The following is a 57,671-nucleotide window of genomic DNA, read 5'->3' as shown; positions in this document are numbered from 1 at the left end:
TGATCAATCTGATAGCAGAAGGGGCTAGTCCTGTAACAGCAATGCTCTTAGCTGGACATGATAGTGTCACAACATCCTCACATTATTTTTCAAATCTGAGCCAGTTTATTGAATGTAGGAGCTATCAGCTTTATCGTAAATTAACAAACTCTCAAACGTCTTACGCTATAAGTAAGACTCAACATAAATACACCGTTAATAAAAACTATGTTTCTCTTGATAATAAGGGCAGATGTTATTCACCTCGATTTGCAGAAGGTGATTATTCAGACTGCCTTAAAGTCATTAGCTCACATGCAGAGCTTGGTGCTTGCACTAGTTGTCCATTTTACAGAAAAGCTGGAAAAGATTATTTTTCTATGGATAAATCCTTTAAGAAATCAATTGATGAGGAGGCTTTAATTGTAGATGAGGCTATAAAAAGAGTTCGACGAGGAAAGGGAAATATAGAAGATATTGGTGAGGCGTTATTAAAACTTAAAACCGTTAGTCATTCTTATCAAGAATATCTAACTGAAAAACAATTATCTTTGCAGGAGTTCTCAAATGGCGAGAAAGAAGTATATTGATAATCAAGAATTGCTATCGTTATTTGAACATTATTTACTGGAACATTGTTCGAATAATCCTAGACTATTCAAAATTCCACAGTTTGGAAATTACCTCAGAAGCAACGGATTTCCTCAAGTTGCAGACACAACGATTAGAAGAAACAAAGAATTTAGACAAGCCCTTAATGATAAATTGGAACTATTTGAGGACGACACCTATCAAACAGTTATAACGTATAAAACTCTAGATGTAGAACGTTTCTTAATGACCAATAGAACCCCTAAAGCAATCAAATCAGCATTGATGGAACTTAACAATTATTATAAAAGAGTTGTTGATGCAGCAATAGAATATAAGGAAGAAGCCAGTAAGCTCAAAACAAGAGTTTCAGAGTTGAAAAATGAGGTAGCACAACTTAATGAAAAGAATGCTGAAATAAAGGAGCAGACAGCGTTAAACAAAGAATTATTAGAGGAAAACAAAAAGTTAAGGAATCTTCTTAAAACTAGTTTGTATCCTGATATTGCGAATGAATTGTTAAAAGAAGAGGGCTTGTTAAAATCTGATCAGCAACTAGTAACTAAGAAGTATCTTAGTGAGAATGTTATTACTTCAGACACAAAAATATCTTTTGAAAAACATACTCATACTGAAAAGCAAACAAGCAAAAGTAAGATTTTGGAAATAAAAGACTTACTGGATAACAAGACTAAGTATTAGGAGGAGAAAATGTCAGACTTAATCACTGATTTTCCAGCCTTATTGAACTATTGGGACTTTGACAAGAATATCAAAATAGATGTAGAAAAAATAACAATTACCAGTAAAAAACACATTAACTGGAAATGTCCTACCTGTTCTTATGAATGGAAAGCAAGTACATCAAAATCTTATAAGAATATTCAAAATCATTCAAAAATCTGTCCTGTATGTGAGCTTGGAAAAGTGTTCATAAAAGGGGAAAACTCTATATCTGCAAGGATTCCTAACTTTCTAAGGTACATAAACTTTCATTATGAAAATATAGAAACCATTCAGGAAGAGATTGATAATTTATCTTTTTCTTCAAAGAGGTTATTTCACTTCAAATGTCCTACCTGTCATGTTGGTTGGAAAGATGTAGCAAACACTTCTAAATTAATCAATAAACATAATCAAGAGCTTGTTCATGTCGGATGTAATGAAAGTACACATTTTGTACCTTACACTAAAGCATACCCTAATCTTCGGAAAATTTATCTTCCAGGGGAGCAAAACGATGTAGAGTTTAATGATCTGAAGTTAAGTGACAATGTTACAATCCCTAGAAATTGGAAATGCGACAAATGTGACCATATCTTTAAGTTGTCTATTGATCAGCTAATTTCAAGAATCAAAAGATATAGTTTCTATTGTACTAACTGTAAAGCTACATTCGATACCCCAATTAAAGTGAAAGCGAACCCCCTATTACATACAGATAGAAATCTTTTTAAGCAATTTATTCCAACTCATGTAAAAAGTAATATGATTGATAGTTTATCCAACATCTTAGTAAGATGGCAGTGTTTTAAATGTCATGGTCAATATGAATGTAGTGTTGTCAAAAGGCATCTTGAAGGCTGCCCTTATTGTGATAATAAATTGATGTTAAAAGGATATAATACTTTACAAGAAACTCATCCTTATTTAGAGAAATTTTGGGATAAAAGTAATGATAAACCTATTTCTGAATACTGGTATAAGTCTTCTAAATGCATAAATTGGAAATGCCCTTGCTGCAAAGTCAGTTTTTATTGTAGTCCAATTGAAATGATTTTAAGAACCGACTTAGAGAATAGTAATTTTCAAACTTGTCCTAATCGTTGTGATTGGGATACACTTGTTTTTAACAATGATATACTCTATAATTTCCCAAAATTACAGGAAGAATGGAGCGATAAAAATGGATTGCCTGTTCATTTAGCATTGAGCCACATTGAAACAAAAAAATATTGGTGGAAGTGTTCTGTTTGTCAAGGTGAATACCTTTGTTCAATTCCAATAAGAAAAGAAGTAATAGATAGCTGTCCATATTGTAATGATGAACAAGCATTAAAAGGTTATAATACAATTGCAGATACTTATCCTGAGTTGTGTGACCTTTGGAGTAGCAAGAATGTAGAAAAACCTGATGAGGTGACGAAATCGTCAGAAACCGAGAATAAAATATTTAATTGGATTTGTGATTGTTGTGATTTAGAATTTCAGGAGAGATTAGGGATTGTTCTAGGTGTGTTTACAAACAATAATTCTAATAGTCTCAATTCTATATGTCCTTACTGTAATAAAAAAATTCCTAAACCAAATGAAACACTAAGCTATGTTAAACCGTACTTAAACAATGAATGGGTAAAAGAACTGAATGGTGATATTGATACCTTCTTTTATGATTCAAATGCTTTAACCAATTGGATTTGTCGAAAATGTCACAGAAGTTTTAAAGCAAAAATTTCTGATCGCCACAAAAACGACCAATGTTGTCCATATTGTTCTTTTAAGAAGACTGCAAAAGGTTATAATGATCTTGAAACAACACATCCTTGGTTAATTAAAGAATGGTCATCATTAAATAAACAAGAAATGTCTTCAGTAAGGGCAAATTCAACATATAATGCATGGTGGAAATGCCCTGTATGTACTGGAGAATATCAGAAAGTTATTAAAGAAAAATTTTACAGAGAAAATTCTTGTCCATACTGTAGAAATCAAAAAGTATTAAAAGGATTTAACGATTTAGCAACAACGCAACAAAGTCTAATGAATGAGTGGGATTATCTAAATAACTCCTTGATAGTAAGTCCAACTGAAATTACAGAGTTGAGTATTCTGCCTGTATGGTGGATATGTCAAGAAAATCTTAATCACCGTTACAAAATTCAAGTAAAAGAAAGAATGGCATACAAAAAACGCAATAAAAGGTCGTGTTCCATTTGCAAAGGCCACAGAAGAAAGCAAGAACACTTTGTACAGTTTGAAAAAATATAGATAAATAAAAACACTCTAAATTTCATTAAATTGATATTAGAGTGTTTTTTTATTGTCAAAATGTACATTTGAAAATTTTTTAGTTTTCACTTAAATAAAGTACATTTTCAACTGAATTGAGAGTAGTAAAAAATTTCCAGTGTTCACTTAAATAAAGTACATAATTGAGTATAATTGGCTTAAAAAATTTTTTTGGTTATCCTTTTGTTTGGTTCTAAAAACAGTAAACACTTATGACATCTTTCCGAAAAACTATAATTTTCTTGAAAAATATATTAGTCTATGCTATACTACTAGTAGACTTAATTATGGAGAAAATACATGAAACGTGAGATTCTACTGGAACGAATCGACAAACTAAAACAAATCATGCCCTGGTATGTTCTGGAATACTACCAATCTAAGCTTGCTGTCCCCTATAGTTTTACAACCTTGTACGAATACCTCAAGGAATATGATCGATTTTTCAGCTGGGTTTTGGAGTCTGGGATTTCAAACGCTGATAAAATGGCTGATATTCCTTTATCGGTCTTGGAAAACATGTCAAAGAAAGATATGGAATCCTTTATCCTCTATCTACGAGAACGTCCTTTGCTGAACGCCAATACAACCAAACAAGGTGTCTCTCAGACGACCATCAATCGGACCTTGTCAGCACTTTCTAGTCTTTACAAGTATCTAACTGAGGAAGTTGAAAATGACCAAGGAGAGCCCTATTTCTATCGTAATGTAATGAAGAAAGTTTCAACCAAGAAAAAGAAAGAAACCCTTGCTGCCAGAGCTGAAAACATCAAGCAAAAACTCTTTTTAGGTGATGAAACAGAAGGTTTTCTGTACTATATCGACCAGGAATACCCTAAAACACTCTCAAATCGTGCCTTATCTTCCTTTAATAAGAACAAAGAGCGAGATTTAGCCATTATAGCACTTCTTCTTGCCTCTGGTGTTCGTCTTTCTGAAGCAGTTAACCTGGATCTTCGAGATCTCAATCTTAAGATGATGGTGATTGATGTCACTCGAAAAGGGGGCAAACGTGATTCTGTCAATGTCGCGGCCTTTGCTAAGCCTTATCTTGAAAATTATCTAGCCATTCGAAATCAACGCTATAAGACGGAAAAGACAGATACAGCATTATTTCTGACCTTATATCGTGGTGCTCCCAATCGTATCGATGCTTCTAGTGTTGAGAAAATGGTTGCTAAGTATTCAGAAGACTTCAAAGTCCGTGTAACTCCCCACAAACTACGCCATACCCTGGCGACTAGGCTCTATGATGCTACTAAATCGCAAGTTTTGGTCAGCCATCAGTTAGGTCATGCTAGCACACAAGTCACTGACCTCTATACCCATATCGTCAATGATGAACAAAAGAATGCTTTGGATAGTTTATAAGTGTTACATATTATAAATTATGTAAATCAACTATCGCTAAAAAACGAAAGATCAATTCCTTTTATCTTTCGTTTTTTAGTTATTTAAACTCAATCCAGTAGTTACGGTGTGGCTCTATAATTACTGGTTTACCCCAAAAGGCTTGCAGATAGGCTAGATTTGCTGGGCTCACAGGTTTTTTTGAATCATTGTATTGCTCAGCACTCTCTTTAGTTAGAAAACATTTTACTGCTTCATAAGAAGTTCCATCAGCTGATTCTCTTCCGATTCCCATATACGAAATTTCGTCACCATTTTTAAGATCGTCAGTTAACAGTTTACCAATAAAGAATACTGTCTTATCTTTCATAAATTCATAAGCTTTACTATTTTCTAGTCGGTTATTCGCTGCAGCGTACATAATACAAAAACTATCTACAATATCTTTCAAAGGTATTAATTCTTCTTTACTAACCATAATTTCGTCGGGAGCAAGTCCACCAATGATTAAGTTTTTATAATAAGGTTGTTGAATGATATTATCTAAAGCCATTCCTAATGGTAGTTGGACAGCTTGATAGCCTAATGGTTCTAGCTCTTGCTTTTTCTGGTCAAGATGTTCTTGTGTAATACTGACATTCAAATCATATGGACTGGAAGATTGTTGCTTCCTAAAAAAAGCCACTACGATACGATCTAACTGTTCAAATAGACCAAGATTTGCCACTGGAACTTTAATCATTGAATTTGATCCCCTTTTTGTTTCAGACTTCCTCTATATTATACTCTCATTTTTTTGAATATCAAGTTTAAGATAAAAGATATCCATGTTGAATGGATATCTTTGACTTTATTCAACAACTGCCTCAGCAATTTCTTCACGGCTAATTCCAGCAAAGTAGCGTGTGATATCAATAGTTTCTAGTGCCTTGAGGACATCTTCGCGTTCGTATTTCACGCCGCGAAGGACATCTTCTACAGCTGCAACGTCCTCGATACCAAAGAAGTCACCATAGATCTTGATATCTTGAATTTTTGATTCAATGACGTTGGCAAAAACTTCAACCTTACCACTAGTGAATTTTGTTCCACGACGGACGTTAAATTCAGGTGATTTACCGTAGTTCCAGTCCCAAGTACCAAACTTGGTATCCTTGATACGATTGATTTCCGCCAATTCTTCTTCTGAAAAGACGTATTCAGTCATTTCTGGGTACTCTTTTTTCATGTATTCCAATAGCAAATCACGGAATTCTTCAACTGTGATTTTTTCTGGTAATTCATTGACAATATTGGTAACACGAGCACGGACAGATTTCACACCTTTTGATTCAAATTTATCTTTTGAAACCTTGAGGGCGTTAGCAAGGACTGACAAATCAACGTCAAAGAGCAAGCAACCGTGGTGCATGATACGCCCATTGATATAGGCCTGGGCATTGCCACAGAATTTTTTGCCATCAATCTCAAGGTCATTACGGCCTGTGAACTCAGCTTTAACGCCTAGTTGATCCAAGGTATTGATAACTGGAGTTGAGAAGCTCTTGAAGTCAAAGGCCTTGTTTTCATCTTCTTTTGAAATGATGGTGTAGTTGAGGTTGTTTAAATCGTGATAAACAGCTCCACCACCACTGATACGGCGGACTACCTCAATACCATTTTCTCGAACATAATCACGGTTGATTTCTTCGATAGTATTCTGGTGACGCCCAACAATGATAGATGGCTTGTTAATCCAAAGAAGGAAGATTTGATCCTCATCTAGTAAGTATTTAAAGGCATATTCTTCCAAGGCGATATTAAATGCAGTGTCGTTTGAATGATTGATAATGTATTTCATGATATCCCTTTATACGATAGAGACTGGAAAATATCTTCCAGTCTAATCTATCTTCGTTTTATTTTTTCTTAGGTGAATGGATAGCCATTCCTAAAACATCCGCAAATGCTTCGTACATCACTTCAGAGTATGTTGGATGTCCGTGGATAGTCTTCAGCATTTCTTCAACAGTGATTTCCATTTCAATAATGCTTGACGCTTCGTTGATCAATTCTGCAGCTGCAGGACCGATGATATGAACACCAAGGATTTCTCCGTATTTTTTATCTGCAATGACTTTTACGAAACCTTGAGCTGCATCAGAAGCAATAGCACGTCCATTAGCCGCAAAGTTGAATTTACCGATGGCTACATCGTATTTCTCACGAGCTTGTTCTTCTGTTAGACCTACTGCTGCTACTTCAGGAAGAGTGTAAATGGCTGCAGGAGTCAAGTTCAGTTTGGCAACAGCATGGTTTCCTTTAAGCGCATTTTCAGCGGCAACTTCGCCCATACGGAAGGCTGCGTGAGCCAACATCTTGGTACCATTGATATCACCTGGTGCGTAGATACCTGGAACAGAAGTTTCCATGTATTCGTTTACCTTGATACGTCCACGATCCAATTCAAACTCAACATCACCAATACCTTCAAGGTCTGGAACACGACCGATTGAAAGAAGAGCTTTGCTCGCGATGATATCGTCTTTTCCTTCAGCTTTGATACGAAGTTGACCATTTTCCTCGATGATTTCTTGCAGTTTTGTACCTGTCAAGATAGTCATTCCTTTACGCTCAAGGATCAAACGAAGGTTCTTAGAAACTTCAGCATCCATAGCTGGAACGATACGGTCCATCATTTCGATAACAGTTACTTTTGAACCAAATGTCATGAAGGCTTGGCCAAGTTCGATACCGACAACGCCACCACCGATGATTACGAGACTCTCTGGCACTTCGTTCATTTCAAGAATGTCATCACTGGTCATGACAAGTGGAGATTCCATACCAGGGACGTTAATCTTGCTGACTTTTGAACCACCAGCAAGGATGATTTTCTTGGTTTCAAGCAATTCCGAACTATTAACCAAGACATTCTTGTCTTTAGTGATGGTACCAATTCCTTTATGAACAGTAACTCCGTAGCTACGAAGAAGACCTGCAACTCCACCAACCAAAGTATTAACAACCTTAGACTTGGTTTCAAGGAGTTTGTCCATATCTACAGTGAAGTTTGGATTTTCGATGACGATACCACGGTTTGCTGCGTGACCGATGTTTTCGATGATTTCAGCGTTGTGAAGGTAGGTCTTCGTTGGGATACATCCACGGTTCAAGCACGTTCCACCGAGTTCAGATTTTTCAACAAGGGCAACCTTACCACCGAGTTGGGCTGCTTTAATTGCTGCCACATATCCAGCAGGACCTCCACCAATCACAACGATATCAAAGGCATCATCGCTCTTACCATCGTCGTTTGAGGCACTAGCTGCAGGTGCAGGTTTTGATTCTGGCGCAGCCGCTCCAGCAGTTGGGATGTTTTCCCCTTCTTCACCAAGGTAACCGATAACTTCAGTTACTGGAACAGTTTCACCATCTCCTTTAAGGATGGCAATCAAGTATCCATCTTCTTCGGCTTCCAATTCCATGCTGACTTTGTCAGTCATGATTTCCAAAAGAATTTCTCCTTCTTTTACAAATTCACCGACTTTTTTATTCCATTGGACGATTTGTCCTTCTGTCATATCCACGCCGGCTTTTGGCATAATTACTTCTAAGGCCATGTCTTACTTCCTTTATCTAAATCTCTAAAATACAATAGCTGACTTAAACCAACATTGAGATCGGATTCTCAATCAAGGCTTTCAAGTCTTTCATAAACTTAGCACCAGCCATACCATCTACAACACGGTGGTCAATGGTTAATCCTAGGCTCATGATAGGGCGAATGACAATCTCACCATTGACAACTACAAGTTTTTCAACTGTTGAGCTAACCCCGAGGATAGCTGAGTTTGGTTGGTTAATAATCGGACCAAAGGACTGAACGCCAAACATTCCCAAGTTACTAATTGTGAAGGTTGAATTTTGGAGTTCGCTCGGAGCCAATTTACCATCCAAGGTACGGCCAATAACATCTTTGAAGGCTACAACCAACTCTGACAAGCTCATTTTTTCAGCATTATAGACAACAGGTGTCATCAATCCGTTATCCATCCCAACCGCCATCGCCAGGTTGACATAGTTATGAGTGATAATGGTCTTGCCGTCTTCTGTCAATGAAGCATTGATGTAAGGATGTTTCATTAATGTCTTAACAACAGCTAGTGAAAGAAGATCAGTAACCGTAATTTTCTTACCAGTTGCTTCCATGATTGGTTCAAGAACCTTCTTACGAAGAGCTAGCATTTCAGACATATCGACATCGTAGTTGAGCGTGAAAGTTGGCGCAGTTAGGTAGGATTCGACCATACGTTGGGCGATAACCTTACGCATTGGTGTCATCGGAATACGCTCAATCTCACCATAAGGAGTGATATTGTCTGGAACTTCTTCCACTTTTTCGATTTGAGCAGGAGACTTGATGGTGTCGTTTTCGATATTTTCAGGAAGTAAGGCCAAAACGTCCTTCTTCATGATCTTACCACGGTGACCTGTTCCTTGGATTTCCTGCCAAGCAATGTTATGTTCGAGGGCAATTCGTTTTGCAAGTGGCGAAATGCGAACCACGTTTGTGTCTTTATAAGTTTCCACGTCTTCTTTGTGGACACGACCGTTTGCACCTGAGCCAGAAACGTCGTAGAGATTGATCCCTAGATCATTCGCTAACTTTCTAGCCGCAGGAGTCGCTCTTAGCTTGTCATTAGCCATGACCTCTCCAATTCTATACTAAGATATTAAGGACGAAAAGGGTTATGCACCTAAAAGATACAAAGTTTCTCGTCTTTTTTATTTTATTTACATAACTTATATTATGTATTATTCTTTGTTATAAGTCTTACGGATTGCATCTTTGATGCTTTCAACTGTTGGAATCATTGCATTTTCTAGATTTTGTGCGTAAGGCATTGGCACATCTTCTCCGGCGCAACGGCGGATTGGTGCGTCTAGATAATCAAATGCTTCTGATTCTGAAATAATAGCTGAAATCTCTCCGATATAGCCACTTGTTTTGTGGGCATCGTTGACAAGCACCACCTTACCAGTCTTCTTCACTGAGTTAATGATGATATCCTTATCAAGCGGTACAAGGGTACGTGGGTCCACAATTTCAACTGAAATTCCTTCTTCTGCCAATTCTTCGGCAGCTTGAACCACACGGCGAAGCATTTTTCCATAAGTAACGACTGTTACATCTGTACCTTCACGTTTGATTTCCCCAACTCCAAGTGGAATTGTGTAGTCTGGATCAACTGGTACTTCCCCTTTTTGGTTAAATTCTGACTTGTATTCAAGGATGATAACAGGGTTGTTATCACGGATAGAAGACTTGAGCAGTCCTTTCATATCCGCAGGTGTACCTGGAGCTACAACCTTGAGACCAGGGATGTGTGTAAACCAAGACTCTAGAGACTGAGAGTGCTGAGCTGCAGAACCAACTCCGTTACCAGCTGCACATCGAACTGTCATTGGAACCTGACCTTTACCACCAAACATATAACGTGTTTTAGCGGCTTGGTTGACGATATTGTCCATTGCAATAACCGAGAAGTCCATGAAGGTCATATCGACGATTGGACGAAGTCCTGTCATGGCCGCTCCTGCTGCTGCTCCGGAGATGGCAGCTTCAGAAATCGGACAGTCACGGACACGTTCTGGACCAAATTCTTCGAGCATTCCAACAGAAGTTCCGAAGTCCCCTCCGAAAACACCGACGTCCTCTCCCATCAAGAATACATTTTCATCGCGACGCATTTCCTCAGACATAGCAAGGATAATGGTGTCACGGAACGACATTGTTTTTGTTTCCATTTTATCTCTTTCTCCTTAGTCTGCGTAAATATCTTCAAATGCTGATTCTAGTGGTGGGAATGGGCTTTCTTCTGCAAATTTAACAGAAGCTTCTACTGCTTCCTTGACTTGTGCTTGAATTTCTTCCAATTCTTCTGCACTTGCAATGTTGTTCTCAACGAGGTAGTTACGAAGGTTTTCGATTGGGTCTTTTTGTTTCCACAATTCCACTTCTTCACGCGTACGATATTTACCAGGGTCAGATGATGAGTGACCAAGCCAGCGATAGGTTACACTTTCGATCAAGACTGGTCCATTGCCACCACGAACATGGTCTACGGCTTTCTTAAATCCTTCATAAACGTCGATGACATTGTTTCCATCTTCGATAAACATTCCAGGAATTCCGTAAGCAGCGCTACGTTGATGGATATGCTCCACATTGGTCATTTTCTTGATATCCGCAGAGATCCCATAACCGTTGTTAATGCAGTAGAAAATAACAGGAAGTTTCCAAATAGAAGCCATGTTCACTGCTTCGTGGAAAACACCTTCGTTGGTCGCACCATCTCCAAAGAAGCAGACGACGATTTTACCCGTATGTTGCATCTGCTGACTGAGGGCCGCACCGACAGCGATTCCCATACCACCACCTACGATACCATTGGCACCAAGGTTACCCGCATCCAGGTCAGCGATATGCATAGAACCACCTTTTCCTTTACAGGTTCCAGTGTATTTCCCGAGGATTTCAGCCATCATTCCGTTGAGGTCAATCCCTTTGGCAATAGCTTGCCCGTGTCCACGGTGGTTTGATGTAATCAGATCATCTGGATTGAGAGCTAACATAGCCCCCACGTTAGCGGCTTCCTCTCCAACAGAAAAGTGAGTCATACCGGGAACTTTCCCCTTTTTCACTAACTGAGCAATTTTTAAGTCCATGCGACGGATTTCTTCCATCTTACGGAACATCTCTAGCAAAAGATTCTTATCTAAAGTTGACATAATCTTGCCTTTCTAACTTTGTACTTACCTTACTATTTTACCTTTTTTAGTATATACTGTCAAAGTATATGGCTAATAAAATTTCACAATATAAAAAAATAAACCCCTGTTAAAACAGGGATTCTCTCTAGTTAGAGCATTTTTTCACAAAGTTGTTTTTCGGGATAATTTCTTAAAATTAACTCAATCTTTTCATTACGGTTTTCAGACGCCATTGATACAAACAACCAGAAACAATCAAGCTGGCAATTAACCCAATCCAGTAGGCAAATGCCCCCAAGTCAGTTACCTGATCTAGTAGGTATCCTAGAGGTATCGCTACTCCCCAATACCCGATTAGACCAAGATAGAAAGGAACGATAGCGTCCTTATACCCTCTTAAAATTCCTTGGAGCGGAGCCGCAAAGGTATCAGCTAGCTGGAAAAAGAGACTGTAGGTTAGAAATATAGCAGTTGTTTCAATGAACTGAGGGTCATTTCCATATAAACTTGCTACACGATTTCTAAAAATGTAGAGAAAGGACAGGGTAAGACCTGCAAACATAAGGGCGGTTATTCTCCCTAGACGAGCATAGATTTTTGCATCCTCAAAACGTTTAGCCCCCACCTCGTAAGACACAACAATCGCCATAGCAGAGGAAATACTCATGGGGAAAGCATACATGAGGCTCGAAAAGTTCATAGCTGACTGGTGACTGGCAATGATGAGCGATGAAAACTTAGCCATGATTAGTCCAACCACGGAGAAAATGGCTACTTCAGCAAATACGGTTCCCCCGATTGGTAGACCTAATCGAACACCTTCCTTGATTTTATCTATATTGAGTGGAATGCGTTTTTCAAGATGTAACGCTTTTAACCTATCTTGTTTGAACAAAACAAGCAGAGAAATCCCCAATAAAACCCAATAGGCTAGGGAAGTTCCCAGCCCTGCTCCTGCACCACCAAGCTCAGGAAAACCGAATGCTCCATATATCAAGAGATAGTTAAAACCACTATTTAGCGGAAGTAATAGGAGCATCAGATACATAGATAACTTGGTCAAACCAAGAGAATCTAACAATGACCGAATGACACTAAAAAGCAACAAGGGAATAATCCCGATAGACAGGTACCAAAGATAAGAAACTGCAACTGCCGCCACTTGAGCTTCTAGTCCGATGTTGTTTAAGACAGGTGGCGCTAAGAATACTACCATTCCAAGCAAGACCAAAGACAGTCCGAAAGCCAAGTAGATAAATTGGTAAAAATCAGATGCTACTTCTTCCTTTTTGCCCCTTCCCAGATGATGGCCTATGATGGGAACCATGGCCGAAACAATCCCTGTTAAAAAAGTAAAGAAAGGATTCCATAGACTCGTTGCAGTTGATACTCCTGCTAAGTCCATGGTATTGTACTGTCCAGTCATGGTTGTATCAACAAAAGAGGCAGAATAATTGGCAAACTGGTAAATCAGGATAGGGAAAAATATCTTAAGAAATAGGACAAACTTATCTTTAAATTGATGGGTTGGATACATATACGCTCTCTATTCTTATAGTTTATAGAGCAGAATCCCATCTAGTTTTGGTAGACGATTTGTCCCTTACAGATAGTATATTTAACCTGCCCTTTTAAAGTTTCCCCGATAAATGGAGAATTAGCTGATTTCGAAGCGAAGTTTGGACCAACAGTACGATCAGCCTTATCATCAAAGATAGTGATGTCCGCTGGACCATTTTCAGCCAAGTAACCAGCTTCAAAGTTGTAAAGTTTGGCTGGATTAACAGTCATTTTTTCAAGCAATTCCATCAAGCTTAGCTCACCAGCTTCCACCAAATAAGTTAAACCAAGAGAAAGAGAGGTTTCCAAACCGGTCATACCAGATGGCGCTTTGGTGATATCTTCTACATTTTTCTCATCTGCATGGTGAGGCGCGTGGTCCGTTGCGATAACTGTGATAACACCTGACTTGAGACCTTCGATAACGGCACGGCGGTCTGACTCCAAACGAAGCGGAGGATTCATTTTGGCATTGCTCCCTTGAGTTAAAAGAAGAGCTTCTGTCTTAGAAAAATGTTGTGGTGCCACTTCTGCTGTGACTTGCGCTCCCAAACCTTGAGCGAATTCCACTACCTTGACACTTTCTTCCTTAGACAAATGCTGGATGTGAACATGGGCCTTAGTTGCATAGGCAATCATGACATCACGCGCAATCATAGCGTATTCTGCTACCCCTGTCGCACCACAGATCTTGAAGTGGTCTTTAGCGATGTTTTCATTAAAGCCAAGAATACCGTTCAAGCCGGGATCTTCCTCGTGTAGACAAACAAAGGTGCCAAGTTTTTTAGCAGTTTCCAAGGCTTCTTTGAGAACCCTGCTGCTTTCGAGTGGAATACCATCATCTGAGAAACCAACCGCACCAGCTTCTAAGAGTGCCTTAAAGTCAGTCAAGTCTTGGCCATTAAAGTTCTTAGTAATGGTCGCAACTGTCTTGATATTAATCTTTTCCTTGGCAGCAGACTGGAGAACTTCTTGCAAAGTCTCTACGTCTGAGATGGTTGGATTGGTATTAGCCATCATGACAACCGTTGTAAAACCACCTGCAGCAGCCGCTAGTGCCCCAGTATGGATGTCCTCCTTGTGGGTCTGACCAGGTTCACGGAAATGAACATGAATATCAACTAGTCCAGGCGCAACTACAAGACCAGTAGCATCAATTAGCTCTGCTCCTTCTTCCTTGATTTCAGGGGCAATTTTGATAATCTTTCCATCTTCAACCAAAACATCACAGACTTGATCCAGACCAGACTTGGGATCCATTACACGACCATTTTTGATTAGTAGCATCTGCTTTCTCCTTTATTCATAAAAATCAACTTGGGTATCCAACAATTTATCCCCATCATAAACAAACTTGGCTGAAAAGAAGGGTTTGTCCTCTAAAAGCCACTCAACAAAGGTGTGATCGCCTTCCCAAGTCGGCTTGCTCAAGACTTCATCATAGGGAACCCATTCCAGCGTCCCCTCATTGCAGTCAATCAAGTCACCCTCAAACTCTGTCACCTTAAAAACATAGGTGTACCAGTCTAAATCTGGCGTGAACTCTGGAAAAGTGATAACACCTTTTAGAACTGGCTTGGCTTTGAGGCCTGTTTCTTCGAGGATTTCACGCGCTGCGCATTCCTGAGGGGTCTCCCCTCGCTCTAACTTACCACCCACACCAATCCATTTGCCTTCATGGACATCATTCGGCTTCTTATTGCGATGCAGCATAAGCAGTTCTTTTCCGTTATCAATGTAGCAAATCGTCGCTAATTGAGGCATATTCTCTCCTTATCTAAGCCAATCGATTGGCTCTTGTCCTGTCTCTTTTAAAAATGTATTGGCCTTGGAAAAAGGCTTAGAACCCCAAAATCCTCTGAAAACAGATAAAGGACTAGGATGGGCTGATTCGATAATCAAGTGGTGAGGATTGGTAACCAAGACCTTCTTCTTGCGTGCATAAGCGCCCCAGAGTACAAAGACTACAGGTCTGTCTAGATTATTGACAACCCGAATCACAGCATCTGTAAAGGGCTCCCATATCTGTCCAGCATGACCATTGGCCTGCCCAGCAGGAACGGTCAAACAAGCATTGAGAAGTAAGACACCTTGCTCAGCCCAAGCCGTCAAATCATGGGATTTCTTAACCCCGATATCATCTGACAATTCTTTCAAGATATTTTGCAAGGATGGCGGAGCTGGGATAGAGTCAGGTACAGAAAAACTCAAGCCCTGAGCTTGACCTGGCCCGTGATAAGGGTCTTGCCCTAGAATCACCACCTTAACCTCTTCCAGAGGAGTAGTCAAGAGAGCCTGAAAAACCTTTTCCTTAGGTGGATAAACAGTTCCCTGAGCATAGACCTGATCCATAAACTGATTGATTTTCCCGAAATAACCCTCAGGTAATTGCTCCTTAATCAAAGCATGCCAAGATGAGTGTTGCATCGCCAACTCCTTCGTTTTTACTGCTTCTATTATAGCAAAAAGTGGCTATCTAAACCACTTTTTACAGTTTATCCAAACAATCCAGCAAGTCTTGGTAAGAATGAACTTCATAGGTCGGCTGGGCTTGTGTGTAATTTTCGAGATGATGGGGATTGTACCAGATAGTATCGATACCAGCATTATTGCCACCTTGAATATCAGCCGTTAAGGAATCTCCAATCATCAGCGTCTTTTCTTTGCTAAATCCTGCAATCTGCTGACCGATTTTTTCATAGAATAGTGCATCAGGTTTTTGTGTTTGTAACTGTTCGGAGATAAAAACTTGGTTGAAATAGGGAGCCAGACCAGATTGAGCCAGACGTCCTGTCTGGATGGCAGTAATCCCATTTGTCGCAGCATACAAGTCATAATCTCGTTCGATGAGACTGTCCAAGAGTTCGTGAGCACCTGAAAAAGTTTGTCCCTGTTGAGCGAGATAAAATTGGTAACGCTGGGCAAGAAAACTACCTTCTTTCTCCAGTCCAAAATGAGCAAATAAACGAGAAAAGCGCGTGTTAACCAGTTCTTGTTTACTGATTTTCTTTTGCTCCAAGTCTTTCCAGAGAGCCTTGTTCATAGGAATGTAATAGTCTTTATAGGGTTGAAAATCCGCAACTCCTTCTTCCTTTAGAAGTTGCGTCAAAGCCACATCCTCAGCAGCATCAAAATCAAGCAAGGTGTGGTCGAGGTCGAAGAGTAGAAATTTGTAGGGCAATTTGAGAGTTTTCCTTTCTAGGGGATGCACTGTTTTTAATCTTTAAAATTTCTTTTAATATTATACGATATATCTATCAATTAAATCTATATATTCCGTTTCATTGATAGCATATTTTATTATATCTTTTTGAGGAAAAAAGAATTGACCATTTTTCTTAAATACGAATTTAGAAAGCTTGTATAAGTTTATTGACATATCATTGAAAAGTATTAAATATTGCCTATAAGAAGTATGTTTGTTTGAAGGTACTTTACCCTGTGTAAATCTATCATTATAAGCAGGTTTAAAATAATTAATAAGTTTGGCTTCAACTAAGTTAATAAAATCAGACTCTTGTATTTTAATCTGAAAACTATGACTTGATATGTCATAAATATCAGATAATTCAGCATTTGAGGTGCTTTCTGTAGTAAGGTTAGTCCACATCAAATCTTCCTTAACAGAAAAACTTATTAAGCGTATGTCGAAATCTAACTTAGAATCAATTATATCAGCTAATATTTTTTGAAGAGTTTCATGGTTAATCAATCGTTTTCCGGTATTTCTAGATTCTTTATTACCTTTTGCTTGCCCAATATACAATATCTCACCCAATACTTGTCTATTCACTTTAAATAATAAATCTGAAATCAAAAACTCCTCATCATTTATATATAATTTTCGCTTATCGCTGCTTACTTCTAAACTGCGAATAACTTCCGGTATTTCTATCGTAAGTTCAATTTTGTCTCCACTATTAGTTTCTACTTCTACAAGCAGATCTGGATTAGGACTATCAGTATATTTGCAACCTGAGATTAAAGTCCTGGTAATACCAATTATCATGTAGAGATGGTGATTGCTTGGGATTTTAGCATCTTTTAATTCACTAGGTTTTAGAATAATAACATTGTTAGCTTCTACAAAGGAAAATAGTCCTAATTTTGCACTTAAATTATGGTTCATATTTACTTCACTTATCCTTCTAACGTTAATAAATTTCCCTTCATTAATTTATTAGATTTAGACATATTATACCATAATAAAAAATATTTACTAATATCCTATTTATCCGTAAACAATAGAAAAAGTGGGCAAGAAATCATAGTTCTATTTCTTGCCCACTTTTTAAAGTAAAGATTGCGTTTTTTTCAACCGTGATGGCGATTTACTCTACAAATGTATGCTATAGTTTTTCATTGAAATCTGTTATGATTTCTTCATACTGTAAATATGCAGTTATCGTTATCTGAATTGATTTAAAGGATTCAAAATCTTAAATACTACACTCCCCTACCCCAACTCCTTGGCTATTCTGCTCTTTTCAAGTTTTCCCTTGGTAATTCGTTTCCATAAAACAAGTGGATTCAAACTATAAGATAGGCGTACGAGGAAATAATTAACCCATTCGATAAAGGCAAAAAGCTGTATCAACGTAGCTAAGATAGGCCCTAGGATACTCTGGGTATTCCAGATAATAAAAGGAAAGCCTGAAATAAGTAAAATAAGGTCTAGTATTCTGAGCCCACCATATATTCTAGGGACATTTCCACTTCCGAACTGAGGATTCGACAGTCTTCTAATCAAAATTGCCCAATAGATTGAACCTTGAAGCAAAATAAATGTCAGCAGAGACAACGGATAGAGAATAGAGACTAGACTCCTCCAATCACCAAGCCTATTTTTCAAAAGGAAAAAACACAACCAAAAGGATAGAACGGCTGCAAGCTCTCCCAAGCAGAGGGACACCAACTCTTTTCTAACTTTCTCTTTTTGTATGCTCATCATCTCCCCCATCTATCTATCATCCTATATCAGAAAAAAGTCATTTGTTCCATTTTCTAGTCAACATTTCTCAGAATCAAGGCAATCTAAGCGTCGAACAGCTCGACTTCATAAATATCTATGTAATTCTAAACTTAGAATTACATTGATATAAATGTTTTGGTGCTATTCTAAGTTTATGACAACCCTAAATTTTAATTTTAGAAGGATTCTAAAGCTAGAATAGCTCTAAAATTACGAGCACCAAGCTATTCGAAGATTAGAAGAACCTTTGGTGAATTTCAATAGCACTTCAACTAGCTAGTCTTACAATTTTTCTGATGAGCTTTGAGTTTTTTCAGAGCCCAATCATAGTGACTGGAAGTGGCACTCACAAAGTAGGAGCTTAGACTTGTCCCACCCGTCCATTTATAGATACCTTTTGTGAACAATTCGTCATTACTGAAGCCTTCTATCAACTCTAAAACCTCTTCGTGCGATTGCTCTAGTAGTCTAGTCGCTTCTTCTAAAGACGTTTTCTGGTGCTTCTTCCAAATAGCGACATTCATTTCCCCATAAGTTTTCCAATTATAAGGCTCGGGGAGAAAAGGTCTTTCATGACCCTTTTGATTAGAATCTACCCAATTCAAAAGTAACTGATGCCATTCATAGAGATGGATCAGGACATCCCGTAGATTTTTATCTCTATTCCAGTGAGCTTCTTTTTTCTTTTGGTCTTTTGAAAAATCAAAAGAAGTCTGTAGCTCCTCTTCACTTAACTGAGAAATTAGGAGATTAAGTTTTTCGTAGTTTTCCTTAGAGGCTAACACTAATTCCTCTTTCGTTCTCGGTCTAGGCATAGGCGTTCTCCCTTCATTTTCAAGTAGAATAAGATATTTCCTCACTTCATTATACCATAATCAAAAAGCAGTTCTTCATTTTACGAAAAGCTGCTTTTACTAACTAGTTTTTTTATGCTTATAGTCACTAGTTTACATATAAATCTCTAAAGCGACCATCTACTTCTGCTATCTGATAGAGCAAGTGGGCTAGTTCTTGATAATCTTCTTTCAAACATGAAAGGTGGGCTTGGCCAAATAATGTAGCCAATTCCTCTTTTAATCTTGCCCCTTCTGGATCATGATCTTTTAAAAATTTACTGAGATAGAGATTTCGAACAGCTGCAAGTTTAAAGCTGAAATACTGATGCAATTGTTTTTGCTCGGTATTTAAGCCGTTTTCAACAACTGCTTTTGCATAGCATTCCAAAATATCGTTTTGGCCATTCAGATATCGGTTCTTCATAATCTTTGCTGTTTCCTGATAGATTTCAGTCTGACTAGGAGTCTTGAGCCGCTTAAAATTCCCCCACATGGAGTATGCTCCACGCTTATAGTCAATAGCCTCCGCCTTCCAAGCTTCTAATATGTCATTAAAAGCAACCTTCATACAGGCAAAACCAGCTGGATCATGCAAATAGAGATACTGATCATCAATGTCATACACGGTTACGAAGTGATCCACGCCATAAAGGATTGTGTGATTGGGGTTGTAAGTCAGATGGCCCATATCAAGAGGTCCCAGTACGACAGGTCCATTGAACAGAAAGGTTTCCAACTTTCTTTTAATTTCTTCCAAATCAACTTCTGCTCCACCTTTTAGATAGAAGTCCTCATAGTCAAATCCTAGTATTTTTAAAGAATGAGAGATAGAAAGATCTGGCATTCCGTTATCAAAAAATACTAGAGGGTGCTGGTCATCTTCCTTTACGATACTAGCGCCATTTCCCATCGCCATGATTGCCTCTAAAAACTCTGCTTTATAGTCATAACCATAGGCATCCAGTGCCATTGCCAATGAATAGCTATAGCAAAGTGACACATCTCCAAAATACATCTGCATATTCCTGCCTCCTTATCTTCTATGGGACTATTATACCGAGAAAACTATTCTCATGCCCCATAAAATCCAAACAAAAAATATGGTATGTTTAATTTAAGGGCATGAATGTCAACAATAAAAAACTCTGTAGAGATTCTTTCTACAGAGTTCGATTTGCATCTTTATAAAAAATCAGAAAATGTTCTAGTTCTTGATCACTGGTATCCAGAGTTCCATTTGATAGTCTGGTGACGACATGTCACCTTCGGTATAGACTTCAAAGTCTGGTGCACCTGAGTGGCGATAGCCAGTTTCGGGGGAAAAGACTTCCAAAACATACTTCCAAGCATTGTGAATGCTAGCTGGTATAGGACCTTTGACTGGGACGATAGCATATTCAGCTGCTGGGATGTCTTTGATTGACAGACCTAGTTCTTCTGCTTTAGTTTTATCCGTCACATCATAAGCTGCCATGTAGTTGATGATTTCACCTTCTTTGACTTCCGAGCAGACACCAAAGGATTGGCCACTGCCTAAACTTTCTAGGCTTTCAAAGCTGTGATGGGCATAGAGATGCTCCCAAGCAGACGGGCATTTGCTATTGTCAATAGCTTCCAATAGGACGCCTGCCACGGTAAAAGCAGGTTTCTTTTGAATTTTGATATCCATATTCTTTCCTCCTGTAATCTTTAAGGATAATTGAAGTCTAGGAAAAACCCGATAAGGTTTTCCATTCCTAACTTCTGAGGGGGTTGAACCATGGAATTTCTTAAAGGCTGCGCTGAAGGCATCCGGAGACTCATAGCCGTATTTCATCGCTATGTCAATGACCTTCTCAGAGCCTTCCCGCAAGTCTGTCACAGCTTCTGACAGCCTGCGATTGCGCAAGTATTCTGCTAAAGTCATATCTGCCAGGATAGAAAATAGCCTGCTAAAGAGAGGGTAAGAATAGCCCGATAGCTGCTGAAATCTTTTCATATCCACTTCTCCAGTCAGTTGCTGCTCCAAATAATCCATGGTTTGATTGAATTGATGCATCATATTCTTCTTTTCTTACCTCCACAAGATACAAAGGTCGTTAAAAGCAAAGTGAAAATAGGAAAATTAACGCTGGTTCTTCTGATTCTAGGTAATTTTTTCTTTTTTACATAGCTTTATGCCATGTTCAATTCTATCTATATTCTAACAAATACAGGATACTTCCACCCTAGAATCTTTGTACAAGATTTAAAGGTGTAAATTCTATAACTTATCTTTTAATTTCTCAACAAAGAGATAGGCTGCTGGGCAGGTCAAGGTATTCTTAATCGTCAAATGATTAATTTGATGGATCTTTTTCCGGTCTGTATGGGGGAACTCACGACAGGCCTTGGGACGAACGTCGTAGATTGAGCAGAGATTGTCTCCTTCTAGAAAGGGGCAGGGCATGGATTTGAAAACCTTATCTCCATCTTCATCCACCTGCAGAAATTCCGCTTCAAAAGCCGGTAATTTCATCTTAAAGTACTTAGCAATACGGGTGATGTCTGCCTCTTTAAAGTCTGGTCCCAAAGTCTTGCAACAGTTAGCACAGGCAGTACAATCTATCTCAGCAAAAACTTCTTGGTGGATCTCCTGAGCTATCTTATCTAGATTCTTTGGTGGCTTTTTCTTTAGATTAGCTAACACTTTACGATGCTCCTTCTGCTTTTGCAAGGCTAGCTGGTGGTAATACTCAATATCAATCTCTTTAGACATAATTTCTTCCTAATACAAGTGTTTTTGTCTATTATACCATAAACTATTTTCTATTTTTTGCCTTTATATACAAAAAGCCCTTCGGATAAAATCCGAGGGGCCAAAAAAGTTGTTAGATCAACGACCGAACTTTTGAATTTCAAGATTCGGGATAAAATAGTTCACTGAACTATTTTATTTTTTCAAGTTGTAGAATGATTTCAATCCACGGTATTCAGCTACTTCACCAAGTTGGTCTTCGATACGAAGCAATTGGTTGTATTTAGCGATACGGTCTGTACGTGAAAGTGAACCAGTCTTGATTTGTCCTGCGTTAGTTGCAACTGCGATGTCAGCGATTGTTGAATCTTCAGTTTCACCTGAACGGTGTGATACAACGGCAGTGTAACCAGCTTCTTTCGCCATTTCGATAGCGTCGAATGTTTCAGTAAGAGTACCGATTTGGTTAACTTTGATAAGGATTGAGTTAGCAGCACCTTCTGCAATACCTTTTTCAAGGTAAGAAGTGTTTGTTACGAAGAAGTCGTCACCAACCAATTGAACTTTACCGCCAAGACGTTCAGTAAGAGCTTTCCAACCGTCCCAGTCGTTTTCATCCATACCATCTTCGATAGTGATGATTGGGTATTTGTTTACCAATTCTTCAAGGTAGTCGATTTGTTCTGCAGCAGTACGTACAGCAGCGCCTTCACCTTCAAATTTAGTGTAGTCGTAAACTTTACGTTCTTCATCATAGAATTCTGATGATGCACAGTCAAATCCGATAAAGACATCTTTACCTGGAACATATCCAGCAGCTTCGATTGCAGCAAGGATAGTTTCAACACCGTCTTCAGTTCCTTCGAAACGAGGAGCGAATCCACCTTCGTCACCTACGGCTGTTTCCAAACCACGTGATTTAAGGATTTTCTTAAGAGCGTGGAAGATTTCAGCACCCCAACGAAGAGCTTCTTTGAATGTTGGTGCACCAGCAGGTACGATCATGAATTCTTGGAAAGCGATTGGAGCGTCAGAGTGAGAACCACCGTTGATAATGTTCATCATTGGAGTTGGAAGAACTTTAGTGTTGAATCCACCAAGGTAGCTGTAAAGTGGGATTTCAAGGTAGTCAGCAGCAGCACGAGCTACAGCGATAGACACACCAAGAATTGCGTTTGCACCCAATTTACCTTTGTTAGGAGTACCGTCAAGTGCGATCATAGCACGGTCGATAGCTTGTTGGTCACGTACATCGTAGCCGATGATAGCTTCAGCGATGATGTTGTTTACGTTGTCAACAGCTTTTTGTGTACCAAGACCACCGTAACGAGATTTGTCACCGTCGCGAAGTTCAACTGCTTCGTGTTCACCAGTAGAAGCTCCTGATGGAACCATACCACGTCCGAAAGCACCTGATTCAGTATAAACTTCTACTTCAAGTGTTGGGTTACCGCGTGAGTCTAGGACTTCGCGAGCGTAAACATCAGTAATAATTGACATTTTTTACTCTCCTTTGAGTTAAATTTTTTACACCTCTATGATACCTTAAAAATAAGCGTTTTTCAAGGAAAAACGTTATCTTTGTGCAAATTTTCCTTAACTTTATAAAGTAATCGCTTTCTTTTGTCTGTTTTCATGCGATTTTTGTGATATACTGTTTTTATGACAGATTTATCAAAACAACTACTAGAAAAAGCTCATGGTGGGCCGAAATTAAACCCTGACGAACAACGCCGCTACCTCGGTACTTTCGAGGAAAGAGTTCTTGGATACGCGGATATCAGTACTGCCAATAGTCCTGAATTAGAACATGGATTTTTCTCTATTTTAGATGGTTTTCAAGAAAAGGTAGAGGAACTTTTTGTGAAAATCTCACCAAATATCGAGTTTGACAAACAAGTCTTTTACTTAAAACAAGCAAAGGAAAGCAACTGCCAGGCGACTATTGTTTCAGATGATCATATCACCTCTCCTTTCGGCCTTGTCATTCACACGAACGAACCTGTTCAAGTAGATGAAAAAGACCTTAGACTTGCATTCTCGAATCTCTGGGAGGAGAAAAAGACAGAAACTCCTAAAAAATCAATCTGGAAAAAATGGTTAGGTTAATCCTTCCTCATATTTAATAAATGACCGATATTAGTAGCTGTGTGCTCCAAATAGAGACTTGCATTCTTCAAACTATTCTCTAAAGGTTCACATTTCTCTAAAATGGAAAATGCTGCTTGTATATTTTCAAATGGTAGGGGAGGCAAATCGTCAGCAAGACTACCACAAATAGCAATAACTGGAACTCTGTTAGGGGTTCTTTTTGCTACACCGATAGGAGCTTTCCCAGCGAAGCTTTGACTATCCAGTCTGCCCTCTCCAACAATAACCAAGTCGGCATCTGAAACTTTCTTGTCAAAGTCTATCAAATCCAAGCAAGTATCAATCCCAGATACGATACAGGCCTCAGCAAAAGCACATAGCCCAGCAGCAATACCCCCACCTGCCCCTGCTCCTTTAAGAAATAGGGTAGAAGGCGATAATTTTTCATAGAACCGCTGCATAGCCAGATCTACTATCTCAAATAAAGCAGGATCCAAGCCCTTTTGCTTGCCAAATGTATAGGTTGCCCCTTGATGACCACATAGAGGGCTCACGACATCCGCTAAAATGCGAATTTTCACATCTTCAGGAATTCTATACAACTCGCTATCTGAAACTGACTCGAACTCAAGCAAAGTCTGACCACAAGCTGGTAATTCTTTTCCATTCTTATCATAAAAACGATAACCTAAACCAGCAGCAATGCCTATCCCACCGTCATTACTAGCCGTACCACCAACTCCGATATAGATTTCTTTCATTCCTTGATCAATGAGATGGTGAATCAGCTCTCCAATTCCTCTGGTTTGGATGTGGAGAGGGTTTCGTTTCTCACGCGGAATCTTTCCAAGACCAACCAAGTCAGCAACTTCGAAGAGCGCTATTTGATCTCTTTGAAAGTAGCGCATTGATTCTTTTAGCCCAAAAGGCCCCGTCACCTCTTGCCATTTTTCTTCGAGTTCAAGAGAATGGCGAATAGCATCTACAGTTCCTTCCCCACCATCACCAACAGGACAGAGCAGACATTCTACATCCGCTATTGACTGTTCGAAGCCTTTTTTCATAGTTTGGGCGACTTCTTCTGCTGTCAAACTTTCCTTAAAAGAATCGGGTGCAATTACAATTTTCATAGTTCCCTCTCATTCTAAGAAATCAATCAAAGGAAGAACTTCCAAAAAATCCCTCGTATCTACATGACAAGCTATCTCTGCTTTTACGACTTCTTTGGCACAAAAGGCTATACCGTGGCCTGCTGTCTTTAACATCAAGAGGTCATTGGCACCATCACCGATAGCAATCGTTCTTTCTTTGGGTAGTTCTAATTCCTTTCTCCATTTCTCAAGAGTAGCATTTTTTACTTGACCTGTCACAATTTCACCAACTAATTTTCCTGTTAAAAAACCGTCTTTGACTTCCAACTGGTTAGCAGAGAAATAGGAGATACCAAGGGATTCTGCCAATCTCTCAACTATTGGTGTAAAGCCACCAGACACTAGACCGACGAGGATGCCCTTCTTTTGAAGAATGGAGATAAATTCTTGAGCATTCTTGGACAGGTGAATGGATTTGAAGACAGTATCAAAGACCGAAATTGGAAGACCTTTTAACAAAGCCACTCTTGCTCTTAAACTTGTTTTAAAATCCAGTTCACCTCGCATTGCCTGACTTGTAATTTGCGAAATTTCGGCTTCGCAACCTGCTTCTCTTCCTAAAAGATCAATCACTTCCTCTGCTATCAGGGTGCCATCAACATCCATGACACAGAGCCCCATTACTTGAGTCATCACTTCTCCTCTTTTCTAAACAGCCCAAAAATCGTATGAAAGAATCATACGATTTTATCTATTAGTTGACTAAACTATGGTACAAGTCCAGGTAAGATTTGCAGGCTGTATCCCATGAGAAATCACATTCCATAGCTTGTTTTTGTAGATTTTTCCAAACGTCCGGCTGGTACTTATAAACATCCAACGCTGTTTGAAAACTCCAGTTAAGCCAGTATGGTGTTAAATTGTCGAAGCTAAATCCAGTACCAGTTCCTTCGATCGGATTGAAGGATTGAACTGTATCTCTTAGTCCACCCACTTCATGAACCAATGGTAGTGTTCCATAACGCATAGCCATCATTTGTGACAAGCCACATGGTTCAAAACGACTTGGCATGAGGAAGAGATCACAAGCTGCGTAGATTTCTTGAGCGAGCTTGACGTCAAAAGTGATATTTGCTGATAGCTTGTCAGGATAGACTTGAGCAAACCAAGAGAAGGAATGTTCAAAAGCCGGGTCACCTGTTCCTAAAAGGACTATTTGAACGTCCTCCTGTAAGAAACGATGCAAGCTTTCTACAACGACATCAAAACCTTTTTGGCGGGTCAAACGAGAGACAATCCCAACTAGCGGAACATCTGCTCTCACAGGCAACCCAACTCTCTCTTGTAATTTTGCTTTGTTTTGAGCTTTTCCAGACAAATCTTCTTTATCAAAATGATAGTCTAAAAGTGGGTCTGTTTGAGGATTATAAAGATCGGCGTCAATACCATTAACTATACCTGAAACCTTACCTGACTCCATGCGAAGAATCTGATCCAAACCGCAACCAAACTGACTGGTCATAATCTCATGTGCATAGCTAGGGGAAACGGTTGTGACACGATCTGCGTAGAGAATTCCTGCTTTCATCCAGTTAAGGCAATCATTCCAGCGAAGGGTGCCATCAGCATAGCGTTCAAACCCAACACCGAACAAATCCCACAACATTCCTTCAGAAAATTGACCTTGAAATTCCAAATTGTGAATGGTTAAAACTGTTCTGATTCCTTGATATGCCTGAATCCAATGGTACTTTTCTTTTAACAAGAAGGGAATCATGGCTGTGTGGTAATCATGAACATGGAGAAGGTCAGGGATAAAGTCAATGCGCTCCATGGCTTCAAGAGCAGCCAGTTGGAAAAAGGCAAAGCGTTCACCATCGTCAAAATCACCGTACACATGGCCACGGAAGAAATAATACTGATTATCAATGAAGTAGAAAGTAACGCCATTCAAGACCGTTTTCTTAATACCACAGTACTGTCTACGCCATCCTACACTGACTTCAAAGTGGAGAACATCCTCTATCTGGTCACCGAACTTAGCTTCTACCATATCATAATAAGGCAAGAAAACTGCAACTTCGTGTCCTGCTTTTACAAGTGATTTAGGAAGTGCGCCAATGACATCGCCCAAACCACCTGTTTTTGAAAAGGGTGCTCCTTCTGCCGCTACAAATAAAATTTTCATGAATAAATGTCCTCTGTTACTGTTTCACCCTTCTTAACTACAACTGGATGTTCTGCCGTTCCTCGAATGACAACACCGTCCGCAACTTCAACGCCTTTGTCCAAGATAGCATATTCAACTTGGGCACCTTGACCAATCACAACACGAGGGAATAAAATGCTGTCCTTCACCACACTATCTTTGTGAACATAAATGTTACGAGATAGGACTGACTGAACTACTTCACCCTCAATGATACTACCAGAAGCAAACTGAGAAGTACTTACTTTTGAAGTATTCGCATAGTAGGTTGGTTCTTCATTCTTAACCTTGGTATAAATCTTTTGGTTAGGTGAGAAGAGAGAGTAGAATTTTTGAGACTCCAACATATCAATATTGGCTTGATAATAGGATTGAACGGAGTGAATATTGGCTAGATAGCCCGTGTATTCGTAAGCAAAAGCACCTTCTTTTACAGCTAAATCGCGGAGTACATAGCGTAATTTTTCTGGATATTCTTTTTGAACTTCTTCTTCAAGTCGTTCAATCAACCACGGAGTATCAACGACGAATATATCTGTAGACATGTTGAAAAGTTCATCTGTTGATTTGGCATCAAAAAGTTTATGAGAAAGAACATGGTCTGTTTCATCCACTTCCAAGATGGCATTAACATCTGAAATATCCTTTTTAGGTAATTTCTTATAAACAACTGTAATCGGACGACCGGCAGTAGTATGTAAATGGAATACTTGATTGAGGTCAATATTCACCACGATATCACAGTTAAGTGCAACCGTCTGATTTGATCCTGAACGTTTCAAATAAGTGAGAAGCTGTTGGTAATATTCTTTCCCAACTGTGCTACTTTCAACACTCGTATTATAAATACCTAGATAGTAGTGGCTGAGAAGGGTAGATAAGCCCCACTCACGTCCTGAACGAATGTGGTCAAAGACTGAACTGATATTGTCTTGTTGGAAAATTCCAAAGACACTACGAACACCAGCATTTGCAAGGCTAGAAAGAGGGAAATCAATTAAACGATATTTTGCTCCAAATGGCAAGCTAGCCACCGGACGGTGTTCTGTTAACGTTGACATATCATGAAAACCAACTGTGTTTCCTAAAATGGCTGAATATTTATCAATCTTCATCTGATGCTACCCCCACTACTTCATTGTATCCTACTACTTGTACTTCGTCTGTTCCATCAATTTCGACACCTTCAGAAATAACAGCACCCTCACCAATAATGGCACGTTTAATTTTTGCACCTTTTCCGATAATGGCACCACTCATGATTACAGAGTCTACTACTTCAGCACCCTCACGTACTTGCGCTTCTGTTGAGAGAATAGAATGCTTAACAGTTCCATCCACGAGACAGCCATCCACAACTAAAGAATCTTCTACATGAGCGTGTTTTCCAATAAAGTTTGGTGGTGAAATCAAGTTCCGTGAGTAGATTTTCCACTGACGATCACGACTATCCAAAGCGTTGTTTGGATCAATGTATTCCATATTGGCTTCCCATAGAGACTCGATAGTACCAACGTCTTTCCAGTAGCCTTTGAATTCATAAGCATAGACGCTTTCTCCAGACTCAAGGTAATTTGGAATAACGTTTTTACCAAAGTCTGACATATCTACCTTGTTCTTTTCAGCAGCAACAAGCATATTGCGGAGACGTTTCCAATCAAAAATATAAATCCCCATTGAAGCCTTTGTAGACTTAGGTTGAGCAGGTTTTTCTTCAAATTCAACGATACGGTTATTGGCATCTGTATTCATGATACCAAAACGGCTAGCTTCCTTTAGAGGTACGTCTAGAACAGCTACAGTCAGACTGGCATTGTTATCCTTATGTGATTGGAGCATATCATCGTAGTCCATCTTGTAGATATGGTCACCAGAAAGGATCAAAACATACTCAGGATTAATACTATCAATGTAGTCGATATTTTGGTAGATAGCGTGACTGGTCCCTTCAAACCAACGGTTTCCCTCACTCGCAGAGTAGGGTTGAAGGATAGAAACACCTGTGTTAATACCATCTAGTCCCCAGCTAGAACCATTCCCAATATGGTTGTTCAAAGCAAGAGGTTGGTACTGCGTAATAACACCAACATTATGAATCCCAGAGTTTGCACAGTTGGAAAGAGCAAAGTCAATGATACGGTAGCGCCCACCGAATTGCACCGCCGGTTTGGCAATGCTTTGAGTGAGTTTTCCGAGACGTGTTCCTTGCCCACCCGCAAGGATCAAAGCTAGCATTTCATTCTTCATTTTCTACTCCTTTATAAAGACATGTGAACGTTAAAATCGAAAGAAGGTCGGAAGTCAAACTTTTTATAAAAATAATAGGAAATCCATTTCTCTTGTGTTTCAAGTCCAATACAAGTACATCCGTTTTTAAAATATTAAAAATTGTAATCAACAGCCTGCTATTCTTTTTTCTTAGCTGGTTTCAAACGACGCTTGATCTTCCAAATGCTTGCTCCCATAGCAGGCAAGGTGAAGGTCAAAGTCTGCTCGTAATCTTTCCATAAGCCTTCTTGAGTCTGAACTGTTTGATTGTGTTCTTTCCACACACCTCCCCATTCTTCTAATTCTGTATTCCAAACTTCTTCGTAAATACCTGCAACAGGTAAACCAATCGTAAAGTCCTTACGTTCAACTGGTGCCATGTTAAAGACACAGACTAACATTTCGTCCTTCTTGCCCTTACGAATAAAGGAAAGGACACTCTGATCTCTATTATCAGCATCGATAATCTCTATACCATCATAACTAGTATCAATTTCCCAAAGACAACGATGCTCTTTATAGAATTGATTTAGTTGTGAAGTGAAATGCTTCATCTTGGCATTCATCGGATCTTCTAGATTAGACCATTCCAACTGCTCCTCAGACTTCCACTCTAGGAATTGCCCGTACTCACTACCCATGAACAAGAGTTTCTTACCTGGATGACAAATTTGATAGGTGTAGAGGTTGCGCAGACCAGCGAACTGATTGTAGCGATCTCCCCACATCTTATGCATCATACTCTTTTTGCCATGAACCACTTCATCGTGTGAGAAAGGTAGGAGATAGTTTTCATTGAAAACATACATAAAGCTGAAAGTCACAAGATTAAAGTCATACTTGCGGTAAATCGGATCTTCCTCGTAGAAACGGAGAATATCATTCATCCAGCCCATATTCCATTTATAGTCAAATCCAAGGCCACCCATTTCTTTCATACCAGTAATCTTTGTCGCTGATGAACTTTCTTCTGCAATCATCATGATATCTGGATGAGCTAACTTAATCACTGTGTTCAACCGTTGAAGGAAATAATAACCTTCGTAGTTAAGGTTTCCACCATCTTTGTTTGGAGTCCAAGGAGCATTATCATAATCTAGGTAAAGCATATTGCTTACTGCATCTACCCGAATGCCATCTAAGTGGTAAAAATCAATCCAAAATTTAATACTTGAAATCAAGAAAGACTGGACCTCATTTTTCCCGAGGTCAAAATTCAGCGCACCCCAACCATAGTTATGAGCCTTGTTGTGGTCTTGGTATTCAAAAGTTGGTGTACCGTCATAATATGCCAAGGCATCATCATTAATAGTGAAATGACCTGGAACCCAGTCTACGATAACACCGATATTATTTATATGACACTCTTCAACGAAATCTTGGAATTCCTCAGGTGTACCATAGGAATGTTCAAATGCAAAGTAACCCATAAGCTGATAGCCCCAGCTCAAGCCAAGTGGGTGAGCCATTAATGGCATGAACTCAATATGTGTATAGTTCATCTCAACTAAGTATGGAATCAACTCGTCTTTCAGTTGCGAAAAAGTATAGGGACTACCGTCTGGATTTCTCTTCCAAGATCCTGCATGGACCTCATATATATTAACCGGTCGATCGAAAAATCCCAGACGTTTGCGACGCGCTAGCCAAAGTCCATCTTTCCATTTCTTTTCACGGATATTGGTCAGAACTGCTCCTGTACCCGGTCTAGCTTCAAAATAAACTGCCAACGGATCAATCTTCATAATCTGGTGACCATTTGCACGCGTAATATGATATTTATAAATCTGACCTTCCTGAGCTTGAGTCGTAAAGACTTCCCAAACACCTGCTTCATTACGAACCATGGGAATCTGATTCTCAACCCAATCAGTAAAATCTCCAACTAGATGAACTGCTTGTGCATTTGGGGCCCAAACCCTAAAAGTATAACCAATTTCTCCGTTTTTCTCCTCTCTATGTGCTCCTAAATAATGCTGGAGGTGAAAGTTTTCACCTGTAGTAAAGGTTCTTAATGCTTCTTGATTATTCATCCAATCCCCTTTCTCTTTGTAAGCGTTTTCTATATTTTTATTATACACTCTTTTAAGATAACTTTCAAGTAATTTACGAAGAAAATCATATTTTTTTATGAAAGTCTTCAAAAAATTACCGAGCATTTTAAAAATGATATATCCTGAAATAGAACACGAAACAATTTCCATATATTTTTTTATTATAATACCAAAACATTCGTTTTTTATCAATTTTCTACTGTATTTTTTTGAAAAAATAAAACCAGGAAGTTATTTTCCTGATTTTATAGATTATTTCACATCAAAAACAATGGATTTAACATTTGTCATCGCTTCGATACTATATTTAATTCCTTGTACTCCTGCACCAGAACCTTTTACACCAAGGAATGGGAAATTATCTGGTCCACGTTGTGTTTTATTATTAATATGAACGGTTCCCACTTCAAGTTTCTCAGCGATTTCAAATGCCTTCTTAAAGTCATTTGTAAAGACAGAGGATTGAAGACCAAACTCAGATTCATTGGCAATTGCTACTGCTTCATTCGCATCTGCGACACGAATAATTGGTAGAACAGGTCCAAACGGTTCCTCCCATGCCACTTTCATATCTTTTGTAACTTGGTCAAAAAGCACTGGCCAGAGAAGATTGTCTTCACGCTTGATTGGTGTAAGAGCCTGAGCACCTTTTTCTTGTGCATCTTCAATCAAGTCCCAGATGAAATCAGCTGAAGCGTTATCAATAACAGGTGTGATATCAGCATTGTCAAATGGATCACCGACTGTTAGCTTAGCGACTTTAGCCTGGAGCAATTCGGCTAACTTGTCTGCTACGCTTTCTACAACTAAGACACGTTTGATAGCGGTACAGCGCTGACCAGAGTAGCTAAATGCACCACCTACGATTTGCTTAGCTGCATTTTCTAAATCTGCATCTTCTAAGACAATTGCTGCATCTTTCCCTCCAAGCTCCAGCATAACTGGGCGCATACCAGCTAAACGACCGATACGCTCCCCAATCGGTGTTGAACCTGTAAAGTTAATGAAGTTCACTTCCTTGTGTTCAATGATGTAGTCTCCGATCTCAGAACCACGTCCAGTGATGGTGTTAAAGACACCTGCTGGAATTCCGGCTTCGTCAAATGCTTTAGCTAGCAAGAGACCAGAAATAGATCCTTGCGTTGGTGGCTTAAACATAACAACATTCCCTGCAATCAAAGCCGGAGCAATCTTGGATCCAGAAAGATTGACTGGGTAGTTAAATGGCGCGATAGCTAAGACAACTCCAACTGGCTCACGACGAACAACGGCTAGTTTGTTCTTACTTGCAGCTTCAAAACCGCCACCTTCCATTGCTTGTCCAGTAATACGGAGACCTTCTTCAGCAGCAAAACGAATCAAGTCTGCTGTACGTACTACTTCTCCAATGGCTGCTTTAATCCCTTTTGCAACCTCTTTGGCAAGAATGGTACCAATTTTTTCTTTATCACGTTCCAAAATATCTGCTGTCTTATGTAAATAGGCTGCACGCTCAACTGGTGCTAAATCACGCCATGCAGGGAAAGCTGCACGCGCAGCTTTCATAGCCTCATCTACTTCAGCCTGACTCATAGCTGGTACTGTGCCTAGTTTTTCTTGATTGATAGGAGAATAGATCGCAATCTCGTTCTCTGATGATTTCCATTTTCCATTCACTAAATTCTGATAATTTGTCAAATTCTCTTCCTCCTGAAAATGATTAAAACTTATTTTATCAAATTTTCAGAAAATTACAACCCTTTTTGTGAAAATATTGATATTTTTTTCACAAACTTGATTATTCAAATTATTTGAATTTTATTCCTATTAGATATTGGTTTTTCAATAAAAATCAAAAAAGGTCTAGTGAATCTAAACCTTTTCAGAACATTAATTTACGAGAGTACTTTTAAGACTACGACACTGGTATCATCAATCACATTTGATTCTTTAGAACGACTATTAGACACCAGCATTTCAAGATTTCCTGCATTTTCAAAGTAGAAGGAAGTCCCCTTCGCATTAAAGACTACCAATAAGTGCTCTGGTCCACCGTGAATTTCGTAAACAATCCACCCACTATTTTCAGCAGCTGTATGGACGAAGACATGGCGATAGACTTCTTCATATGTAGGATAGGAGAAGGCGCTGGTCTGTGTTTTTAGGCGAATAATCTGACGGATAAAGTCAATGCTCTCTTTTCTCTCATTGATTAAATCCCAGTTGACCTGGTTGACACTATCTGGAGCATTGTAGCTGTTCATAGCCCGTTCTCTATCTGCCTCAGTCAGCTCGCCATTTTCTCCAGTAGCAAGGAGTTTAGTGCGACCAAATTCTTGCCCCAACTCTATAAAGGACATGCCTTGCATAAGGATGCTCATCGCTGTTGCTGTCTCAACCTGACGCATAATCTTATCTGAACTGTGATTTGGATGAAGGGTCACCAATAAATCATGCAAGTTGTAATTATCATGGGCCTCCACATAGTTAAGGACTTGGTTTGGGCTAAGATATGAGCCCAACTCTCGACTACCAAGAATAGCTTTGGCTACAATCGGTTCTGTAGCAGCACCACTAACAAATCCTGCCTTGATTGAGCCATAAACTTCTCCTCCTTTGATGGCATCACGCTGATCATCATTAAAGAATCCAATATTTGGCATCTGGTAGGCATTATCCTTCTTGGCCTTGTCATAAGGTGCAAGACCTGTCCCCATATCCCAACCTTCTCCATAGGTGAGAATACGCGGATCAACTTCATCTAACGCCCAGCGAATTGCCTGCATGGTTTTAACATCGTGAATTCCCATCAAGTCGAAACGGAAACCGTCAATATTGTATTCTTTCACCCAATAAAGGAGTGAGTCAATCATATACTTGCGGTACATTTCGTGTTCGCTTGCGGTTTCATTTCCTACACCTGTGCCGTTTTGGAAGGTTCCATCTGGATTCATACGATAGTAATAATCAGGAACAGTTGTTTGGAAAGGTGCATCAACTGTTGAGAAGGTATGGTTGTAAACGACATCCATAATGACACCGATTCCCGCATCATGATATGCCTGAATCATGGTCTTGAGGTCTCGAATAACCTGTCCAGGATCATTTGGGTTACTAGAGAAACTTGGTTCTGGCGCATTGTAGTTTTGAGGGTCATAACCCCAGTTATAGGTTACATTCCCGTCCTCGTCGTATTCCTTATGGCGATCAAAGATTGGTTGGAGCTGAACATAATTACAGCCAAGTTCTTTGATATAGTCAAAGGCAGTTACTTGACCATACTGGTTAACTGTTCCAGTCTGGGCAGCCCCAAGGAAGGTCCCTCGAAGGTTTTCTGGAACTCCAGATGTCGGTGATTTTGTAAAATCACGAATATGCATTTCACAGATAACTGCTTTACATGGATTTTCCAAACGCCAAGGAGCCTCTGTCCCATGTTTAACTTCGAATCCTTCTACCTGTCTATCTTGCTGAGAGAGAATGACGGAACGTTTCCCGTCAGGACTTGTAGCGATAGTGTAAGGATCTCGTGTCAAAGTCTGGTGGTGTGGAAACTCAATCTGATACCGGTAAGCTTTACCTGCAAGATTTTCATCCAGATCTACACTCCAAACACCAATGGTATTGTACTTATGACTGTATGAATAGCTATTCCCACGCTCAAGATTAAAGGTTTTCCAAATCGGCGCGTCGTTACTTGTATTTTCATAAACGACCACTTGAACTGCTGTAGCTGTTGGAGCCCAGAGTTTAAAGCTTGTCTGGTAGTCAGAGATACTATAACCCAACTCTCCTTGGTATCCCCAATGGTGATCAAAACTTTCACTGTGAAAGGCTTTATCAAAAGCAAACGGGTTTCGATCTTTATAGCAAGGACTTGCAATGGCTGGATTTTCAGAATAATAAACCGTCTCATCACCATCCAAAATCCAAACCTCAGTCAACAGTGGATAATGGTTAAACCGTAGGAGATAGTCTTTTGCCTTTCCATCTATTTCAACAGAAAAGGTCAGAGTATCGAGCCTTTCTGCACTTGTAACTGTAAAGGAGAATTTTGCTCCAAAATAGTCATTTTCATAATACAAATTTTCTTTAAAATCTGCCTGTTTTCTACTGAATGAACAAGCATCATAATCCCCATTTTTTCGGTGAAAATGGATGACTACTGGGTATCTATACATTTCTTTTCCTAATTCCTAATTTCAATTTTAATTTTTTAAGTCATGCTGAAGAATTTAGCGGGAAATTCAGCACAATATAGAATAGCATTAATAGATATAAAAACACATCAGGAGAGATAGTTCCAGACTATCTAACATCTAGTTTTCGACTATTCTTCACAAACTTTCTAGCCAGGCTTCATCTCGAACCTCGATACCAAGTTCTTCCGCTTTTTGGAGCTTGCTTCCTGCATCTGCTCCTGCTACGACAAGATTCGTTTTCTTAGATACACTGCCTGTGACTTTGGCACCCAGACTTTCGAGTTTGCTTTTGGCTTCTGAGCGCGTGAGGCGTTCCAATTTCCCCGTTAGTACAACGGTCAAACCTGACAAGGCCGCATCTGCTACTACTGTCTGTCCCTTGTAGTCCAGATTGACTCCAGCTTCTTTCAACTCGTCTAAGAGAATCTTCGATCCTTCTGTAGCAAAATAAGTCTGAAGGCTTTGAGCTATCACACTACCCAAGCTTTCAATACTTGCTACTTCCTCAGGATCAGCTTGGGCTAGATTTTCAATAGAGTGGAAATGTTGGAGCAAGAGCTGACTTGCTTTGCTTCCGACATGGCGAATTCCCAAACCGAATAAAAGCTTTTCAGCAGAGTTTTCCTTGGATGCTTGAATGGCCTGATACAGTTTAGAAGCAGACTTTTCCTTGACGCCTTCTAAAAGGAGGAAATCGTCTTCTTTCAAACAGTAAATATCCGCCACATCTTTGACTAAATTGGCAGCAAAAAGCTTTTCAACGATAGATGGACCAAGTCCTGTAATATTCATGGCATCTCGAGAGGCAAAGTGAATCAAACCTTCCATGATTTGGGCAGGGCATCTTGGATTGATACAACGAAGAGCCACTTCATCTTCAAAATGAAGCAAATGACTGTCACAACTTGGACAATTAGTCGGAATATCTAGTTTTTCTTCAGAAACACGCTTGGACTCTACCACACGCAAAACAGCAGGAATGATATCTCCAGCCTTATAAACAATAACCGTATCGCCCTTTCGGATATCCTTTTCGGCGATATAATCTACGTTGTGCAGTGTTGCACGACTAACAGTGGTCCCAGCAAGCTGAACAGGTGTTAGATTGGCAGTCGGGGTCACAACACCCGTACGACCTACTGTCCAGTCAACTGAAAGGAGCTGGGCTTCTTTTTCTTCAGCAGGAAATTTATAGGCGACTGCCCACTTAGGCGCTTTAACGGTAAAACCGAGCTCTTCTTGACCTGCTAGGTCATTGACCTTGATCACCACCCCATCAATGTCATAAGGTAAATTATCCCGTTCTTGTCCAACTTCTTGGATGAAATCCCATATCTCATCTATGCTTTCAGCCAGAATTCGTTTAGGATTAACTACAAATCCAAGCTGTTCAAGATGCTTCAAGACTTTTTCTTGGCTATCACGAGTAGAAGGGCTAGCTTCTTGATAGAGGAAAGTCGCAAGATTTCGCTTAGCTACTACTGCTGTATCCAACTGACGGAGGGTTCCTGCAGCCGAATTACGAGGATTGGCAAATTCAGGCTCCCCATTTTCTTGGCGAGCTTGGTTGACCTGATCAAACGAAGCGCGTGGCATATAACACTCCCCACGAACGGTGATATCTAGTTCTTCTGGCAAGGTCAAAGGAATGTCCTTGACACGCTTGAGGTTCTCTGTGATATTTTCACCAACAGAACCATCCCCACGTGTCGCACCGACTACCAAAATTCCCTTTTCATAAGTTAGCGAGATAGACAAACCATCGATTTTCAGCTCGCAAATATAGGTCGGTTGGGGCAATTCCTTTCGAACACGCGCATCAAAAGCTTCTAACTCTTCACGTGAAAAAGCATCCTGCAAACTATAAAGAGGATACTGATGACTGTATTTTTCAAAACCGTCTAAAACCTTACCACCAACACGATGGGTCGGACTGTCCGCTAAAACTTGATCTGGATAGGCAGCTTCCAATTCGATCAACTCTCGGTAGAGGCGATCATACTCGCTATCTGACACCGAGGGATTGTCACTCGTATAATACTCGGTCGCATAGCGATTGAGCAAGGCAACTAACTCATTCATTCTTTCATTCATAAAACTATTCTACCATAAATCAAGCCCTCCTCACAATAGAGAAAGGCTGAAAAATGGTTCGTAGTGTAATATTTTCTTAAAAAGAGAAATTATAACTCTTTTTCAAAATGACTTCGCACATAAACGAGGGAGAAACAAGACAGGATGACAACCCCACTTCCAATTATCAGAAAAGAAGAAAGATGTACACTTGGCAACACCGTCATAAAGCCTTTTGCAATCGGCATAAATAGGATGGCTAAGGTAAAAATTGTGCTTAGCACTCTCCCCAAGTATTCCCCCTCAACCTTGGTTTGCACCTGAGTAAAAAAGTGAATATTAAAAATCGTTATAAACAGTTCACAGACTAAATTTCCAGAAAAGGAAAGAAAAGTTGGCAGTGGTAATCCCATCATAGAAACTCCAACTCCAGTCAAAGCCAATAGAATCAAAAGATTATAAACACTTGCCTTTATTTTACTAGCTAGAAGAGCTCCGATAATCGAACCAATAGCGCCCATAGTCAAAATACTCGCATAAGCTCCTTCTACCCCGTATAGTCGATTTGAAAAAGGGAGGAGAAATTCAAAAGCTGCAAAAAAGAAATTAACACTGGAAGCTACTAATAAAAGAAAGAAAATCTCCTTCTGATGCCAAATATAGTGTATTCCAGCCTTCATATCAGCAAAAATATTTTTCCATCTGAAAGTCTTTCCCTCTTGCTCCTGAGTTTCTTTTTGGGGGAGAAAAGCTACTAAGGTAAATGCGATGAAAAAACTAATGGCATCTAAAACAAGTGTCATATGGAGACTAGCAAATTGTAAAACGATGAAAGAAAGTACAGGGGAGCTAACGCCTACAACCTGCAAAACGAGCTCTAAACGAGCATTATAGGTCACAATCTCGTCTTTCTCTACAACCTCAGTTATAATGGCTTTATTGGCCGTACGAGAAAATGCAAAGGCAATCGCCTGAACAATATTGGCGAAGATCAGAGCAGCAATCATCAAGCTATCATTTCTGATGAAAGAAATAGCTAAACAGAGAATACCGCAAATTAAGTCTGTCGTCATCAAAATTTTGCGACGCGAAAAGCGGTCTGAAATCACTCCGCCAAAGGGATTGACTAGAATCGATGTGACGAGTTCAGAAATCTGATAAATCCCAAGAACAGTCTGTCCTATCGTCCCCATTGATGCCAACCAAACACTATTTCCATAGTCATAGAGCATATTCCCTATCTTATTAATAGCCCCACGACTAATCAACTGGATTGCATGTCGATTCATATAAAAAGCTCCTCTCAAATTTTGAAACTATTGTATCAAAACTGAAAGGAGCTACATTGTTTTTCCCTTATTTGGGAAATTTAATTTTTTACAAATTTTTCATAATGTTCCTGATAATAGGCCACTTGCTCTGGAAGTCCAAGCACTTCAAAGATATGCATAGCTTCCTGCATCTGGCTACAACCTTCTTCTTTCTGACCTCGCTGGTAGAGGGCAAAACCTTTGAGATAATGGAAGATATTGCGCTCATAAAGCTTGATACCATTTCCAATCAGCTTCTCTACATAACCCTCGAAATAGTCCGCATCCGTAAAGGAACGGTTCTCCAAACAATGCTGGTAACAGTTAAGAGCTAGAATCAAAACGAGTTTTCGATGTCTACCAATTTCTTTATAGTACTCTTCTCGTTCCATAACTTCTCTACCAATCCGAGCCACATAGTCCACATTGTAGAAAGTATAGAGATTCCCGAAAAGAATCAACTCATACATGGTCCATTCTTCTGTTTGGAAAAGATAATCCGCCACCTTTTCCAAATCACTCTGCCTCATCGTGTAATGAGCATCCCTTTGACAAATAAGACCTTGTAGCAGAATCCAATTCAGCTTAAAATAGAGGGGATTGGTCGAACTCTTTGCTTTCTCAAGCTGTTCCTTTTGAAGCTTTTGAAAACCTGTAATATCATTTGAGTAGTAAAGCGGAATAATCTGCGCCATTAAGGCAACATGTTCATGATTTTGAAAATCCCTAGCCTTGTCCATGAAATTTTCAATAGTCACATGAATATTGTCCAAAATCTCAAAGAAACGGGAAACTGCTAGATCAGACTCTCCAAGCTCGAAGCGAGATAACTGAGATGTTGAACACGATTCACCTGCCGCCTCTTTCAAGGAGTACTTCCCACTTGTTCGAAATTCACGAAATACCTTTCCAAGATGTTCCATTTCTTACACCTGCTCCGATAATTCTTCCCACTCAAGCATAGCCTCTTCCTGACGCCGGCTAATCTTATCAAGTTTTGCTTGTAATTCCATGAGTTTTTCGGCATCGTTGATTTCCAGCATTTGTTCAGAAATGGCTTGACTTTGAGTTTCTAACTCTTCGATTTCAGCCTCTAAACTCTCGATTTGGCGCATGAGCTTACGGGCTTCTTTTTGACTTTCTTTCTGGGCTTGGTAGTCATTAACTGAACTTGCTTCTTTTACTTGATTACTTGTTGAAGTTTCTTCTGTCTGGCTGACTTCCATTTCAGCCTTTTTATCAACATAGTAGTCATAATCTCCAAGGTAGAGGGTTGAGCCATTCTCAGACAATTCCAAAACATGAGTGGCCACACGATTGATAAAGTAACGGTCATGACTGACAAACAGCAAGGTACCGTCAAAGTCAATCAAGGCATTTTCTAGCACTTCCTTGCTATCAATATCCAAGTGGTTGGTCGGCTCGTCAAGAATCAAGAAGTTATTGTTTTCCATTGAAAGTTTGGCAAGCAACAAACGAGCTTTCTCGCCACCTGACAGCATACCGACTGACTTTTTGACATCATCTCCTGAGAAAAGGAAGGCACCAAGGCGGTTGCGGATCTCAACTTCTGGAGTCAGTTTAAAATCATTCCAGAGTTCATCAAGTACCGTATTACTTGCGGTCAACTTACTTTGAGTCTGATCATAGTAGCCAACCTCAACATTGGCACCAAATCGCTTTTCTCCCTTGATAAAAGGAATCTGGTCTACTATCGACTTGATAAAGGTTGATTTGCCAATCCCATTTGGTCCGACAATCGCAACAGCATTCATTTTACGAAGGTCCAGGTTGATAGGTTCTGACAATATTTCCCCATCATAGCCAATAGCTGCATTTTCAACAGTCAAAACGACATTTCCTGACGTTTTTTCAGACTGGAAGGTCATATTGGCTGCTTTCTTACCAGCTTCTGGCTTGTCCAAACGCTCCATTTTTTCTAGTTGTTTACGGCGAGATTGGGCACGTTTGGTTGTCGAAGCTCGGACTAGATTGCGATTGACAAAGTCTTCTAGAGCCGTGATTTCTTTCTGCTGCTTTTCATAGCTTTTTGCCTCAGTAACTAGCTTTTGCTCCTTCAACTCGACAAAGCGAGAGTAATTACCTACATAACGATCCAAAGAATGCTTGGTCAAATCCAGTGTAACCGTCGCAACCTTGTCCAAAAAGTAACGGTCGTGGCTGACAATAATGAGTGCACCGCTATAGTTCACCAAGTAATTCTCTAGCCAGGCAATGGTTTCAATATCCAAGTGGTTGGTTGGCTCGTCCAATACCAAGAGATTGGGCTTTTCAAGGAGCATTTTAGCCAGTGCAAGACGAGTATTTTGACCACCTGAAAGCTCGGCAATTTTCATCTGCCACATAGACTCGTCAAACTTGAATCCATTCAAAATCGCTCGAATATCAGCTTCGTAAGTAAAGCCACCATCCTGACGAAAATTCTCTGACAAACGATCATAATCCTCCATCAGTTTATCCAAATCTTCACCAGATTTTTCACCCATCTCCAACTCCATCTGACGCAGTTGTGTCTCTGTCCGACGCAAGTCATCAAAGACGTGAAGCATTTCATCATAAATGGTATTTTCAGACTCAAAACGGCTATCTTGGGCTAGGTAAGACAGAGAAATATCTTTTTTCTTGTTGATTTCTCCACTAGTTGGCTCCTCTTCCCCAACCAAAATCTTTAAAAGAGTCGACTTACCCGCTCCATTCTTCCCAACAAGAGCAATTCGGTCTCGTTCATCAACCTGCAGGTTGATATGTTCAAAGAGAACCTCTCCTGCAAAAGAGCGTTCAATTTTATTAGCTTGTAAAATAATCATACATCTATTTTACTATCTTTTTTTCTTTTACACAATTGCAATGAAAAAAGTTCGAGTCATAAACCCGAACTATTCATCTTCTTTTTCATTAGAAAGCGTATAGGGCTGTTCTTCTACAATGAAATAAAAGTAAATTTCCTACATTTTAAGTTATGCTAACGTTTTACTAAAATATCAAATCGTGATATAATGAAAGCGATTAAAGCAATAGATAAAGGAGATACTCTATGACTTACCAAGAAAATTATCAAAAATGGGTCGATTTTGCCGGCCTTCCCGACTATCTTCGTCAAGATTTAGAAAACATGGACGAAAAAACAAAAGAAGATGCTTTCTACACCAATCTTGAATTTGGTACTGCAGGTATGCGCGGCTTGATCGGTGCAGGTACAAACCGCATCAACATCTATGTTGTTCGTCAAGCTACAGAAGGTTTGGCTCGTTTGATTGAGTCAAAAGGTGAAAATGAAAAAGAGCGTGGTGTTGCGATTGCCTATGATAGCCGCCACTTCTCACCTGAGTTTGCCTTTGAATCTGCTGCAGTTCTTGCTAAACACGGTATCAAATCTTACGTATTTGAAAGCCTTCGCCCAACTCCAGAACTATCATTTGCAGTTCGTCACCTCAACTGTTTCGCAGGTATCATGATTACTGCTAGCCACAACCCAGCTCCATTTAACGGTTACAAGGTTTACGGTGAAGACGGTGGGCAAATGCCTCCACATGACGCGGACGCTTTAACCACTTACATCCGTGCTATCGAAAATCCATTCGCTGTCGAAGTTGCTGATGTAGAAGCTGAAAAAGCTTCTGGCTTGATTGAAGTCATTGGCGAAGCTGTTGATGCAGAATATCTTAAAGAAGTTAAAGACGTAAACATCAACCCAACCTTGATTGAAGAATTCGGTAAAGACATGAAGATTGTCTACACACCACTTCATGGTACTGGTGAAATGTTGGCTCGTCGTGCTCTTGCCCAAGCAGGATTTGACTCAGTTCAAGTTGTTGAAGCGCAAGCAACTGCTGACCCAGACTTCTCAACTGTAAAATCTCCAAACCCAGAAAACCAAGCAGCCTTCGCCCTTGCTGAAGAACTCGGCCGTCAAGTTGGTGCTGATGTTCTTGTGGCAACCGACCCAGACGCTGACCGTGTTGGTGTTGAAGTGCTTCAAAAAGATGGTAGCTACCTCAACCTTTCAGGTAACCAAATCGGTGCTATCATGGCTAAATACATCTTGGAAGCTCATAAGAGTGCTGGAACTCTTCCTGAAAATGCTGCTCTCTGTAAATCCATCGTATCAACTGACTTGGTAACGAAGATTGCTGAAAGCTACGGCGCAACCATGTTCAACGTTTTGACTGGCTTCAAATTTATCGCTGAAAAAATCCAAGAATTTGAAGAAAAACACAATCACACTTACATGATGGGATTTGAAGAAAGCTTCGGTTACTTGATTAAACCATTCGTACGTGATAAAGACGCTATCCAAGCCGTTCTTGTCGTTGCTGAACTTGCTGCCTACTATCGTTCACGTGGTTTGACACTTGCTGATGGTATCGAAGAAATCTACAAAGAATACGGCTACTACGCTGAAAAGACCATCTCTGTTACCCTTTCTGGTGTCGATGGTGCAGAACAAATCAAAGCGATTATGGCTAAGTTCCGTAACAATGCTCCAAAAGAATGGAACACAACAGCTATCACTGTCGTAGAAGACTTCAAGGCTCAAACTGCTACTGCTGCTGATGGTACTGTGACAACTTTGACTACTCCTCCAAGTGATGTGTTGAAATATACACTTGCTGACGGTTCATGGATTGCAGTTCGCCCTTCAGGTACAGAACCAAAAATCAAGTTCTACATTGCCGTTGTGGGTGAAAGCAACGAAGATTCACAAGCTAAGATTGCTAACATCGAAGCGGAAATCAATGCGTTTGTGAAATAACACTCTATAAAGATGAGATAAACTAGTCTCATCTTTTTTTCGTATCAAATCTAAGCAATTTTAGGAACTTTGTGGCATACTAGACATATCAATGAAAGCGAGGTAAACTCATGGAACAATTTTTAGAAAATATTAAAGATCTTGAAGTCACAACTGTTGCCCGTGCTCAAGAAGCACTTGATAATAAAGAAACTGCAACCTTCTTCATCGGTCGTAAAACTTGCCCTTACTGCCGTAAATTTGCTGGTACATTGGCAGGTGTCGTAGCTGAAACCAAAGCCCACATCTACTTCATCAACAGTGAAGAACCGAGCCAACTCAAGGAATTGCAAGAATTCCGCTCACGTTATGGAATCCCAACCGTACCAGGATTTGTTCACATTGCAGATGGACAAATCAATGTCCGTTGCGACTCTTCCATGTCCGCACAAGAAATCAAGGACTTTGCTGGATTGTAAAAATATAAAAAAAAGAAGGCACTCGCCTTCTTTTTTATATATCTGTCAGTGGTGTTGCTGTATCTGGGGAGGTGTCGTAAACTTTAAAGTCTACTCCTACTCCCAAATCAGCTTGTGCTAGCTGATTGACCATGGTCATATGAGCCAGCTCCTTGATGTTGTTTTCCTTAGACAAATGTCCTAGATAGATTTTCTTGGTCCGATTTCCCATTGCACGAATCATGGCCTCAGCACCGTCTTCGTTAGAGAGGTGACCGAGATCCGACAGGATTCGCTGTTTGAGTCGCCAAGCGTAAGATCCTGCTCGCAAGATTTCTACGTCGTGGTTGGATTCGATGAGATAGCCATCCGCATTCTCGACAATTCCTGCCATACGGTCACTGACGTAACCTGTATCGGTCAGCATAACAAAACTCTTGTCATCTTTCATAAAGCGGTAAAACTGGGGTGCTGCCGCATCGTGGCTAACTCCAAAGCTCTCAATGTCGATATCGCCAAAGGTTTTGGTTTTACCCATTTCAAAAATATGCTTCTGCGATGAATCCACCTTGCCAAGATACTTGCTATTTTCCATAGCCTGCCAAGTCTTTTCATTGGCGTAAAGGTCCATACCATATTTGCGAGCCAATACACCAACTCCATGGATATGATCTGAATGCTCATGCGTAATCAAAATCGCATCCAAATCTTCTGGCTTACGATTGATTTCGCTCAAAAGACTGGTGATTTTCTTACCAGACAAGCCTGCATCCACTAAGATTTTCTTTTTTGGCGTTTCCAGATAAAAGGAATTTCCACTGGAACCTGATGCTAAAATACTGTATTTAAAGCCTTTTTCACTCATTCTAGTCTTCTATTTCGTCCTCCCATATTTCTTCTTTTACGGCATCCTTATCATAAGGGAGCACTATAGTAAAGGTTGAGCCCTTACCGTATTCGCTTTTTGCCCAAATAAAACCATTGTGTTGTTTGATGATTTCTTTCGCGATAGCCAGACCCAGACCAGTTCCACCCTGAGCACGACTTCTTGCGCGATCCACACGGTAAAAGCGGTCAAAAATCCTAGGCAAATCTTGTTTTGGAATCCCAAGACCTTGGTCAGAAATTGATAAGATCATCTGGTCATCCGTGGTTTTCATGCTGACCGTAATCTTCCCACCATCTGGGGAATACTTGATGGCATTGTTAAGAATATTATCAATCACCTGGGTCATCTTATCCGTATCAATCTCAATCCAAACTGAAGTTATTGGATAATCTCTCACTAGCTCATATTTTTTCTCTTCATCCTGATTTCTCATCTTATCAAAACGGTTGAGGATAAAGGTGATAAAGGCTGTAAAGTTAATCAACTCTACATCCAGTTTAGTAGTCGCATTGTCAATACGAGATAGATGCAAGAGATCTGTCACCATACGCATCATACGGTTGGTTTCATCGAGTGAAACCTTAATAAAATCAGGGGCGACAGGATCATACAGAGCTCCCTCATCCAAGGCTTCGAGATAAGATTTAACACTGGTCAAAGGAGTACGCAACTCATGACTGACGTTCGAAACAAAGAGTCTTCGCTCACGCTCTTCCTTCTCTTGCTCGGTCGTATCATGTAAAACGGCAACCAAACCAGAGATGAAACCTGACTCACGGCGGACAAGGGCAAAACGTACACGAAGGCTCAAATATTCTCCATTAGCATCCTGAGAATCAATCGTCAACTCAGGTATCTGTGTAATCAGGTCACGCAGCTCATACTCATCTTCTATCTTAAGCAATTCGAGGATGCTTTTATTCAGAACATCTTCTTTCTGCACACCGAGCTGTTTTTTTGCCATATCGTTGATCATAGTAATCTGGCCACGGCGATTGGTCGCAAGGACACCATCTGTCATATAGGAAAGAATGCTATGCAGCCTTTTACTCTCTTGTTCCAAATTTTCTTGAGTCAAACGAATAACTTCTGACAAATCATTCAGATTATTGGTGATGTTGGTGATCTCTGTACTACCCTGCAAGTCCAAAACTTGAGAATAATCACCTGCAATTAAGTCCTTAACCTTCTGATTTATCTCTTTTAACCGGATGTTATCCCGACGATTTTCCAGTAACAGCAAGGTCACCACCAGGATAAAGCCAAGTAAAATCAGGATAAAGATAAAATCACTGGTCAGAATAGTTTGTCTAATATCTTCAATCATTATTTTTCATATAGTAGCCAACACCACGACGTGTGAGGATATACTCTGGACGGCTTGGTGTGTCTTCAATTTTCTCACGCAAACGTCGGATAGTCACGTCCACCGTACGAACATCACCAAAATAGTCATACCCCCAGACAGTCTCAAGCAAGTGTTCACGCGTAATCACTTGTCCAATATGAGAGGCCAAGTGATACAAGAGTTCAAACTCACGGTGGGTCAAATCTAATTCCTCACCATATTTCTTAGCCACGTAAGCATCTGGAACGATTTCCAAATCACCAATTTGTAAGGGCTGCGTCTTCTTCTCATCAGACTCTTGGCTATCCACAGAAACTAGGTCTGTACGACGAAGCAGAGCCTTGACACGTGCTTGCAACTCACGGTTTGAGAAAGGTTTTGTAACATAATCATCTGCACCTAACTCTAAACCAATAACCTTGTCAAACTCGCTATCCTTAGCTGATAGCATGATAATCGGCACGCTACTAGTCTTACGAATAGCTTTAGCAACTTCTAAACCATCAATTTCAGGGAGCATCAAGTCTAGAATAATAATATCTGGTTGCTCTGCTTCAAATAGCTCAATTGCTTCACGACCATTGAAGGCTGTAACAACTTCATAACCTTCCTTGGTCATATTAAACTTAATAATATCCGAGATTGGTTTCTCATCATCTACAATTAATATTTTTTTCATGTTATCACCTTTTCTCTATCTATTATAACAAAAAAATACAAAGAAGGCACAAATGGCTACTGTAAGTCTTCATCTTCAAGAGCTATTTTATAAGCCTGCCAAATCTTTTGTTGAGGTTTAGCAAGTGGATAATCAGAAAACTCCTGAGGAGAAACCCAACGAACTTCCCTGTCAGAAAAATGTTTCAAATCTGTCACTTGACCTGCTAGGATTTGAATATGCCATTTCCGATGACTAAATACATGCTTGACTTGTTCAAAAACTTGATGGGACCAATCAACCTCCAAATCATAATCCTGCTCAAAACTTTCTTGGGGGCTTGGTCCAAATGCACTGCTTACCTCTTTGACTTGAGAAAAAAGATCTAACTGATCATCTTCTCTAGAAAATTCTTCGACTTCAATCAAGGGGAAATGCCAAAATCCAGCTAGCAGTTTTTCGCTTTCATTTTTCTCTAGTAAATATTGACCTCTATCATTGCGCACAACCAAAGCCTTGAGATAAATTGGAAGAGGTTTTTTCTTAGGTTCTTTAATCGGATATCGATCCATGGTTCCCTTCTGATAGGCTGCGCTAAAGTCTCTAATAGGGCTTTCTTCAGGTCGAGGATTAACTGGAGCCTCTATGTCAGAACCTAAATCCATCAGAGCTTGGTTAAAATCACCTGGTCGTTTCGGGTCAATCAAGATTTCCATCATAGCTTGGAAAATCTTTCGATTGCTGGGAACTCCGATATCATGATTAACCTCAAACAAGCGTGCCAAAACTCGCATGACATTGCCATCGACCGCTGGCTCAGGCAAATTAAAAGCGATACTGGAAATAGCTCCCGCAGTGTAAGGGCCAATCCCTTTCAGGCAAGATATTCCTTCATAGGTATTTGGAAATTGCCCCCCAAAGTCAGTCATAATCTGCTGAGCTGCAGCCTGCATATTGCGCACTCGAGAATAATAGCCCAATCCCTCCCAAGCCTTCAGCAGACGCTCTTCAGGGGCATTCGCCAGACTTTCAACAGTTGGAAACCAGTCCAAGAATCGTTCATAATAGGGAATAACTGTATCCACCCTGGTCTGCTGGAGCATGATTTCAGATACCCAGATGTGATAAGGATTTTTACTTCTCCGCCAAGGTAAATCTCTTTTGTTTTCATCATACCAGTCGAGGAGTTTCTCACGAAAAGAAATGATCTTCTCCTCCGGCCACATGACGATACCGTATTTTTTCAAATCTAACATATATCTAGTATAACATAGAAGCTTATTGCTGTCCTTTTCTCAGTACTAAAAAGCCTCTTCCCATGGGAAAGAGGACTAAATCTTATTGATGAACTGCTTGAGCTGCAGTAATTAGTGTAAGATTATATACATCATCTGAGCTACATCCACGTGAAAGGTCATTAACTGGCTTATTCAAACCTTGTAAAACAGGACCTACAGCCGAGAAACCACCGAGACGTTCTGCAATCTTGTAACCGATATTTCCAGCTTCTATACTTGGGAAGATGAATACAGTTGCTTGTCCAGCTACTTTACTTCCTGGAGCTTTCAAAGCTGCCGTTTCAGGGTGGAAGGCCGCATCAAATTGCAATTCCCCATCTATTTCAAGATCTGGACGTAGTTCGTGCGCACGTTGTGTAGCTGCTACTACCTTATCAACGTTCTCACCAAAACCAGAACCTTTACTTGAATAGCTCAACATAGCAATTTTGGGTTCGATACCAAACATTTTCGCAGTGATTGCTGAGTTAATAGCAATTTCAGCTAAGTCATCAGCATCAGGATTAATGTTGATCGCACAGTCTCCGAAAAGATAACGTTCTGAACCACGAGTCATCAAGAAGGCACCTGAAGTACGAGTAACATTAGGACGAGTTTTAATGATTTGAAGGGCTGGACGAACTGTTGCAGCAGTTGAGTGAAGTGCACCTGAAACCATACCGTCAACCAAGCCCATATATACTAGCATTACACCAAAGTAGTTAACGTCTTCACGCAAGAGTCTACCAGCTTCTTCTTCTGATACCTTACCGTTACGACGTTCAACGAGCGCAGCAACCATTTCGTCAAACTTAGCGTAGTGGTCAGGGTCGATAACTTCGTAACCTTCAGTGATCCCTTCGATTTCAAGGTAGATTTTAATTTTTTCAGGTTTACCAAGCAATACTGGGATGACATCTGTTTCTTTAACCAAACGTTTTGTCGCTTGAAGGATACGAGGTTCTTTCCCTTCAGGGAGAACGATGCGTACATTTTTACCAACCAGGTTGGCTTTGAGACTTTCAAAAACTTCCATGAGTTTTCTCCTTTAATAAAATAAATTATACTCCAAATAGTTTTTAAAGAGTATTAGTTGATAACTGAGTAATAAGATTGCTGAAATCATCCGGTAAGGGGCTTTCTAGCTGCAAATCGTGCTCTAGAAAAGGATGATAAAAAGATAAATAATGACAATGCAGAGCCTGACGTTTAATACCGTCATCCAGACTACCACTATACAAATCGTCTCCCAACAAAGGAAAGCCAATATGGGAAAAATGCACTCGTATCTGATGAGTTCGTCCAGTATGCAGGCGAATATCGACTAGGTGAATATTTCCATAAGACGCTACAACTTTGTAAGACGTATGAGCGTATTTCCCACCTTTGGCAACCCGTCTAGTGATAATGGAGTCCACATCACGAGCAATCGGGGCGATAATCTCCCCTTCTGGCTCCAAGACACCAGCTCCTTTAACTAAAGCAAAGTAACGTTTTTCGATAGACTTTCGTTGCAACTGCTTATCTAAACGTGCATGAGCGTAGCCGTGCTTGGCAAAGAGCATCAGACCAGATGTATCCCGATCTAGTCTGGTCACGATATGAACCTGCTGGTTTTCATATTCCTGCTTAACATAGTAGCCTTTGATAAAATTGGCAATGGTATTGGAATGATTGACACTAGGAATGGAGGCTACTCCATAAGGTTTATTCAAAACCAAAAAGTGGTCATCCTCATACAAGATATCCAGTGAACGGTCGATTGCTTCAAGGGTTTCAAAGCCTTCCTCTGCTGGAATGTCAATGGTAACACTGTCTCCAATATCTAAGAGATAAGTCGCATTTTGAGGTTGGTCATTGACCAGAATAGCCCCACCTCGAAACTTAATCTTAGCCAAAAGTCCCTTAGAAACCTCGTGTTTCTTGAGAAAAGTTTTGACTTTGACATGCTCATCTGCGGTAAATTCGAACCTCATTCATCCACCTCGCCGATGAAGGCATCTTTGACACGATTCCAGAAACTAGTGTGGCTTGGTGTCGCTACGAAGTGAATCTTGTGATGGTCGATTTGATACTCAATCCGTTCGATATTACGGAATGAATAGACACTGTTATCTACTGATATCGTGTGGTAATCATTGCGTGTCGGCAAGAGTTCAATCTTATCTTTTTTTGGAATAATGATTGATGATCCCAAAGTGCGATAGACTCGGTTGTTAAGACTCGCTATCTCCGTCAACTGTAAAGCTTCAATGGTCGGATGCAAGACAGCTCCACCCAAGGACTTGTTGTAGGCAGTACTTCCCGTCGGCGTTGAAACAGTCACTCCATCTCCACGAAATCTCTCGAACGGAACATGGTTAATGATGATATCTGCTACCATGGTGCGATCTGATCGACGGATACTAGCTTCATTTAAGGCGCGAAATGTTTTCACTTCTCCATTTTCAAGCGTTACCTTGACATTCAAAACAGGATAGGAAACTTTGGCACCAGTATCTAGTAGGAGATTGGTCACCAACTGATCCAACTCAAAATCACGATAATCTGTGTAAAATCCCAAATGCCCTGTATGAACACCTACAAATCGAACCTTGTCTAACTGATTCTCATACTTGTGGAAAGCAGACAAAAGCATCCCATCTCCACCAATCGAAATGACGATGTCGGGATTGGTATCGTTCAGTATAAAATGTTGTTTCTTTAGTTTTTCCCTCAGTTCATGCAAAACCTTCTGACTCTGCGGCTTTCTATTTGCTATGAGGTCAACTCGTTTACCTGTATTCTTCATCTGTATCGTCACTATTTCCTACACCGTCATTTAATTTTCTGCTCAATGGATCAAAGAGAGCCTGCGCTTCCTGGATGTCATCTCGAATCTTACCCATTTCTTCATCCAGTTGATAAGCAATTTTGGCTGTGATTTCCAGCCTTTTCCTGATTTCTTCTGGGAAATCGCCCTGGTATTTATAATTGAGCGAGTGCTCAATCGTAGCCCAGAAATTCATGGCTAAAGTACGTATTTGAATTTCCGCCAAAATCGTCTTAGCTCCGTTGATCGTATCAACCGTGTACTCGACAACCACGTGATAAGAACGATAACCTGAAGCCTTACGATGAGTGATATAGTCTCGTTCCTGAACGATTCTCATATCTTGGCGTTTACGTAGAATCTCAACTACTTCTTTAACGTCATCAACAAACTGAACCATGACACGTAAACCAGCAATATCTTGCAGATCATGTTCTAGATTTGCATAAGTAATTCCTCGACGAGCCATCTTTTCTTTGATACTTTCAATCGGTTTGACACGACCCGTTACAAACTCAATCGGAGAATGCTTGTTTTGCTTACGATACTGTTTGCGAATTCCTCGAAGTTTTATCTTCAATTCACCAACAGCCTGAATGTAAGGATCTAAAAATTCTTCCCATTCTATGGTCATACTTTCTCCCTTGTAATGTTTGATTGCTCTGTCGAAAATCTTTGATTTTTTCAGTACATTCGTATACAATAAATACATTGTCCATTATACCATAAATCGCTTTCAAAGATATAGAAAAGGTTGAAAAAATGAAACATTTAGAAATAGAATTGAAAACACTTCTGAAAAAAGAGGAATATGATCATCTAAAAAAACAGTTTTCCCATATCCAGCCCGTCCTTCAGAAAAACTACTACATTGACACACCTGATTTTCAATTACGTGAAAAGAAGGTTGCCATGCGCATTCGCACTTTTGCAGATTGGGCGGAATTGACCTTGAAAGTGCCTCAAACTGTAGGAAATATGGAATACAACCAGAAACTAACTCTTCCAGAAGCTGAATCGTACCTAGAAAAACAAAAACTACCTCAAGGGCTCGTTCTAGAAAAGCTCGCTAAGATTGGTATTGAAAGTCATGACTGGCTTGTTTTAGGCTGCCTTTCGACTCTTCGTTATGAAACGAAAACAGAAATTGGCTTAATGGCGTTAGATGAAAGTCACTACTTTGACCAAACGGACTATGAACTCGAGCTTGAAGTCACAGACCATGAAAAAGGGAAAGCCGATTTTCGGAAATTTTTAGATGAAAATCACATAACTTATCAGAAAGCTCCTTCAAAATTAATTCGTTTTATTAAAAGCATGAAAAAAAGCTGAAATAATCTCCTTTTTTTGGTAGAATAGAAAAGATAAAAATAAAAGAATCTTGCTTTGAAAAACAGAACTTTCTCAAAGGAGATTCACAAAGTTTACAGAGGACGGTCTATAATGTCAGATAGAAACAACATGAAACTTTTCACCCTAAACTCTAACCCAGAAATCGCTCAAAAGATTGCGGATACAGTTGGTGTACCTCTCGGAAAATTATCCTCTCGTCAATTTTCTGATGGTGAAATCCAGGTCAACATCGAAGAAAGTGTCCGTGGTTACGATGTTTACATCATCCAGTCAACCAGCTACCCCGTTAGCAACCACTTGATGGAATTATTAATCATGGTTGATGCTTGTGTTCGTGCAAGTGCTCATAGTATCAACGTTGTCCTTCCTTACTTTGGTTATGCTCGTCAGGATCGTATCGCTTCTTCTCGCGAACCCCTCACTGCAAAATTGGTTGCCAATATGCTTGTCAAGGCTGGTGTAAGCCGTGTTCTAACGCTTGACCTCCACGCTGTTCAGGTCCAAGGTTTCTTTGACATTCCTGTAGACAATCTTTATACTGTTCCTCTATTTGCTAAGCACTACTGTGATAAAGGACTTCTTGGCTCTGATGTTGTTGTTGTTAGTCCAAAGAACTCTGGTGTTAAACGTGCTCGTAGTTTGGCTGAATACCTTGATGCCCCTATCGCTATCATTGACTACGCCCAAGACGATTCTGATCGTAACGAAGGCTATATCATTGGGGATGTCGAAGGCAAGAAGGCTATCTTGATTGACGATATTCTAAATACTGGTCGTACTTTCTCTGAAGCAGCCAAAATCGTTGAACGTGAAGGTGCAACTGAGATTTATGCAGTATCTAGTCACGGTTTATTTGTTGAAGGTGCGGCAGACCTCCTTGATGCTACAAACATCAAGGAAATCCTTGTGACAGACTCAGTAGCAACTAAAGAAAGAACTCCAGAAAATGTATGTTACATTACTGCTAGCGAGTTAATCGGAGATGCTATCGTCCGCATCCATGAAAGAAAACCAGTCAGCCCACTCTTTGCTTACAACAAAAAGAAATAAGGTGATTCTTTGATTTATTTGGACAATGCTGCAACGACTCCTATGTCAGCAGTTGCTATTTCAGAAATGACCAAGGTCATGCAAGAAACCCATGGTAATCCTTCTAGTATTCATAGTCATGGTCGACAGGCTGGCAAGCTCTTGCGAGAAGCCCGTCAGGAACTAGCCCAGTTATTGGGGACAAAATCTCAACATATCTTTTTCACATCTGGTGGTACAGAAAGTAACAATACAGCTATTATCGGCTATTGTCTCCGTCATCAAAATCGTGGAAAACATATCATTACGACAGCTATTGAACATCATTCTGTGCTTGAAACTATCGATTATCTGGTGCAACATTTTGGTTTTGAAGCGAGTATCATCCAACCAGTAAATCAAGAAATAACTGCCCAGCAAATTCAAGAAGCTTTACGTGACGATACCATTCTCGTTTCCACTATGTATGCTAATAATGAAACGGGCAGTCTCTTACCTATCGCTGAGATTGGACGTGTTTTAAAAGAGCATCCTGCGGCTTATCATGTAGATGCTGTTCAAGCTATCGGGAAACTTCCTATCCATCCTGAGGAATTGGGAATTGATTTCCTCAGTGCTTCTGCCCACAAATTCCATGGACCAAAAGGAGTCGGCTTTCTTTACGCATCGGCTGGGGACTTTGACTCCTATCTTCATGGTGGTGATCAAGAACAAAAAAAACGGGCTGGAACAGAAAACCTCGCTGCCATTGTAGGCATGGTCGCCGCTCTCAAAGAGGACTTAGAGCAGCAAGCTGAACATTACCAAAAACTAGAGGGATTAAAATCTGCTTTTCTAGATGAGATTGCAGATCTAGAATACTATCTCAACGAAAGCCAACACCAGCTTCCTTATGTTGTCAACATTGGCTTTCCTGGTCAAAAAAATGATTTGCTCTTGTTACGGTTAGACCTTGAAGGAATTTCAATTTCTACCGGTTCGGCTTGTACTGCTGGTATTGTGCAAACCAGTCATGTGCTTGAAGCATTTTATGGACCAGATTCGCATCGTTTAACAGAATCTGTCCGTATCAGTCTCTCTCCTCTTAACACCGAAGAAGAACTGAAACAACTCGCACAAACCTTAAAAAATATTATTGGAGATTAATCTAATGGCATTCGAAAAAACCATTAAACTACAAAACTGCCGCTACGACTACACACTTAGCCCAACTGTCAAAAAGTTCACACTGAAAGATAATACTTTTTTTGAAACAAAAGTTGGAAACTTCGAACTGACTCGTCTACTTGAAAAAGTACCCAACAGTGGTGAAGGCTTCAAGCTAAAAATCATCATCAATAAAGACCTTACAGGTGCTAAACTCAACATTACTGACAAGTCAGGTCTTCGTTTGGTTAATATCTTTAAATCAGAAGACCACCACATTCATCAGGAAAAATTCTACTTCCTCATGGACAGCCTTGTAGAACGCGGAATCTTCACAAAAGAAGAAAGATAATTGGCTATGTATCAACTTACCTATCAAGATAGTTATCAAGTAGAGCGTACCCTTGAATTTGAAAATTACGAAGAGCTTATGTTATCTCTATCAGGTTGTGTAACTCTTCCAGATACATTCCTAGTCACTTCATTAACCTTTGATGATAAAGTTATCTATCAAGGATTGGTCGGAGATCTCTACCGTTTTCTATCACAAGCTAATTTTTAAAACTAAAACTAAGATTTTCTTAGTTTTTTCTTGTTTTTGTTGATTTTTTCACAATGTTTCTATAAAATAGAAGAATAGAAAGGTTGTGGTTTTGTGAAAGATAAACAGTCTGCTATTCCAAAAGCAACAGCAAAAAGACTCTCTCTCTACTATCGAATTTTCAAGAGATTTCATGCCGAGAAAATCGAACGTGCCAACTCCAAGCAAATTGCAGAGGCTATCGGTATCGATTCTGCGACTGTTCGTCGTGATTTTTCCTATTTTGGCGAACTAGGTCGTCGTGGTTTTGGTTACGATGTCAAAAAATTGATGAATTTTTTTGCTGATCTCCTAAATGATAACTCCATTACAAATGTTATGCTGGTCGGGATTGGAAATATGGGGCATGCCCTTCTCCACTATCGCTTCCATGAGCGTAACAAGATGAAAATCATCATGGCATTTGACCTAGATAACCATCCAGAAGTTGGAACCCAGACACCTGATGGAATTCCAATCTATGGTATCTCTCAAATTAAAGAAAAAATCAAAGAGGCAGATGTTAAAACTGCTATCCTAACTGTTCCAAGTGTTAAATCACAAGAAGTCGCCAATCTTTTGGTCGATGCAGGTATAAAAGGTATTCTCAGTTTTTCCCCTGTTCACCTCCACCTTCCAAAAGATGTGGTCGTTCAGTATGTCGATTTGACAAGCGAACTCCAAACCCTCCTCTATTTTATGCGTAAAGAGGATTAGAAAGCGAAAGCATTTATGAAAAAACCAGTTATTGGGATTACAGGAAATGAAAAAGCTCATCCAGATGATAACATCATGATGAGCTATGCAGCAAAGGGCTTTGTTGAAGGAGTCAAGGACGCTGGCGGAATTCCAATCATCCTACCGATTGGTGATCAAGAAATGGCTACCCATTACATCAATATCATTGATAAGCTCATCCTAACGGGTGGGCAAAATGTTGATCCAAAATACTATGGTGAACCAAAGGCTATTGATAGTGATGACTACCACCTTCAAAGAGACCAGTTTGAATTAGCTCTGATTAGGGAAGCTATCAAGCAGAAAAAGCCAATCTTCTCTGTTTGTCGAGGTACCCAGCTCTTTAATGTTGCTATGGGAGGAACGCTTCACCAAGATATCGAAGACCACTGGCAGGATTGTTCAGCCGAATACACGACCCAACGCCTCGTAACGGAACCTGATACGATTCTCCGAGAAATCTATGGAGAAATCTCTCACATCAACTCCTTCCACCACCAGAGCATTAAAGATCTAGCCTCAAATCTTAAGGTTGTAGCACATGATCCTAAAGATGGAATCATTGAGGCTGTGACAACTACGGACGGCTTCCCTTATCTTGGTGTTCAATGGCATCCTGAATTTCTCTTTGAAAACCGCCCCAAAGATAAAACGCTGTTTGACTATGTTGTTAACGAACTCTAGGACTTATAAATAGGTTATTAATCATGAATGAAATTAAAATACCTTCTACTCATGAGATTTTGAGAGATATAGAAGCTAATGTTTTCATATCTTATAAGGAAAAGGAAGCTAATCTTTTCTTATCAAACAATGAAAAAGAAATAAGGGTTTGCTTTCATCTTTCTAATCTCTATAGACTTTTAACAGCGGAAAGTTACCAATCTTTTTCTAAGAATAAAGAGAATTTCGATAAACTATCTCAAAAAGAAAAACAGCTGAAAGAAATGTCTAAAAAGGCAAAACTATTTTGTAAAAAGGCAGATGCTAAACTAAAAAGTAAATTTCATTCACGTCTTTACTTTTACAGAGATATTCTCATTCATAAAAAAAGATATTATAAAATCGAAGATTTCAATTCGATTGTCAACTTTATCGTTCAAGAAGATTTACTTGTACCCACGATAAAACCTCTTCCTGTTATCAATATGGCAGAAGTAGATTCCTATGTTTTAAAAGTAATTGAGTAAGATCATGTGCATTCTTAAATCAAATCCGTCTTTTCACGGTAACTAAAGTAATCAGAGTGAGAGACAATCAAATGGTCCAAGAACACAATTCCCATCAGTTCGCAGGCTTCCTTGACTAGTTTAGTGACATGGTTGTCGTTTCGACTAGGAGATACAGCACCGGATGGATGATTGTGAACGAGAATCACAGACGTTGCCATATGCTTCAAAGCATAGTGAAGGATTTCTCTCGGTTCAGCAATACTGCGTGTCGCAGATCCGATAAAAATAGTTTGCTGATGGATGATTTGATTTTGAGTATTGAGATAGAGCGCCACTAGGTGCTCTTGTTTTTTGTCGCCAAGTTCCTGTTGCATTTTTTTAGCTAGCTTTTGACTGCTGAGAATACTTTCCA

Annotated in this window: 54 protein-coding genes (2 of these 54 cut by a window edge); 15 read left to right on the top strand and 39 right to left on the bottom strand. The window is 39.8% G+C overall.

The genetic code is table 11. The annotated features are described in order from the left end of the window. From AC4ME5_RS00845 to xerS, 4 genes are all read left to right on the top strand, one after another. Nucleotides 1-569, top strand: partial view of a hypothetical protein gene (locus tag AC4ME5_RS00845; protein ID WP_046165600.1) — the end only. Its footprint begins 1,108 nt before the window's first position; the window shows 569 of its 1,677 coding nt (coding positions 1,109-1,677); its start codon lies beyond the left edge, outside the window; the stop codon is at nucleotides 567-569. Then, nucleotides 547-1,272, top strand: a complete 726-nt coding sequence (locus AC4ME5_RS00840; protein ID WP_125401666.1) for an MreC domain-containing protein — start codon at nucleotides 547-549, stop codon at nucleotides 1,270-1,272. Before AC4ME5_RS00845 ends, AC4ME5_RS00840 begins: the two co-directional genes overlap by 23 nt. Nucleotides 1,273-1,281: 9 nt before the next feature. Continuing rightward, a complete protein-coding gene (locus AC4ME5_RS00835; RefSeq protein WP_003007353.1) occupies nucleotides 1,282-3,558 on the top strand; it encodes a zinc-ribbon domain-containing protein in 2,277 nt (758 codons plus the stop codon). 321 nt (nucleotides 3,559-3,879) lie between these two features. Further along, nucleotides 3,880-4,950, top strand: a complete 1,071-nt coding sequence (xerS, locus tag AC4ME5_RS00830; protein ID WP_491799377.1) for a tyrosine recombinase XerS — start codon at nucleotides 3,880-3,882, stop codon at nucleotides 4,948-4,950. A gap of 79 nt (nucleotides 4,951-5,029) precedes the next feature. On the opposite strand, the gene AC4ME5_RS00825 is transcribed toward xerS, so the two are convergent. The 18 genes from AC4ME5_RS00825 to eno all read right to left on the bottom strand — a co-directional run bounded on the left by AC4ME5_RS00825 (nucleotide 5,030) and on the right by eno (nucleotide 23,269). Continuing rightward, nucleotides 5,030-5,671, bottom strand: coding sequence for a hypothetical protein (locus AC4ME5_RS00825; protein WP_491799376.1), 642 nt, complete (start codon nucleotides 5,669-5,671; stop codon nucleotides 5,030-5,032). Nucleotides 5,672-5,779: 108 nt separating this feature from the next. Next, nucleotides 5,780-6,769 carry a lipoate--protein ligase gene (gene lplA / locus AC4ME5_RS00820; protein ID WP_491799375.1) on the bottom strand — a complete coding sequence of 330 codons (990 nt, stop codon included), beginning with the start codon at nucleotides 6,767-6,769 and terminating at the stop codon, nucleotides 5,780-5,782. Nucleotides 6,770-6,827: 58 nt separating this feature from the next. Continuing rightward, nucleotides 6,828-8,531: a dihydrolipoyl dehydrogenase gene (gene lpdA, locus AC4ME5_RS00815; protein ID WP_491799374.1), complete on the bottom strand. Its 1,704-nt coding sequence runs from the start codon at nucleotides 8,529-8,531 to the stop codon at nucleotides 6,828-6,830. A 43-nt stretch (nucleotides 8,532-8,574) separates the two neighbouring features. Next, on the bottom strand, nucleotides 8,575-9,618 hold the full coding sequence (locus AC4ME5_RS00810) for a dihydrolipoamide acetyltransferase (protein WP_491799373.1): 1,044 nt from the start codon (nucleotides 9,616-9,618) through the stop codon (nucleotides 8,575-8,577). 108 nt (nucleotides 9,619-9,726) lie between these two features. Beyond that, the gene (locus AC4ME5_RS00805) at nucleotides 9,727-10,719 is read right to left on the bottom strand and encodes an alpha-ketoacid dehydrogenase subunit beta (RefSeq protein ID WP_000448714.1); all 993 of its coding nucleotides are present in this window, start codon (nucleotides 10,717-10,719) and stop codon (nucleotides 9,727-9,729) included. A 15-nt stretch (nucleotides 10,720-10,734) separates the two neighbouring features. Then, nucleotides 10,735-11,703 carry a thiamine pyrophosphate-dependent dehydrogenase E1 component subunit alpha gene (locus AC4ME5_RS00800; RefSeq protein WP_094753307.1) on the bottom strand — a complete coding sequence of 323 codons (969 nt, stop codon included), beginning with the start codon at nucleotides 11,701-11,703 and terminating at the stop codon, nucleotides 10,735-10,737. Nucleotides 11,704-11,881: 178 nt separating this feature from the next. Continuing rightward, nucleotides 11,882-13,222 (bottom strand): MATE family efflux transporter, encoded by a 1,341-nt coding sequence (locus AC4ME5_RS00795; protein WP_061588185.1) that lies wholly within the window; start codon nucleotides 13,220-13,222, stop codon nucleotides 11,882-11,884. A 41-nt stretch (nucleotides 13,223-13,263) separates the two neighbouring features. Beyond that, nucleotides 13,264-14,532, bottom strand: a complete 1,269-nt coding sequence (locus AC4ME5_RS00790; RefSeq protein ID WP_491799372.1) for a dihydroorotase — start codon at nucleotides 14,530-14,532, stop codon at nucleotides 13,264-13,266. 12 nt (nucleotides 14,533-14,544) lie between these two features. Beyond that, on the bottom strand, nucleotides 14,545-15,009 hold the full coding sequence (locus AC4ME5_RS00785) for an NUDIX hydrolase (RefSeq protein WP_001135768.1): 465 nt from the start codon (nucleotides 15,007-15,009) through the stop codon (nucleotides 14,545-14,547). 9 nt (nucleotides 15,010-15,018) lie between these two features. Continuing rightward, complete coding sequence (locus AC4ME5_RS00780; protein ID WP_491799371.1) at nucleotides 15,019-15,672, bottom strand: uracil-DNA glycosylase; 654 nt, start codon at nucleotides 15,670-15,672, stop codon at nucleotides 15,019-15,021. Between the two features lie 61 nt (nucleotides 15,673-15,733). Further along, on the bottom strand, nucleotides 15,734-16,426 hold the full coding sequence (gene pynA, locus AC4ME5_RS00775; protein ID WP_491799370.1) for a pyrimidine 5'-nucleotidase PynA: 693 nt from the start codon (nucleotides 16,424-16,426) through the stop codon (nucleotides 15,734-15,736). A 60-nt stretch (nucleotides 16,427-16,486) separates the two neighbouring features. Further along, nucleotides 16,487-17,374, bottom strand: coding sequence for a hypothetical protein (locus AC4ME5_RS00770; RefSeq protein WP_001016297.1), 888 nt, complete (start codon nucleotides 17,372-17,374; stop codon nucleotides 16,487-16,489). A 327-nt stretch (nucleotides 17,375-17,701) separates the two neighbouring features. After that, the gene (locus AC4ME5_RS00765) at nucleotides 17,702-18,205 is read right to left on the bottom strand and encodes a hypothetical protein (protein WP_084883192.1); all 504 of its coding nucleotides are present in this window, start codon (nucleotides 18,203-18,205) and stop codon (nucleotides 17,702-17,704) included. A gap of 284 nt (nucleotides 18,206-18,489) precedes the next feature. Continuing rightward, nucleotides 18,490-19,032, bottom strand: coding sequence for a ClbS/DfsB family four-helix bundle protein (locus tag AC4ME5_RS00760; RefSeq protein ID WP_491799369.1), 543 nt, complete (start codon nucleotides 19,030-19,032; stop codon nucleotides 18,490-18,492). Between the two features lie 127 nt (nucleotides 19,033-19,159). Next, nucleotides 19,160-20,074 (bottom strand): YobF C-terminal domain-containing protein, encoded by a 915-nt coding sequence (locus AC4ME5_RS00755; protein WP_084873124.1) that lies wholly within the window; start codon nucleotides 20,072-20,074, stop codon nucleotides 19,160-19,162. A gap of 183 nt (nucleotides 20,075-20,257) precedes the next feature. After that, entirely contained in the window at nucleotides 20,258-21,094 is an 837-nt protein-coding gene (locus AC4ME5_RS00750; protein WP_491799368.1) for an AraC family transcriptional regulator, read from the bottom strand. Nucleotides 21,095-21,295: 201 nt separating this feature from the next. Beyond that, a complete protein-coding gene (locus tag AC4ME5_RS00745; RefSeq protein ID WP_491799367.1) occupies nucleotides 21,296-21,790 on the bottom strand; it encodes a YkgJ family cysteine cluster protein in 495 nt (164 codons plus the stop codon). A gap of 174 nt (nucleotides 21,791-21,964) precedes the next feature. After that, a complete protein-coding gene (gene eno, locus AC4ME5_RS00740; protein WP_000022823.1) occupies nucleotides 21,965-23,269 on the bottom strand; it encodes a surface-displayed alpha-enolase in 1,305 nt (434 codons plus the stop codon). Between the two features lie 162 nt (nucleotides 23,270-23,431). On the opposite strand from eno, the gene AC4ME5_RS00735 reads away from it, so the two are divergent. Continuing rightward, a complete protein-coding gene (locus AC4ME5_RS00735) occupies nucleotides 23,432-23,878 on the top strand; it encodes a DUF1694 domain-containing protein (protein WP_000131095.1) in 447 nt (148 codons plus the stop codon). On the opposite strand, the gene AC4ME5_RS00730 is transcribed toward AC4ME5_RS00735, so the two are convergent. From AC4ME5_RS00730 to AC4ME5_RS00675, 12 genes are all read right to left on the bottom strand, one after another. Then, the gene (locus tag AC4ME5_RS00730) at nucleotides 23,875-24,990 is read right to left on the bottom strand and encodes a glycerate kinase (protein ID WP_491799366.1); all 1,116 of its coding nucleotides are present in this window, start codon (nucleotides 24,988-24,990) and stop codon (nucleotides 23,875-23,877) included. The genes AC4ME5_RS00735 and AC4ME5_RS00730 overlap by 4 nt on opposite strands. 9 nt (nucleotides 24,991-24,999) lie before the next feature. Next, entirely contained in the window at nucleotides 25,000-25,644 is a 645-nt protein-coding gene (gene serB / locus AC4ME5_RS00725; protein WP_000195502.1) for a phosphoserine phosphatase SerB, read from the bottom strand. A gap of 61 nt (nucleotides 25,645-25,705) precedes the next feature. Continuing rightward, nucleotides 25,706-27,139, bottom strand: coding sequence for a glycogen synthase GlgA (gene glgA, locus AC4ME5_RS00720; protein WP_491799365.1), 1,434 nt, complete (start codon nucleotides 27,137-27,139; stop codon nucleotides 25,706-25,708). Continuing rightward, complete coding sequence (gene glgD / locus AC4ME5_RS00715) at nucleotides 27,136-28,275, bottom strand: glucose-1-phosphate adenylyltransferase subunit GlgD (protein ID WP_000687044.1); 1,140 nt, start codon at nucleotides 28,273-28,275, stop codon at nucleotides 27,136-27,138. Before glgD ends, glgA begins: the two co-directional genes overlap by 4 nt. Then, nucleotides 28,265-29,407 (bottom strand): glucose-1-phosphate adenylyltransferase, encoded by a 1,143-nt coding sequence (locus AC4ME5_RS00710; RefSeq protein WP_000787257.1) that lies wholly within the window; start codon nucleotides 29,405-29,407, stop codon nucleotides 28,265-28,267. The genes glgD and AC4ME5_RS00710 overlap by 11 nt, the downstream gene beginning before the upstream one ends. Nucleotides 29,408-29,565: 158 nt before the next feature. Further along, on the bottom strand, nucleotides 29,566-31,461 hold the full coding sequence (gene glgB / locus AC4ME5_RS00705; protein WP_021164700.1) for a 1,4-alpha-glucan branching protein GlgB: 1,896 nt from the start codon (nucleotides 31,459-31,461) through the stop codon (nucleotides 29,566-29,568). A 273-nt stretch (nucleotides 31,462-31,734) separates the two neighbouring features. After that, nucleotides 31,735-33,159 (bottom strand): NADP-dependent glyceraldehyde-3-phosphate dehydrogenase, encoded by a 1,425-nt coding sequence (locus tag AC4ME5_RS00700; protein ID WP_491799364.1) that lies wholly within the window; start codon nucleotides 33,157-33,159, stop codon nucleotides 31,735-31,737. 197 nt (nucleotides 33,160-33,356) lie between these two features. Continuing rightward, nucleotides 33,357-35,642, bottom strand: coding sequence for a type I pullulanase (pulA, locus tag AC4ME5_RS00695; RefSeq protein ID WP_491799363.1), 2,286 nt, complete (start codon nucleotides 35,640-35,642; stop codon nucleotides 33,357-33,359). A 156-nt stretch (nucleotides 35,643-35,798) separates the two neighbouring features. Continuing rightward, the gene (ligA, locus tag AC4ME5_RS00690; protein ID WP_491799362.1) at nucleotides 35,799-37,757 is read right to left on the bottom strand and encodes an NAD-dependent DNA ligase LigA; all 1,959 of its coding nucleotides are present in this window, start codon (nucleotides 37,755-37,757) and stop codon (nucleotides 35,799-35,801) included. 89 nt (nucleotides 37,758-37,846) lie between these two features. Next, nucleotides 37,847-39,025: an MFS transporter gene (locus AC4ME5_RS00685; protein WP_272155259.1), complete on the bottom strand. Its 1,179-nt coding sequence runs from the start codon at nucleotides 39,023-39,025 to the stop codon at nucleotides 37,847-37,849. A gap of 80 nt (nucleotides 39,026-39,105) precedes the next feature. Continuing rightward, entirely contained in the window at nucleotides 39,106-39,969 is an 864-nt protein-coding gene (locus tag AC4ME5_RS00680) for an Rgg family transcriptional regulator (protein ID WP_491799361.1), read from the bottom strand. 3 nt (nucleotides 39,970-39,972) lie between these two features. Next, nucleotides 39,973-41,874 (bottom strand): ABC-F family ATP-binding cassette domain-containing protein, encoded by a 1,902-nt coding sequence (locus tag AC4ME5_RS00675; protein WP_491799360.1) that lies wholly within the window; start codon nucleotides 41,872-41,874, stop codon nucleotides 39,973-39,975. Between the two features lie 227 nt (nucleotides 41,875-42,101). On the opposite strand from AC4ME5_RS00675, the gene AC4ME5_RS00670 reads away from it, so the two are divergent. Beyond that, nucleotides 42,102-43,820: a phospho-sugar mutase gene (locus AC4ME5_RS00670; protein ID WP_491799359.1), complete on the top strand. Its 1,719-nt coding sequence runs from the start codon at nucleotides 42,102-42,104 to the stop codon at nucleotides 43,818-43,820. A 110-nt stretch (nucleotides 43,821-43,930) separates the two neighbouring features. Beyond that, nucleotides 43,931-44,278, top strand: a complete 348-nt coding sequence (locus tag AC4ME5_RS00665; RefSeq protein ID WP_491799358.1) for a DUF6568 family protein — start codon at nucleotides 43,931-43,933, stop codon at nucleotides 44,276-44,278. 34 nt (nucleotides 44,279-44,312) lie between these two features. Here the strand turns inward: AC4ME5_RS00665 and AC4ME5_RS00660 are convergent, their stop codons facing one another. The 8 genes from AC4ME5_RS00660 to yjbM form a co-directional block, all read right to left on the bottom strand. Then, nucleotides 44,313-45,122, bottom strand: coding sequence for an MBL fold metallo-hydrolase (locus AC4ME5_RS00660; protein ID WP_001290609.1), 810 nt, complete (start codon nucleotides 45,120-45,122; stop codon nucleotides 44,313-44,315). Between the two features lies 1 nt (nucleotide 45,123). After that, nucleotides 45,124-46,473, bottom strand: a complete 1,350-nt coding sequence (vicK, locus tag AC4ME5_RS00655; protein WP_213987964.1) for a cell wall metabolism sensor histidine kinase VicK — start codon at nucleotides 46,471-46,473, stop codon at nucleotides 45,124-45,126. After that, entirely contained in the window at nucleotides 46,466-47,173 is a 708-nt protein-coding gene (yycF, locus tag AC4ME5_RS00650) for a response regulator YycF (RefSeq protein WP_033606404.1), read from the bottom strand. The genes vicK and yycF overlap by 8 nt, the downstream gene beginning before the upstream one ends. Before the next feature lie 56 nt (nucleotides 47,174-47,229). After that, nucleotides 47,230-48,408, bottom strand: coding sequence for an A/G-specific adenine glycosylase (gene mutY / locus AC4ME5_RS00645; RefSeq protein ID WP_491799357.1), 1,179 nt, complete (start codon nucleotides 48,406-48,408; stop codon nucleotides 47,230-47,232). An 82-nt stretch (nucleotides 48,409-48,490) separates the two neighbouring features. Then, nucleotides 48,491-49,465: a phosphate acetyltransferase gene (gene pta / locus AC4ME5_RS00640; RefSeq protein WP_491799356.1), complete on the bottom strand. Its 975-nt coding sequence runs from the start codon at nucleotides 49,463-49,465 to the stop codon at nucleotides 48,491-48,493. A 43-nt stretch (nucleotides 49,466-49,508) separates the two neighbouring features. Continuing rightward, the gene (locus tag AC4ME5_RS00635) at nucleotides 49,509-50,405 is read right to left on the bottom strand and encodes an RluA family pseudouridine synthase (RefSeq protein ID WP_491799355.1); all 897 of its coding nucleotides are present in this window, start codon (nucleotides 50,403-50,405) and stop codon (nucleotides 49,509-49,511) included. Continuing rightward, nucleotides 50,402-51,220: an NAD kinase gene (locus AC4ME5_RS00630; RefSeq protein ID WP_007522021.1), complete on the bottom strand. Its 819-nt coding sequence runs from the start codon at nucleotides 51,218-51,220 to the stop codon at nucleotides 50,402-50,404. The genes AC4ME5_RS00635 and AC4ME5_RS00630 overlap by 4 nt, the downstream gene beginning before the upstream one ends. Next, nucleotides 51,204-51,875 (bottom strand): GTP diphosphokinase, encoded by a 672-nt coding sequence (gene yjbM, locus AC4ME5_RS00625; protein WP_000151551.1) that lies wholly within the window; start codon nucleotides 51,873-51,875, stop codon nucleotides 51,204-51,206. Before yjbM ends, AC4ME5_RS00630 begins: the two co-directional genes overlap by 17 nt. A gap of 128 nt (nucleotides 51,876-52,003) precedes the next feature. On the opposite strand from yjbM, the gene AC4ME5_RS00620 reads away from it, so the two are divergent. The 8 genes from AC4ME5_RS00620 to AC4ME5_RS00585 all read left to right on the top strand — a co-directional run bounded on the left by AC4ME5_RS00620 (nucleotide 52,004) and on the right by AC4ME5_RS00585 (nucleotide 57,277). Beyond that, nucleotides 52,004-52,573, top strand: coding sequence for a CYTH domain-containing protein (locus AC4ME5_RS00620; RefSeq protein ID WP_084875074.1), 570 nt, complete (start codon nucleotides 52,004-52,006; stop codon nucleotides 52,571-52,573). 111 nt (nucleotides 52,574-52,684) lie between these two features. Continuing rightward, on the top strand, nucleotides 52,685-53,644 hold the full coding sequence (locus tag AC4ME5_RS00615; RefSeq protein WP_001283846.1) for a ribose-phosphate diphosphokinase: 960 nt from the start codon (nucleotides 52,685-52,687) through the stop codon (nucleotides 53,642-53,644). 9 nt (nucleotides 53,645-53,653) lie between these two features. After that, nucleotides 53,654-54,769 (top strand): cysteine desulfurase family protein, encoded by a 1,116-nt coding sequence (locus AC4ME5_RS00610; RefSeq protein WP_007522026.1) that lies wholly within the window; start codon nucleotides 53,654-53,656, stop codon nucleotides 54,767-54,769. Between the two features lie 4 nt (nucleotides 54,770-54,773). Further along, entirely contained in the window at nucleotides 54,774-55,121 is a 348-nt protein-coding gene (locus tag AC4ME5_RS00605) for a DUF1831 domain-containing protein (RefSeq protein ID WP_000863522.1), read from the top strand. Between the two features lie 6 nt (nucleotides 55,122-55,127). Beyond that, on the top strand, nucleotides 55,128-55,331 hold the full coding sequence (locus AC4ME5_RS00600; RefSeq protein ID WP_096422986.1) for a DUF4649 family protein: 204 nt from the start codon (nucleotides 55,128-55,130) through the stop codon (nucleotides 55,329-55,331). A 93-nt stretch (nucleotides 55,332-55,424) separates the two neighbouring features. Next, the gene (locus AC4ME5_RS00595) at nucleotides 55,425-56,066 is read left to right on the top strand and encodes a redox-sensing transcriptional repressor Rex (RefSeq protein ID WP_045617198.1); all 642 of its coding nucleotides are present in this window, start codon (nucleotides 55,425-55,427) and stop codon (nucleotides 56,064-56,066) included. 15 nt (nucleotides 56,067-56,081) lie between these two features. Continuing rightward, nucleotides 56,082-56,771, top strand: coding sequence for a gamma-glutamyl-gamma-aminobutyrate hydrolase family protein (locus tag AC4ME5_RS00590; protein ID WP_045617200.1), 690 nt, complete (start codon nucleotides 56,082-56,084; stop codon nucleotides 56,769-56,771). 23 nt (nucleotides 56,772-56,794) lie between these two features. Beyond that, the gene (locus tag AC4ME5_RS00585; protein ID WP_096422150.1) at nucleotides 56,795-57,277 is read left to right on the top strand and encodes a hypothetical protein; all 483 of its coding nucleotides are present in this window, start codon (nucleotides 56,795-56,797) and stop codon (nucleotides 57,275-57,277) included. A 14-nt stretch (nucleotides 57,278-57,291) separates the two neighbouring features. Here the strand turns inward: AC4ME5_RS00585 and radC are convergent, their stop codons facing one another. Further along, on the bottom strand, nucleotides 57,292-57,671 hold the 3' portion of the coding sequence (gene radC, locus AC4ME5_RS00580; protein ID WP_195594226.1) for a RadC family protein. It continues 301 nt past the right edge of the window; the window shows 380 of its 681 coding nt (coding positions 302-681); the start codon falls outside the window, past its right edge; the stop codon is at nucleotides 57,292-57,294.

Source organism: Streptococcus sp. A69 (assembly GCF_058556195.1).
The sequence above is the reverse complement of the archived record's forward strand: the minus strand, read 5'-3'. Positions and strand labels throughout refer to the sequence as shown.

Coding starts and splice junctions, on each gene's coding strand:
- AC4ME5_RS00840 (WP_125401666.1), top strand. CDS start 547: ATGGCGAGAAAGAAGTATATTGATAATCAAGAATTGCTATCGTTATTT.
- AC4ME5_RS00835 (WP_003007353.1), top strand. CDS start 1,282: ATGTCAGACTTAATCACTGATTTTCCAGCCTTATTGAACTATTGGGAC.
- xerS (WP_491799377.1), top strand. CDS start 3,880: ATGAAACGTGAGATTCTACTGGAACGAATCGACAAACTAAAACAAATC.
- AC4ME5_RS00825 (WP_491799376.1), bottom strand. CDS start 5,671: ATGATTAAAGTTCCAGTGGCAAATCTTGGTCTATTTGAACAGTTAGAT.
- lplA (WP_491799375.1), bottom strand. CDS start 6,769: ATGAAATACATTATCAATCATTCAAACGACACTGCATTTAATATCGCC.
- lpdA (WP_491799374.1), bottom strand. CDS start 8,531: ATGGCCTTAGAAGTAATTATGCCAAAAGCCGGCGTGGATATGACAGAA.
- AC4ME5_RS00810 (WP_491799373.1), bottom strand. CDS start 9,618: ATGGCTAATGACAAGCTAAGAGCGACTCCTGCGGCTAGAAAGTTAGCG.
- AC4ME5_RS00805 (WP_000448714.1), bottom strand. CDS start 10,719: ATGGAAACAAAAACAATGTCGTTCCGTGACACCATTATCCTTGCTATG.
- AC4ME5_RS00800 (WP_094753307.1), bottom strand. CDS start 11,703: ATGTCAACTTTAGATAAGAATCTTTTGCTAGAGATGTTCCGTAAGATG.
- AC4ME5_RS00795 (WP_061588185.1), bottom strand. CDS start 13,222: ATGTATCCAACCCATCAATTTAAAGATAAGTTTGTCCTATTTCTTAAG.
- AC4ME5_RS00790 (WP_491799372.1), bottom strand. CDS start 14,532: ATGCTACTAATCAAAAATGGTCGTGTAATGGATCCCAAGTCTGGTCTG.
- AC4ME5_RS00785 (WP_001135768.1), bottom strand. CDS start 15,009: ATGCCTCAATTAGCGACGATTTGCTACATTGATAACGGAAAAGAACTG.
- AC4ME5_RS00780 (WP_491799371.1), bottom strand. CDS start 15,672: ATGCAACACTCATCTTGGCATGCTTTGATTAAGGAGCAATTACCTGAG.
- AC4ME5_RS00770 (WP_001016297.1), bottom strand. CDS start 17,374: ATGAACCATAATTTAAGTGCAAAATTAGGACTATTTTCCTTTGTAGAA.
- AC4ME5_RS00765 (WP_084883192.1), bottom strand. CDS start 18,205: ATGGGGGAGATGATGAGCATACAAAAAGAGAAAGTTAGAAAAGAGTTG.
- AC4ME5_RS00760 (WP_491799369.1), bottom strand. CDS start 19,032: ATGCCTAGACCGAGAACGAAAGAGGAATTAGTGTTAGCCTCTAAGGAA.
- AC4ME5_RS00755 (WP_084873124.1), bottom strand. CDS start 20,074: ATGCAGATGTATTTTGGAGATGTGTCACTTTGCTATAGCTATTCATTG.
- AC4ME5_RS00750 (WP_491799368.1), bottom strand. CDS start 21,094: ATGATGCATCAATTCAATCAAACCATGGATTATTTGGAGCAGCAACTG.
- AC4ME5_RS00745 (WP_491799367.1), bottom strand. CDS start 21,790: ATGTCTAAAGAGATTGATATTGAGTATTACCACCAGCTAGCCTTGCAA.
- eno (WP_000022823.1), bottom strand. CDS start 23,269: ATGTCAATTATTACTGATGTTTACGCTCGCGAAGTCCTAGACTCACGC.
- AC4ME5_RS00735 (WP_000131095.1), top strand. CDS start 23,432: ATGACAGATTTATCAAAACAACTACTAGAAAAAGCTCATGGTGGGCCG.
- AC4ME5_RS00730 (WP_491799366.1), bottom strand. CDS start 24,990: ATGAAAATTGTAATTGCACCCGATTCTTTTAAGGAAAGTTTGACAGCA.
- serB (WP_000195502.1), bottom strand. CDS start 25,644: ATGACTCAAGTAATGGGGCTCTGTGTCATGGATGTTGATGGCACCCTG.
- glgA (WP_491799365.1), bottom strand. CDS start 27,139: ATGAAAATTTTATTTGTAGCGGCAGAAGGAGCACCCTTTTCAAAAACA.
- glgD (WP_000687044.1), bottom strand. CDS start 28,275: ATGAAGATTGATAAATATTCAGCCATTTTAGGAAACACAGTTGGTTTT.
- AC4ME5_RS00710 (WP_000787257.1), bottom strand. CDS start 29,407: ATGAAGAATGAAATGCTAGCTTTGATCCTTGCGGGTGGGCAAGGAACA.
- glgB (WP_021164700.1), bottom strand. CDS start 31,461: ATGAATAATCAAGAAGCATTAAGAACCTTTACTACAGGTGAAAACTTT.
- pulA (WP_491799363.1), bottom strand. CDS start 35,642: ATGTATAGATACCCAGTAGTCATCCATTTTCACCGAAAAAATGGGGAT.
- ligA (WP_491799362.1), bottom strand. CDS start 37,757: ATGAATGAAAGAATGAATGAGTTAGTTGCCTTGCTCAATCGCTATGCG.
- AC4ME5_RS00685 (WP_272155259.1), bottom strand. CDS start 39,025: ATGAATCGACATGCAATCCAGTTGATTAGTCGTGGGGCTATTAATAAG.
- AC4ME5_RS00680 (WP_491799361.1), bottom strand. CDS start 39,969: ATGGAACATCTTGGAAAGGTATTTCGTGAATTTCGAACAAGTGGGAAG.
- AC4ME5_RS00675 (WP_491799360.1), bottom strand. CDS start 41,874: ATGATTATTTTACAAGCTAATAAAATTGAACGCTCTTTTGCAGGAGAG.
- AC4ME5_RS00670 (WP_491799359.1), top strand. CDS start 42,102: ATGACTTACCAAGAAAATTATCAAAAATGGGTCGATTTTGCCGGCCTT.
- AC4ME5_RS00665 (WP_491799358.1), top strand. CDS start 43,931: ATGGAACAATTTTTAGAAAATATTAAAGATCTTGAAGTCACAACTGTT.
- AC4ME5_RS00660 (WP_001290609.1), bottom strand. CDS start 45,122: ATGAGTGAAAAAGGCTTTAAATACAGTATTTTAGCATCAGGTTCCAGT.
- vicK (WP_213987964.1), bottom strand. CDS start 46,473: ATGATTGAAGATATTAGACAAACTATTCTGACCAGTGATTTTATCTTT.
- yycF (WP_033606404.1), bottom strand. CDS start 47,173: ATGAAAAAAATATTAATTGTAGATGATGAGAAACCAATCTCGGATATT.
- mutY (WP_491799357.1), bottom strand. CDS start 48,408: ATGTTAGATTTGAAAAAATACGGTATCGTCATGTGGCCGGAGGAGAAG.
- pta (WP_491799356.1), bottom strand. CDS start 49,465: ATGGAAGTTTTTGAAAGTCTCAAAGCCAACCTGGTTGGTAAAAATGTA.
- AC4ME5_RS00635 (WP_491799355.1), bottom strand. CDS start 50,405: ATGAGGTTCGAATTTACCGCAGATGAGCATGTCAAAGTCAAAACTTTT.
- AC4ME5_RS00630 (WP_007522021.1), bottom strand. CDS start 51,220: ATGAAGAATACAGGTAAACGAGTTGACCTCATAGCAAATAGAAAGCCG.
- yjbM (WP_000151551.1), bottom strand. CDS start 51,875: ATGACCATAGAATGGGAAGAATTTTTAGATCCTTACATTCAGGCTGTT.
- AC4ME5_RS00620 (WP_084875074.1), top strand. CDS start 52,004: ATGAAACATTTAGAAATAGAATTGAAAACACTTCTGAAAAAAGAGGAA.
- AC4ME5_RS00615 (WP_001283846.1), top strand. CDS start 52,685: ATGTCAGATAGAAACAACATGAAACTTTTCACCCTAAACTCTAACCCA.
- AC4ME5_RS00605 (WP_000863522.1), top strand. CDS start 54,774: ATGGCATTCGAAAAAACCATTAAACTACAAAACTGCCGCTACGACTAC.
- AC4ME5_RS00600 (WP_096422986.1), top strand. CDS start 55,128: ATGTATCAACTTACCTATCAAGATAGTTATCAAGTAGAGCGTACCCTT.
- AC4ME5_RS00590 (WP_045617200.1), top strand. CDS start 56,082: ATGAAAAAACCAGTTATTGGGATTACAGGAAATGAAAAAGCTCATCCA.
- AC4ME5_RS00585 (WP_096422150.1), top strand. CDS start 56,795: ATGAATGAAATTAAAATACCTTCTACTCATGAGATTTTGAGAGATATA.